Consider the following 57,460-nt stretch of genomic DNA (forward strand, 5'->3'; position numbering starts at 1 on the left):
GATCTACGGGCTGGCGCTGTCCTATCGCCATGATCCGAAGCCTGAATATCTGGAGATGTTCGGCAAGGCGCTCGCCTTCTTCATGACGCGTCTGCCGAAGGACATGGTGCCGTTCTGGGACCAGATCTTCACCGATGGCGATGACGAACCGCGCGATTCATCGTCGGCTGCGATTGTCGCCTGCGGGCTTTGCGAGATGGCCGATATCGTCGGCGGCGCGGCGGCGGAAGAATATCGCGATCTCGCCCGGCGCTTCATGAAGAGCCTCGTTGATATCTATGCCGTGAAGGATCCGAAGATCTCCAACGGCCTGGTGCTGCATGGCACCTATTCGAAGAAAACCCCCTTCAACAACTGCACACCGGAAGGCGTCGATGAATGCGTCTCCTGGGGCGATTACTACTATCTCGAAGCGCTGATGCGCCTTTCGCGCAACTGGTCATCCTACTGGTGAGGGGCGCCGCTATGAGATTTGGGAGGAATGGATAATGTCCGGTATCTCGCTTAAGAAAATCAACAAGACCTATGGCGCGCTCACGGTCGTCCATGACATCGATCTGGAGATCGCCGACAAGGAATTCATCATTCTGGTTGGCCCGTCGGGCTGCGGCAAGTCGACGACGCTCAGGATGATTGCCGGCCTGGAGGAAATCTCCGGCGGTGAGCTTTATATCGGTGAAGACCTCGTCAATGACGTGCCATCGAAAGAGCGCGACATCGCCATGGTGTTCCAGAACTATGCGCTCTATCCGCATATGACGGTCTACAAGAACATGGCCTTCGGCCTGCAGCTCAGAAAGGCGCCGGAAGCCGAGATCGACAAGAAGGTGCGCGAGACGGCCAAGACGCTCGATATCGAGCATCTTCTGAACCGCAAGCCGAAGGCGCTTTCCGGCGGTCAGCGCCAGCGCGTGGCGCTTGGCCGGGCCATGGTGCGCAATCCGGAGGTCTTCCTGCTCGACGAGCCGCTGTCCAACCTCGATGCGAAGCTGCGCGGCTCGATGCGTACGGCGATCACCAAGCTGCACCGCCAGCTCGATTCGACCTTCATCTATGTGACCCACGACCAGGTGGAAGCCATGACCATGGCCGACCGGATCGTGGTGATGAAGGATGGCTATATCCAGCAGGTCGATACGCCGCAGATGCTTTACGACCACCCGATCAACATGTTCGTTGCCGGCTTCATCGGCGCACCGCAGATGAACATGTTCACGATCACGGTCAAGAAAAAGGGCGATGACTGGGTCGGCATCTTCCACGATACCGAATTCCCGCTCGTTCTTGGCGACAAGCATGACCGGCTCGCCCCCTATGAGGGGCGCGAAGTGGTGCTCGGTATCCGCCCGGAAAACTTCCACGAGGCCCAGCCCTATGACATCGCTCCGGAACTGACGACGCCGTTTTCGGCGCTGATCGATCTGGCCGAGCCGATGGGATCGGAAATCCACCTCAACATGTCAGCTCATGGCGTCGATCTGATCGCCAAGGTCTCGCCGCGCTGCACCGCGACCGACGGCGAAAATGTCACCCTGATCGCCGATCTCGCCAATCCGCATCTCTTCGACAAGGAAACCGAGAAGTCGATCCTTTACTGATAAGGTCTGCGCAAGGGAGGCGCCGATCATGAACTGGATGACGAACTGGATGATGCGGGAGGGGCCGGGCATTCCCAAGAATGCGCCGAAGAAGACGGGGCTTGCGCTGTTCTTCTTTGTCCTCTTCCGTGAAGCATGGGACCTGTTCAAGCTCAATGTGATGCTGCTGGTCCTGTCGATCCCGCTCGTCACCATTCCGGCAGCTTTTGCGGCTGCCACCCGGATCACGGTGCTGATGGTTCAGGATGAGAATGTCTATCTCTGGCGTGATTTCTGGCGTGCCTTTCGCCAGTATTTCCGCGCCGCCACGGTTGCGGGTCTCGCCTTTGCTGCCGTGCTCGGCCTGTCCGGCTATGCCGTCTACATCTATGCGCAGATGGCCCGGCACAATCTTGCCTTTGCCATTCCCGTCGCCATCGGTGCCAGCGTCGTGATTGTCACGGCGATGACGGCATCGGTCTATTTCGTGCTGATGGTGCGCAGTGAGCTGCACGGGGCGCCGCTTCTGAAAGCCGCGCTGATGGCGGTTCTAGCGCGGCCGCTGCCGATTCTTGGCGGTCTGGCCGTCGTTGCGGCCCTCTGGGTTGCCCACATCATTTTCTATCCGGCCTCGGTCTTCATGCCGGTGGTCTTCAACTTTTCCCTGGGCTCGCTCGTGATGACATTCACAGCGTTCAGGGCGAGCGATTTCGCGCTTAGCCTCGCCGGAGTGACGGGGCCCGATCACGGCGCGAATGATCCAGCAACGGCGCAGATGCGCAACTGATCGGAGGAGATATTATGCGTAATATTGTGAAGGCAATGCTTCTGGCCACGGTTGGCCTGATGCCGATCGCCGCCCATGCGGACGATACGACGACCATCAACTGGGCGCTGTGGGACTGGGATGCCACGGCCTATTATCAGCCGCTGATTGATGCTTTTGAGGCCAAATATCCCGATATCAAGGTCGAGCATACCGATCTCGGTTCGACCGACTACACCACCATGCTGATGACCCAACTCTCCGGTGGCGGCTCCGATCTCGACGTGGTTCAGGTCAAGGATATTCCGAGCTATGCCAATATGGTGCGCACCAATTCGCTGCTGCCGCTCGGCGATGACATCAAGAGCGCCGGTATCGACACGGCGGCCTATGGCGGTCTGATCGAGGCCCTGACGGTGGACGGCAATATCTACGCCCTGCCATTCCGTTCCGATGTCTGGATCCTCTATTATAACAAGGATCTGTTCGACGCGGCCGGGGTCGAATACCCGACCAACGACATGACCTGGACGGAATTTGCCGACAAGGCCCGGGCACTTTCGTCCGGTTTCGGTGCCAACAAGACCTATGGCGCGCTGTTCCACACCTGGCGTTCGACGGTTGAACTGCCCTGCATCATGGATGGCCAGCACACGCTGGATGGCGGTTCTTACGACTTCCTGAAGCCCTGCTACGACATGGTTCTCGGCCTGCAGAACGATCAGGCGATCCCGTCTTACGCTTCGCTGAAGACCACGAATACCCATTATTCCGGTCCGTTCTACAACGGCACGGTCGCCATGCTGCCGATGGGCAGCTGGTTCATCGGCACGCAGATCGCCAAGGTCAAGTCGGGTGAATCGCTTGCCAAGAACTGGGGTATCGCCCGCTATCCGCATATGGATGGCGTCGAAGCCGGCACCACGGCAGCAACCATCACCTCCATCGCCGTTGCCGCCAATTCCAAGCATCAGGATGCGGCGCTGAAATTCGCCAATTTCGTTGCCGGTCCCGAAGGTGCCAAGGTGATGGCTGAAACCGGCACGCTGCCGGCGATCTCGAGCGATGAGGTTCTGGCTGCCATCGCTGCCAAGGACGGCTTCCCGCAGGACGATACGTCCAAGGGCGCGCTCAAGACCGTCAAGAGCTATCTGGAAATGCCGGTCAACCTCAAGGCCGCCGATATCGAGGTGGTGCTCAACCGTGCCCATGACTCGATCATGACCGACAATATTTCGGTCGAAGATGGCCTGAAGGAAATGAATGATGGCGTTCAGCAGGTGCTGAACAAAAACTGATCGATCTTTGTGATCCTTGGTAGCTCCGGCCTTTCGGCCGGGGCTTCTTCCTGCTACAAACCTAATCGTTTCGCATCGCATGTCGAAACGGGGAGGAAATACCGCAGGCACGCCGGCCGCCCGGTCCATGGCGTTGTTGCGTCGGTCATCCGTTACATGCATTCAGGGAGTTGAGCGATGTCCAGTCTTGGCGAAGAATTTGCCCGTCAATTTGGCGGCGTGCCGTCCTATTACCGCGCGCCGGGTCGGGTGAACCTGATCGGTGAGCATACCGATTACAATGACGGTTTCGTCATGCCGGCTGCGCTTGAATATGAGGCAGAGGCGGCCGCCGCGCTCAACGGCACGGACAAGATCCGCCTGTTCTCGCTGAACAATGGCGAAAGTGCCACTTTCGATCTTTCCGATCCCGCTCCCAAGCCGCTTGGCAACTGGACCGATTATGCCTTTGGTGTTGCCGTGAAGCTGAAAGAGGCTGGCAAACCGATCAGGGGCATCGATATTGCCGTTTCCTCATCCGTACCGGTCGGCTCTGGCCTGTCGTCATCGGCGGCCTTTGAGGTCGTGACCGGTTTTGCGCTGCTGTCGCTGATCGGCGAACAGGTCGACACGGTTGAACTCGCCAAGATCTGCCAGAAGGCGGAAAATGAATATGTCGGCATGCGCTGCGGCATCATGGACCAGTTCATCTCCTGCAATGGCGTCCATGATCACGCGCTGATGATCGATTGCCGCTCGCTTGCCACGCGCTCCGTGCCGCTTGATCCGAAGGCGCGTGTCGTTGTCGCCAATTCCATGGTGCACCACGCGCTTGCCGGTGGCGAATATAACAAGCGCCGCGAAAGCTGCGAGGAGGGGGTGCGGCTCTTGCGTCCCGCTCTTGGCGAAATCGCCGCGCTTCGCGACGTGACGATCGAGGATCTGGAAGAGAACCGCGACTTTCTGCCGGAGGTGACCTATCGCCGCTGCAGGCATATCATCACCGAGAACGAGCGCGTACTCGATGCCGCTGACGCGCTGGAGAACGGGGACCTGAAGACGTTCGGACGGCTGATGAATGCCTCCCACGCTTCCATGCGCGATGACTACGAAATCTCCTGCCCGGAGATCGATATTCTGGTCGAGATTGGCCAGCGGCAGACGGGCGTCTACGGCTCGCGCATGACCGGCGGCGGTTTCGGCGGCTGCACGGTCAGCCTTGTCGAGGCCGAACATGTCGATGCTTTCATCGAAAATGTTGCGGCTGAATATGAAAAGGCGACCGGGCTGAAGTCGCCGATCTTTGCCTGCGCACCGCAGGCCGGTGTCTCTGTGCTGCAACGCGCCTGAGACGACACCGGAAAGGAAGGAGCATCCCATGAATACCTTCGCCGATCATCCGCACCGTCGCTTCAATCCGCTCTCCGGGGAATGGATCCTGGTTTCGCCGCAGCGGGCCAAGCGCCCCTGGCAGGGGCAGGTGGAAGATCCCGTGCGCCCCTCGATGCTGGCGCATGATCCTGATTGTTATCTCTGCGCCCGCAATACCCGCATCAATGGTGAGGTCAATCCGGACTACCAGCACACCTATGTTTTCGACAATGACTTTCCCGCGCTCACCACCGATGCGCCGGACGAGCGTTTCGAGGACGGTCTGCTTCTGGCCGAGGGCGAAAGCGGAATTGGCCGGGTGCTCTGCTTCTCGCCGCGTCATGACCTGACGCTGGCACGCATGGCCGTTGATGATATCGTCCATGTCGTCAATGAATGGGTGGCGCAATATGAGGAGCTGGGGGCGATGGAAGACATCGCCCATGTGCAGATCTTCGAAAACCGCGGTGCCATGATGGGCTGCTCCAACCCGCATCCCCATGGTCAGATCTGGGCGAGCCGCCATGTCCCGAACGAGCCGGAAAAGGAAGGCCGCAACCAGCTGGCCTATTATGAGAAACACGGCCATCCGCTGCTGCTCGATTATCTCGAACAGGAGCTGAAGCTTGGTGAGCGCATCCTGTTCGAAAACGACACCTTTGTCGTGCTGGTGCCCTACTGGGCGATCTGGCCGTTCGAGACCATGGTGCTGCCAAAGCGGCATATCCGTTCGATGGACGAGATGGAGCCATCGGAACGCCGGGATCTCGCCGAGGCACTGTCGAGCGTGACGATCCGCTACGACAATCTGTTCAAGACCTCCTTTCCGTATTCGATGGGCTTTCATCAGCGGCCGACCGATGGCGAGGAACATGACGAATGGATCCTGCACGCCCATTTCTACCCGCCGCTCCTGAGATCGGCGACCGTGAAGAAATTCATGGTCGGTTTCGAGATGCTGGGCGGACCGCAGCGCGACATCACCGCCGAACAGGCGGCCGAGCGTCTGCGGGCGCTGCCAGAGATCCATTATCTCGCTGAGTAAGACATAACGGTGCCGGATGAACGGCGCCGATCCCTGATTATCCTTCATGCCGCCCGGCTCCGGGCAAAAGGTAACATGATGATTGCTGAACCCGATCTCGGCTGGCTCGCCGATCCGCGCGTCTTCGCCGTCAACCGTCTCGATGCTGTTTCCGATCATATCGCCTATCCTGATGCAAGGGCGGCTGAGAGCGGGCTTTCGCTTTTCCGCCAGAGCCTTAACGGCGAATGGGCTTTCCGTGCGGATGCGCGCATTGCCGAACGCCCCGCAGGCTTCCATGCGCGCGATTTTGATGCGAGCGGCTGGGGGCGGATCGAGGTTCCGGGCTATATCCAGCTGCAGGGCCACGGTCACAATCAGTATGTGAATACCCAATATCCATGGGACGGCGTTGCCGATATCCGGCCGCCGGCGATCCCGGAGGATAATCTAGTCGGTTCCTATATCCGTGATTTCACCTTTGCCGGCAGAGCCGATGACGGTCGTGTGGTGCTGACCTTTGATGGTGTCGAGACGGCCTTTTATGTCTGGCTCAATGGCGTCTTTGTCGGCTATGGCGAAGACAGTTTCACGCCGTCGCGGTTTGATATCACCGATCTCGTCGAAAAGGGTGAAAACCGGCTTGCCGTGCAGGTGTTCCAGCGCTCCTCCGCCAGCTGGATCGAGGATCAGGATTTCTGGCGTCTGACCGGTATTTTCCGCGAGGTCTGGATCGAAAATCAGCCCGCGCTGCATCTCGATGATCTTTTCGTCACCACCGATCTGGCGGATGATTTTTCTGCCGCAACGCTGAAGCTGCGGCTGAAGCTTGCCGGGACTTCGGGTGTCGTTGCGGTCTCGCTTGCCGATGCGACCGGCAAAGCGGTGGTTGCGCTTCAGGATTTTGAAGCTGCATCCGAAATGGATCTTGCCTTTGCCATCGACCAGCCGGCCCTTTGGAGCGCCGAAGTGCCGAACCTCTACCGGCTGGTGATCACGCTGAAGGACAAGGCGGGTCGTGTCAGCGAAGTCGTGCCGCAGGCCGTCGGCTTCCGCCGTTTCGAGATGATCGACAAGATCATGCATCTGAACGGCAAGCGCATCATCTTCAACGGCATCAACCGCCATGATTTTGACGCCTATCGCGGCCGTGCCGTGACCTATGAGCAGATGCTGTGGGACGTGAAGTTCTTCAAGGCGCACAACATCAATGCGGTGCGCACCTGCCACTATCCCAATCAGTCGGTCTTCTACCGGCTTTGCGATGAATATGGGCTCTATCTGATCGACGAGACCAATCTGGAAAGCCACGGCTCCTGGCAGAAGGATGGCAAGGTGCTGCCGGACTGGGTGGTGCCGGATGGGCTGCCGGAATGGCGCGACTGCGTGCTCGACCGGGCGAAATCCATGCTCGAGCGTGACAAGAACCACGCCTCGATCCTGATCTGGTCCTGCGGCAATGAAAGCTTCGGCGGCAAGACGCTCTACGAGATGTCGGAATTCTTCCGCTCGCGCGATCCTTCCCGCCTCGTTCATTACGAGGGCGTGTTCCAGGATCGTCGCTACAACGATACTTCTGACATGGAAAGCCGGATGTATGCCAAGCCCCAGGAGGTTGAGGCCTTTTTGCAGGATGATCCGCAAAAGCCCTATATCCTCTGCGAATATATGCATGCCATGGGCAATTCCTGCGGCGGGATGCATCTCTACACCGATCTCGTCGACAAGTATCCGATGTATCAGGGTGGCTTCATCTGGGATTATATCGACCAGGCGATCGCGGTTACCGGTGAGGATGGCAAGCCGCTGCTCGCCTATGGCGGCGATTTCGGCGACCGGCCGTCGGATTACGAATTCTGCGCTGACGGCATCGTCACCGCCTTCCGCGCGCTGACGCCGAAGGTTCAGGAGGTGAAATACCTCTACCAGAATGCCGATCTGACGCCGGAGGCCGGCGGCGTGACGATCCGCAACAAGAACCTGTTTGTCTCGACGGCAGATTTTGCGCTGTGCTACACCTTGATGCGCGATGGCGTGGTGGTCTTCACGGGGGCGACGGTTGTCGATATTGCGCCCGGTGAGACGGCTTTCGTGCCGCTGTCGCTTCCCGACAGGACGCAGCCCGGCGAATATGTGCTGCAGACCGCGCTCTGCCTGAAACAGGATACACTCTGGGCCGGTGCCGGCCATGAGGTTGCCTTTGGCGAAGCGGTTCTGTCCGGTGCGCTGGCGGTGAAGGCGGGCAGCAGGGCGGGTGCCAATCTGCGCGTCATTCGCGGCGATCTCAATCTCGGCGTTCAGGCGCCGGGCTTCACCGCGATGTTTGCCCAGGTCTATGGCGGGCTTTCCTCGCTGACGGTCGGAACGCTGGAATTCATCCGCCGGCCGCCGCGCCTGACCTTCTGGCGCGCCATGACGGATAATGACCGTGGCCGCAAACATGGTTTCGAGCTTGGTGCATGGCAGACGGCAACGCTGTATCAGAAGATTGCCGCTGTCGAGATCGATGCCGAGGCCAATGAGCCGACAGTGACCTACCGTTTCACACTGCCTGGCCTTCCTGTCGAACCGAGCGTGATATATCGTGTCGGCCGCGACGGGCTGGTCCATGTTGAGGCGCATTATCCGGGCGCTGAAGGTCTGCCGGAATTGCCGATCTTCGGCCTGCAGTTCACCATGGACAAAAGCTTCGACCGGTTCCGCTATTATGGTCTGGGACCGGAGGAAAATTATGCCGACCGGGCCAAGGGCGCACGACTCGGGATTTTCGAAAAGCGCGTTGCCGACAATCTTCCAGCCTATCTCGTGCCGCAGGAAGCGGGCAACCGCATGGGCGTTCGCTTTGCCGAAGTCACCGATGCAAAGGGCAGGGGGCTGCGATTTGCAACAGAGGCCGCGCCATTCGAGTTCAATGCCCTGCATTATGCGCCGATGGAGCTGGAAAATGCTTTGCGCGTCGAGGAACTTCCGCCAGTCTATCGCACGGTTGTGACGGTTGCGGCAAAACAGATGGGCGTCGGTGGCGATGACAGCTGGGGCGCGCCGGTGCATCCGCCCTATCGTCTGTCTTCGCAGGCGCCTCTGTCGATCGCTTTCGCGCTCTCGCCCATCGGGGTTTCGGCAGTTTGAGAATGCTGTAACGAGTTTTTATCATCGGCGCCCGGCGGAACGCAGGAGATGCCGGAAAGGAGAAAAGAAATGGCCATTCTGGTAACAGGCGGCGCCGGCTATGTCGGTTCGCACATGTCACATGCGCTGGTGGATCGCGGCGAAAAGGTTGTGGTGATCGACGATCTTTCGACTGGTCACAAGGAGCTTGTTCCCGAAGCAGCCAAGCTGGTTCAGGGTGATATCGCCGACAAAAAGCTGATTGCGAAGCTGATCGCCGATGAGGGCATTGTTGCAATCGCCCATTTTGCCGGATCCATCGTCGTGTCGGATTCCGTTTCCGATCCGCTGACCTATTACGAGAACAACACGGTCCGATCGCGGGCGCTGATCGAGGCGGCCGTCGAAGCCAAGATCCAGGCTTTCCTGTTTTCCTCCACGGCAGCTGTCTACGGCGAGCCGGGGGCGGATATCCTTGATGAGGGGCAGAACCTGCAGCCGGTCTCACCCTATGGCTGGTCGAAACTGATGACCGAAGTCATGCTGCGCGACAGTGCAACGGCCTATGGGCTGAAATATGCGGCACTCCGCTATTTCAACGTCGCTGGTGCAGACCCGAAAGGCCGCACCGGTGAAACCCGCGAACATGCAACCCATCTGATCGAGATCGCCGCGCAGGCGGCGACCGGTCGGCGCAACCGCATGCAGATCTTCGGAACCGACTATCCGACCCCGGACGGCACCTGCCTGCGTGACTATATCCACGTCACCGACCTGATTGATGCGCATGTGAAAGCGCTGATGCATCTGCTGAATGGTGGCGAGAACTTCGTGGCCAATTGCGGCTATGGTCACGGTTTCTCCGTGCTGGAAGTGGTCAATGCGATCAAGCGCGTTTCCGGCGTTGATTTCCGCGTCGATCTCGCCGAGCGCCGTCCCGGTGACCCGCCCTCACTGGTGGCTGACAGTTCGCGGGTGCGGGCTCTGCTTGGCTGGGAGCCGCAATATGACGATCTCGACACCATCGTCAAACATGCACTTGCCTGGGAGGACCAGCTGGTCAAGGGACGCGTCAAACTCTGAGCAGCATTATCTGATGACGGGCCCGGCAGATGTCGGGCCCATTCTGTTGGTGGGTGGAGGCTTGTAATGGACGATCAAACGACAATGGCAGACGGTCTTGCCGACGGCATGGTGATCAAGCTGTGGCCCGACGGGGCGCCGGGCACGCCGGCCGATTTTCCGCCGCAACGTATTGTTGATCTTTCGCCCATCCTGTTTCGGGCCGAGCGCGAGCTGAGCTCCATTTCCGCCCCTGCCATGACGGTTTTCCGGCCGGAGAATCCCAATGGCATGGCGGTGATCGTGGCGCCGGGCGGCGGCTATTCGCGCATTACGCTTGCGAAAGAGGGGCGAGAATGCGCCGAGTGGCTGGCCCGCTTCGGCATCACCACATTTGTGACGACCTATCGTCTTCCCGCAGAGGGACACGAAAACGGGGCCGATGCGCCACTTGCTGATGCAAAGCGCGCCATCCGTCTGGTGCGGCACAATGCGGCAGCCTTCGGGATTGATCCCGGCCGGATCGGCGTTCTCGGCGCTTCGGCGGGCGGCCATGTCATGGCATCGCTGCTGACCGGTTTTGGGCGCGACGTCTATCAGCCCGTCGATGCGGCCGATGCGGTTTCGGCACGGCCGGATTTCGGCATTCTGCTCTATCCGGTCATCACCATGGATGTTGCATTTGCCCATGCCGGCTCGCGGCTCAGGATGATTGGCGAGACGCCGGATGCTGCAGCGATTGCGCATTACTCACCCGACCGCAATGTGCCGGATGATTGCCCGGAAGTGTTCATGATGCTTGCCGATGACGACCGGGCGGTGCCCGCCGACAATGCGGTGCTGTTCTATGCCGGGCTTCGGCGGGCCGGTGTGAAAGCCGAGCTGCATGTCTTTCGCGATGGCGGGCACGGTTTCGGCGTTGAGCGCATCACCCATCTGCCCGGCGGCGTCTGGCCTGATCTTGCCGAGGCGTGGATGCGGCGTATTGGCATGTTGCCGCAAGAATGATGGCGGCGGAGCGATGAAGAATTGAACCCGGCGGGTGATGACCCTATCTGAAAAGCGGGCATGATGCGGCATTTACCGGTCCATGCCTGAAGGGGACAGATCAAGGAGTGGGCCATGCCGGAATTTCTCAAGAACACGATGAGACGGATCGGTGCTTTCTTCCGGCGGATCGGTGCGCTTCTTGTTGCAGCGGTGGTGTGGCCGTTCAGGGCGGCAGGTGGCGCTTCCGGGCGTCGCGGCCTGATCATCAAGTCCGGGCTCGGTGTTTTCGTTCTGGCGCTGGTGCTGTTTTACGCAACCTTCTTCTGGCGCACCGAAATCTGGCACGGTTTCAATCCTGATTATGTCGACAGCTATCAGCTCAGCGAGCGCTCGCTGCCGGCCGGTTCGAAGCTTCCTGCCGCGGGTGATGGCAGCAGTGCCGCCTGCCAGTCCTCCGCGCTCGTCACTGTGTTGGCCGATCTGGTGGACATGAATGTCAATCAGAATAGCTGGATTTCGTCGACGCTCGCCTATCGGCTGGGCTTTTTCGGACTGGATTGGGACAAGACGCCGTTTTTCGACAACAAGGCTGCCTTCCAGCGCGGTGTCAATCAGGCGGTCAGGCGCTCCACGGTGGAGCTGGTTGACACGCTCGGGCGCGTGCGCGGGACGTCCGGTGTTGACAACAATCTCCAGGATGCGCGCGGCAATCTGCAATATGACGAATATTCCTGGTATTTCGGGCTGCAGCCCTTCGGCTTCAAGACGCCGACACCGAGCTTCTATCGTTCTGCCGTGAAAAGCCTCAAGCGCTTCAATGCCGAACTTTCCGGCTGCAACACGGTGTTTGACGCCCGCGCTGACAATCTGAGCCAGTTTGTTGACCGCATTGCCAATGATCTCGGTGCCACGTCGGCAATCCTGCGGGAGCGCTCGGAAAATCACAATGGCGGCTGGTTCGATACCAGGGCCGATGACCGGTTCTGGTTCGCCTATGGCCAGCTCTACGGCTATTACGGCATTCTGGCGGCGACGGGCGCTGATTTCTCGCAGGTCATTGCGCAGCGCGATCTGACGGCGCTTTGGGATGAAACAGAGGATCAGTTCCGTGCGGCGCTTGCCATTCAGCCGGCGATCATATCCAACGGTCGCGAGGATGGCTGGATCATGCCAACGCATCTTGCGACCATGGGCTTTTATATTCTGAGAGTGCGCTCGAACCTCGTCGAGATCCGATCGGTACTGGATCGGTAAGAATGCCTTAGCGGATCAGTCCGCAGCGGATCGCTTTCGCCACCATCTGCGCGCGGTTGACGCAGTCCAGCTTGCGGATCGCATTGCCGAGATAGGCATTGACCGTATGCTCGGACAGACCGAGGATCTTCCCGATTTCGGCAGACGTCTTGCCCTCGGCCGTCCAGCTGGCAACCTCCGTCTCGCGGGCGGAGAGCGGCTGGGAGCAATCGAAGCTCTGCTGGCGCAGCCGCTCGAAGGAGGAGAAGATCTTCAGTGCGACCATGCCGAGCTCATTGAGCTCGGATTGAGCCAGCTCCATGCGGTCACCGATGAAATAGAGCCCCAGCCGCCAGTGATCGAGCGTGGTGAAGGTGAAGCCCATGCCCATGGAAATACCAAATGCCGCAAGCAGCCGCGCGTAATAGCCCGATGTCGGCTCGAGATGGTTGCTGCTGGACGACAGGCGCCACTGCACCGGCATGAATGAACGTGTTGAGGTCCGGGCAACAGCCGAATGGGCAAGCAGGTTGCGGCGGTCATAGGCAGCGAGAAAGCTATCCGGAATTGACGTAAGGTGGATAAAGGGTGCCAGCCTGTTCGCATTGGGTGTCGGCAGGTCGATCAGGCAGTACTGGCTGAAGCCGAAAGCCGTCTTGACCTCGGCGACGATATCGGCGAGTTCGTCCATATTCTGGCTTGCACGAAGCCTGGCCTGCAGCCGCGGCTGGCGCTCTGTCTCGGGGATGATCATGTCAGAACTGGGACGCTTTCCTGCCATCGGGCAGACTCAAGTGATAAGATAGTCATGCTATAAATTCCAAAAATATGAATCCGTCGTTTCCAATTCAGCATTCGTGAAAATATTTCATCAGTGTTTCGATCTGCGTACCGGCCTCTGCAGGAAGCGCTGATCTCTCCCCAGACAGGCAATGGCGCCGGTTCTTTTGTGGTTCAGCTACGCGTTCTGATTTCAAATCATCATGAATCATTCGAATTTGACGATTGACGAACGTGAAAATCAAGCGCGAACGTCCCGAATTCCGTGTTTTCGCGCAAAGCCCTTTCCACAGAGCGAAATCATGGGCCGACTGTTGCAGCCTTGCCAGAATCGCATTCTGACGAAAACTTGACAAAAAGATGGTAGAAATAATCCGGATATATATTGACAAAAATACTCATGTTTTTTAACGCCATCCTTACAGAGATTGTTCCGGCCGCCTGAGAGGCACCGGAGTTCAGCCAAGCCAGCCAGAAACGGATCATCCGCTCCAGCCAGCCAGGCGCTTTTCAAAGCGAAGGATTTGGTAATGCGAATGGGGACATTCCGTAAGGCCTTTTGGGGTGCTACGGCACTTGCAACACTGGCGATGCCGGCCTGGGCCGAAGATGGCGCGACCGCGGCAGCCGATAGCGACACGACCGTGCTGGCGCCCGTCACGGTGAAGACAGCAGCCAATGGTGATGCCAGCGGCGTTGCCGATACGCCCCTGGCCGTTGATGTCACGGCAGCAGAGCTTGACCGTTACGAGATCCAGTCGGTCGATGATCTCGGAAATATGCTGATTCCCGGTGTCGCCTTTGCCGGTGACGAGGGCGGCTCGATCAATATTCGCGGCCTTCAGGGACCGCGTGTGCTGACGACGATTGATGGTATTCCGATCCCCTATCTTGATCCGGGCGCGCGTTCCGGTTCCGGCGGCGGTGTCGACAGTTTCGATTTCAATGCGGTCGCCAATGTCGATATCGTGCGCGGCTCCGACTCCAGCCGCGCTGGCAGCGGCGCCATGGGCGGTGCCATGGTGCTCTCCACGCTGCAGCCGGAAGATCTGCTGGAACCCGGCGAGAGCTGGGGCGGACGGTTGAAGATGACCTATGACAGCGCCGATCGTTCGCTGAAGACCGACGCCGCCGTTGCCGCCCAGGGCAAGCAGGGCACTTCGATCCTGTTCCAGGGCATCTACACCACCGGTCATGAGACCGAAAATCAGGGCACCGTCGGCGGGACAGGCGCGACGCGCTCCGAGGCCAATCCGGCCAATTACGATGAGGACAACTTCCTCTTCAAGCTGAAGCAGCAGATTGACGACGCCACGACCATCGGTCTGACCTTTGAGCGTTATGACTACGACAATGACATCGATCTGATGACTGCGCAGGGTTCGACCTACAAGCCCGGCGACTGGAACGGATCGGAAGACAGCCATCGTGACCGCGTCTCGCTCGACTATTCCTATGATGCCTTCTCCACCGACGGCTGGATCGATGCGGCCTGGGCCACGCTTTACTGGCAGCGTAACCAGCGCATCAGTGGCACGGGCGGCACCCGTCTGACATCGCCGGCCGGTGCCTATGGCCGCCAGTCGAAGATCACGGAAAATGATTTCGGCTTCAATGGCTGGGCGGAAAACACCATTGATGCCGGCAATCTCCAGCATAACATCACGGTTGGCGGTTCCTTCAATTACGCCAACACCCAGCAATATTCATCCGGCTATGATAGCTGCGATGTCACCTTTGCCTATGCCTGCAACTACTACCACAACAATCAGGCGGATACGCCGGAGGTGGATTCCTACGACCTCGGCCTTTATGCGCAGGATGAGATCGTCTTCGGTGACAGCGGCTTCGCACTGACGCCTGGCGTCCGCTTCGATGCCTACTGGCGTGAACCGCAGGATACCGCAGCCTACGAAAACAACCCGATGTATGAGACCTATGGCATGCCCAGCGCCCAGAACGGCGTTCATGTCTCCCCGAAGCTTCTGGCCACCTATGATCTGACGCCGGACGTTCAGCTCTACGGCCAGTTCTCCACCGCCTTCCGCGCGCCGACCACGCCGGAACTCTATATGGCCTATGGTTCGCCGGGCAGCTATCTGTCGATCGGCAATCCGGACCTGAAACCGGAAACCAGCTGGGGCTTCGAACTGGGATCGAATTTCGGCGACGATATGTTCGGTGGCCGGGTCTCGGCCTTCTACAACCGCTACCACAATTTCATCGATACCGAGACGCTCTCTGACAGCGAGATCTCCGCGCTCGGCCTGGACCCCTCGGATTACATGTTCGTCTATCAGAATGTGAATATCGAGAACGTCCAGATTGCCGGTCTTGAGCTCTCGGCGCAGAAGCAGTTCGAAAATGATTTCAGTGTCCGCTCGTCGCTGGCCTTTGCGCGTGGCTGGAACATGGAAACCAATGAGTTCCTGGCTTCGGTCGCACCGCTGAAGGCCATTCTCGGTGGTGGCTACAACAACGAGACCTGGGGCGCCAATGCCAATTGGGTGCTGCAGGCTGCGGTTTCCGAGCATTCCGATGCCAGCTATGCCTGGCCGGGTTATGGCGTTGTTGATCTGACCGCCTGGTGGGCACCTGAACAGCTCAACGGCTTCAAGATCCAAGCCGGCGTCTTCAACGTCTTCGACCAGACCTATTACGACTCCCTCGACTGGCAGGAGACCACACTGACCCAACCCAAGACCTATTATTCGGAGACGGGCCGCTCCTTCCGGGTCACGCTGACGCAGACCTTCTGAGGACGCACGCAATGGGATTGAACGAAGGGCGGCTCCGGCCGCCCTTCAGATTGCTGGCAAAGTCGTTCAGATCGCCTGCTCGGGGTGGAATGGCCGCCCCCTCCGTCGTCATCCCCGTGCTCGTCACGGGGATCCATACTCTTAAGGATTTGAATAAGGAGAACCTTTCGCCGCGCGGACGCGCGTCGGCTGGATGCCTGTGACAAGCACAGGCATGACGTTAGAGAAGGGGCTAGGCTTTGCCAGCAGCCTGAGGGCGGCTCCGGCCGCCCTTTTTCATGCACCAAAGCCATTCTGTTTGGTCTTGCCACGCTTTGCGGGCTGAGGTACAAAACGCCCATGATGACAAACGCGAACATTGCAAATTGGTGGTGGGCACGCTAAAGCGGCCACGATCACGCATGTCGATTTGATCAGGATAAGCCGCCCAAGAACTGAGGCGGCTTTTTTGTATTTCGGGCTGTCTCATTGCGGGGCAGGGAGCAATCGGCGGGAACCGGCACAGGGCTGGCCCGAAAGACGAGGTGGAACACATGAGCCTTCACGAGTCCGAGACCGGGGAAAGCTATCTGACCAGGGGTGGCGTGAACATCACCCGTACACGGCGTTACGTGCCCTATGGCAGCGCGGTTTCCAACTATATCGAGCGGCTGGATGAGCGGCGCGGCGTGGTTCTGTCATCCAATTATGAATATCCCGGTCGCTATACCCGCTGGGACACGGCGGTGATTGATCCGCCGGTCGCCATCTCCTGTCTTGGCCGCACCATGTGGCTCGAGGCCTTCAATGGCCGCGGCGAAGCCTTGCTTGGCATGATTGCTCCGGTCGTGGAGGCGCTGGATGCGGTGACGATCACCGGCACGAGCGCGCGCCGCATTGATCTCAAGGTTGCTGATCCTGACCGTCAGTTCACCGAGGAGGAACGCTCCAAGGCGCCCACCGTCTTCACCGTCCTGCGGGCGATCGTCGATCTTTTCTATTCGGAAGAGGATGCAAGCCTCGGACTTTATGGGGCGTTCGGCTATGATCTGGCCTTCCAGTTCGATGCGATCACGCTCAAGCTCGAACGCCCGTCGGATCAGCGCGATATGGTGCTCTATCTGCCCGATGAGGTGATGATGGTTGATAACCACGCGGCCAAGGCGTGGATCGACCGCTATGAATTCAAGAAGGACGGGCTGGCAACGGCCGGCAGGGATGGCGAGATCGCCGCCGATCCGTTCCGCTCTTCGGACAGCGTTCCGCCGCGCGGCGATCACCGCCCCGGCGAATATGCCGAGCTGGTGGTCAAGGCCAAGGAGAGTTTCGTGCGCGGCGATCTCTTCGAGGTCGTGCCCGGCCAGCAGTTCATGGAGCGCTGCACCTCCAGGCCGTCGGCGATTTCCAAGCGGCTGAAGTCCACCAATCCCTCGCCCTATTCCTTCTTCATCAATCTGGGCAATCAGGAATATCTGATCGGCGCGTCGCCGGAGATGTTTGTCCGCGTCACCGGGCGGCGGGTCGAGACCTGCCCGATCTCCGGCACCATCAAGCGCGGCGAAGACCCGATTGCCGATAGCCAGCAGATCCTGAAGCTTCTGAACTCGGTCAAGGACGAGTCCGAGCTGACCATGTGTTCGGATGTGGATCGCAACGACAAGAGCCGCGTCTGCGAGCCAGGATCGGTCAAGGTTATCGGCCGCCGGCAGATCGAGATGTATTCACGGCTGATCCACACCGTCGATCATATCGAAGGGCGCCTGCGGCCCGACATGGACGCGTTTGACGCCTTTTTGAGCCATGCCTGGGCGGTGACTGTCACGGGGGCGCCGAAACTCTGGGCGATGCGCTTCATCGAGAACCATGAGAAGAGCCCGCGCGCCTGGTATGGCGGGGCGATCGGCATGGTCGGCTTCAATGGCGACATGAACACCGGGCTGACGCTCAGAACCATTCGGGTGAAGGATGGCATTGCCTCTGTCCGTGCCGGTGCGACGCTGCTTTACGATTCAAATCCGAAGGAAGAAGAAGCGGAAACGGAGCTGAAAGCCTCAGCGATGCTCGCTGCCATCCGCGAGGCGGAAACGGTGAGCGAGGCGCCGGCCGTGCGCAGCGTTGCGCGCGTTGGCGAGGGTGTGAAGATCCTGCTGGTCGATCACGAGGACTCCTTCGTTCATACCCTGGCCAACTATCTGCGCCAGACAGGCGCCACGGTTTCCACCGTGCGCTCTCCCGTGGCTGAAGAAACGCTCGACCGGATCAATCCGGATCTCGTTGTGCTTTCGCCCGGACCGGGTTCGCCGAAGGATTTCGACTGCGCTGCCACGATCAGAAAGGCGCGCGCACGCGGCCTTCCGCTCTTTGGTGTCTGCCTTGGTCTGCAGGCGCTGGCCGAGGCCTATGGCGGCTCGCTGCGCCAGCTCGCCGTTCCCATGCATGGCAAGCCGTCCCGCATCCGGGTGCTGGAGCAGGGACGGCTGTTTGCCGGCCTGCCAAAGGAAATCACGGTCGGCCGTTATCACTCGATCTTTGCCGATGCCGTGGCTCTGCCGAAGGCCTTCATGATTTCGGCGGAAACCGATGACGGCATTGTCATGGGTATCGAGCATGAAAGCGAACCGGTGGCCGCCGTTCAGTTCCACCCGGAATCGATCATGACCCTTGGCGGTGATGCCGGCATGCGCATTATCGAAAACGCGGTGATGCGGCTAGCGCGGCCTGCGGACGAAACGGCAAATGCCGGTCGCAAGGCCGTCGGCCTCTAGTCCCGGTTAGTGGTATAACTTGTGATATCAGGGGCGGCGGAAATTGCATCTTCGCCGCCTTTATGTCTATAAGCGGGCGCGCCGGGCAGGGACCGGCAAGACGATCGAAACCATTCAGGCAGACAGAGATGACAGAGACTGGCAGGAGCACAATCAGCCGGCTGGCGCTGGCCAGTATTCCGATTTCCGTGGCCGTCTTTGCGATCAAGTTCCTGGCCTACTGGCTCACCGGTTCGGTCGCACTTCTGTCAGATGCGCTGGAATCGATCGTCAATGTCGTCGCTTCGATTGCCGCCTATATCGCCATCGTCTACGCCGCCAAGCCCGCCGACCACGATCATCAGTTCGGCCATTACAAGGCTGAATATGTCTCGGCGGTTCTTGAAGGCGTCTTCATTATCGTTGCGGCGCTGCTGATCGTGCGTGAAGCGGTCGGAGAGCTGGCCAACCCGACCATGCCGACATCAGTCACGCTCGGTCTTGGCGTCAATGTCATCGCCAGTGTCATCAATGGTGTCTGGGCCTATCTTCTGATCACCGAGGGGCGCAAGCGTCGCTCTCCGGCGCTGGTGGCAGACGGGCAGCATATCCGCACCGATGTGGTCACCTCTGTCGGTGTGGTCATCGGCCTCGCTCTGGCACTGGCGACCGGCTATCCGATCTTCGATCCGCTGCTGGCGCTTCTGGTTGCTGCCAACATCCTGTTCGAAGGCTGGAGGGTGATCTCCTCGTCAATGAGCGGGTTGATGGATTCCGCGCTGACGGGGGACGAGGAAGACGGCATCCGCGCCGCCATTGCCGCCAATGCGGAGGGGTCGATCGGGGTTCATGATCTGAGGACCCGGCGTGCCGGTCCGGCTGCCTTTATTGATTTCCACCTCGTCGTGCCGGTTGATATGAGTGTTGGCAAGGCACATGAAATCTGCGACCGGCTTGAGGCAGCCATCAAGACGGCCATTCCCGGCGCCAGTCTGGCCATTCATGTGGAGCCGGAAGGGGTGAAACCCCATGGCGTGCGGGTGCGGATTTAGCCCGGGTCGTTCCAGAATAAACGGCCGCTGCTGCTACAATTGAAACTTGAGAGGATAGGCTCATGGTCAAGACAGATGTTTCCGGGCTTTCCCAGCTCGGCCATGCCGTAGAGGCACCTTCAAATCCCGAAGATGCGGTGATGGAAAAGGTGCCGTTCAGCCAGGCTGGTACGGATTTCGTTGTCCGTTTCACCGCACCGGAATTCACCTCGCTCTGCCCGATGACGGGGCAGCCGGATTTCGCCCATATCGTTATTGATTACATTCCCGGCGAATGGCTGGTGGAATCGAAGTCGCTGAAGCTGTTTCTCGCCTCGTTCCGCAATCACGGTGCCTTCCACGAGGATTGCTCGATCTATATCGCCAAGCGGATCGTTGAACTGCTCGATCCGAAATGGCTGAGAATTGGCGCCTACTGGTATCCGCGAGGTGGCATACCGATCGATGTCTTCTGGCAGACGGGGACACCGCCGGACGGTGTGTGGCTTCCGGATCAGGGCGTCAAGCCCTATCGCGGGCGCGGCTGAGACGAGAGCACTGGTGGCGAAACAGAAACGCCGCGCGGTTTTGCCGCGCGGCGTTTCTCGTTGGCTTGGCCGTAGGGCTCAGGCGGCCATCATGGCGATGCCGGCAAGCGCCGTTGCACCGCCGAGAATGCGCGAAAGCGTGGTGCCGCCAAAACGGTTGAGGCCCATGCCGATGCCAAGACCGGCAGCGTGCAGCAGGGCTGTGCCGACCATGAAGCCAAGGCCGAAGCGGATGGCGCCGGCGCCACCAAGCTCGGTGCCATGGGCATAGCCGTGGAACAGCGCAAAGACGGCGACCACGGCTGCTGAAACCGGCGTTGGCAGCTTGACAGCGAGGGCAACCAGCAGGCCAAGGCCGACGACGGAAGCGAGGATTGCCGGTTCGACAAAGGGCAGGTAGACGCCTGAAAGTGCCAGCGCAAAGCCGAACCCCATGGTGGCGACGAATGCTGCCGGAACCGCCAGCATGGCCCGTCCGCCGATCATCGAGGCCCAGATGCCGACAGCGACCATGGCCAGGATATGGTCGGCGCCGAACAGCGGATGCGAAACGCCGGCCATGAACGAGCCGTGTTCTGCGGGGTTGAGATGGGCAAAGGCCGGTGCGGTTGCGGCGGCAAGGATCAGTGCGGACAAGGCGATGCGCTTGAACATGGTTCCCTCATTTTGTTGTCAGGGCAGATCTGGCCCGTAGGGGCAGGCTGAAGTTGAGTGCGTCAAGATTAGCGATCCGGCGGCAACCATGTCCATACGTAAATTGGCGCAGGTGTCATTTTGCCCCCCCTCAGGCACTTCGGTGTGAATTTCCTTTGTCATCGGCAATTGTTTTGTCGCGCCGGAGGCATTAAGTCGGGAGGTGCAACATTCAGTTTCGGAGATGCGCATGAACGACGAAGACGAAGACGACAAGAAGACTGAACTGCCCCTGGGCAAGGAAGCGGAAGCCAACCTGTTCAAGTCGCGGTCCATCTTCATCTATGGGCCGATCACGCAGGAGCTGGCGCAGCGGGTCTGCTCGCAGCTCGTTGCCATGGCAGCCGTCAGCGACGACGATATTCGCGTTTTCGTCAATTCGCCGGGCGGTCATGTGGAATCGGGTGACTCGATCCATGACATGATCAAGTTCATCAAGCCGAAGGTCACCATCATCGGTTCGGGCTGGGTCGCTTCGGCCGGCGCGCTGATCTATGTCAGCGTTCCGAAGGAGCGCCGCATCTGCCTGCCGAACACGCGGTTTCTGCTGCATCAACCCTCCGGCGGCACACGCGGCATGGCTTCCGATATCGAGATCCAGGCCCGCGAGATCATTCGCATGAATGAGCGGCTGAACAAGATTTTCGCCGAGGCAACCGGTCAGTCGGTCGAAAAGATCGCCCATGATACGGATCGCGATTACTGGCTCTCCGCCGATGAAGCCATCGGTTACGGTCTGGTGTCGCGAATCGTTTCCAGCCAGGCCGACCTCTGAGGCAAAGGCCATAGACGTCAGTGATTTCAATCCCCCGTCCTGTCAGGGACGGGGGATTTTTTTAAGGCGTTGGGTGACGCCCGGCCTGGTCCTTGGGCCTAAAACTGCGCCCGGCCGCTCGCTTCTGCCCTGTCCGGCCTTGCAATGCCTGCGCGCATTTGATCTTTGTTGAACCTTCCTGTCGCTCGCTGCCCGGTACGCCTATGCTGAAAGACTTCTCCCTTCAGGGCCTGTTCATGGGCCTGCTGGTCGCCTTTGTCGGTTTTGCCAGCTCCTTTTCCGTTGTTCTGCAGGGGCTCGCCGGTGTCGGTGCATCGCCGGCGGAAGCCGCATCGGGCCTGATGGCGCTGTCGATCGCCATGGGGCTGAGCGGCATTCTGATTTCCGCCGTCACACGCATGCCGGTCAGCATCGCCTGGTCGACGCCGGGAGCGGCATTGCTGGCAACGGCGGGCATGCAGCAGGGAGGCTTTGCCGATGCGGTTGGTGCCTTCATCATTGCCAATGTGCTGATCATCATTGCCGGGCTGGTGCGCCCCGTTGGCCGCGCCATTTCCGCCATTCCCGCCCCGATTGCCAATGCCATGCTGGCCGGCGTTCTGTTAAGCCTCTGCCTGGCGCCGGTTCAGGCTGTGTCCTTCAGTCCGATCCTCGGTCTGCCGATCATCCTTGCCTGGGCCGTGGCCGGCGCCTTCAATCGGCTGCTGGCGGTTCCGGCAGCACTTCTGGCCTTTGCGCTGGTGGTTGTTTTCGGGGTCGACATTCCCGACGGCGCCTGGGCTGGCGTTGCCGAACAGATGCTGCCGCGCTTTGTCTGGGTGACGCCGCATTTCTCGCTGCAGGCGACGATCGCCGTGGCGCTGCCGCTCTTCATCGTCACCATGGCGTCGCAGAATATTCCCGGTATCGCGATCCTGAACATCAATGGCTACCGGCCGGAAGCGGGCCGGCTGTTCTCGCTGACAGGCCTGTTCTCCGTCATCGCGGCGCCCTTTGGCGGCCATGGCATCAATCTTGCGGCCATCACCGCTGCCATGTGTGCGGGGCCGGATGCCAATGCCGATCCGGCCAAACGCTACTGGTCCGCCATCATCGGCGGGGTCGGCTATGTCCTGCTGGGGCTGTTGAGCGGGCTGGTCGTCGCCCTTGTCAGTCTTGCGCCGACGATCCTGATCGAAGCCGTGGCAGGCCTTGCCCTGATCGGCGCATTGGGGGCATCGGCCATGGGGGCCTTCAAGGAGCCCGATGCGCGAGAGGCCGCTGCCGCGACCTTTCTGGCCGCTGCTTCTGGCGCCAGCTTCTTTGGCATTTCCGGTGCCTTCTGGGGGCTGGTTGCCGGACTTGCCGTGATGGGAATGAAACGTGGCGTTGAAAAGATGAGGGGCGGCAACAAATAGGGATTGCGAACTGCCGCCGTTCATGGCCAATTCATAGTAAACAAACTATGACTGTCAGATATCTTCAGGATTAAACGGTTCCAAACGGTCACATGGGGGTGAAGATTGGTTTCGAAACTGCTGAAAATTCTCGGTGGTTGCGCTGTCACGGCAATGCTGTCGGGTTGTGTCGTCGAATCGGGTGTCGGCGTGGGCTATGGCTGGGGCTATACGCCCTATGATGACTATCCGCCCTTCGTCGCCGGTAACCCCTATCCCTGGCTGGTGCCACCGGGCCAGCCCTGGCAGGGGCCTGGACCGGATCCGAGGCCTGGCCATCATCCGCCGGGGCCAAATGGCGGACGGCCGCCTGGTGGCGGACCGAGGCCGCCTGGTGGCGGTCCGCGGCCGCATGTGCCGATGGGGCCGGGACCGGAAATACCGCATGGCGCGGGCGGTTTTCACGGCGGCAATTTCGGTGGCGGGAACTTTGGTGGCGGCCACTTTGGCGGCGGCGGTTTCCGCCGGTAATCGGGCAGGCGCGCGGGGCGATGCTCGCATCGCTCCGCCTATGCCCGTGGGCTTCTGCCTGTTTTCTGGCGCTGATGCCGCATGGTTGTGCAGTCAGGTCCAAAATTCGGATTGCAATGCAGGCCGCTTGCCGCTATGAAGCCTGTCATGAACACGATGACGAACCAGTCCCCGGCCTTTATGCCGTCTGCGGTCCAGACCGCCGGCGCCGGTTCTGCCGTTCCTCAGACGCTCCTTCTTCTCGGCCTTACGCGCGGTTGCCGGGTCCGTTGAGGAGCGCCCGGCGGCCGAAACCGCCTGGGTCTAAAAGCGCTCCTCGCTGAAATCTCCTGAAACTGAATTTTACGAGACTGATCCGGTCCGGCACGACGATGTGCATGAGACACCGGGCGCATCGAAGGACGAGACAATGAACGAGAGCGTCAATATCATTCGCAAGGGCATGCCGTCGGCATCCAGCAAGTACCAGCCTTACGGCCAGATCAACCTCACGGACCGAAGCTGGCCGTCGAAACGCATCGACAAGGCGCCGATCTGGTGTTCGGTCGATCTGCGCGACGGCAATCAGGCGCTGGTTGATCCCATGGGCCATGATCGCAAGGCCCGCATGTTCCAGATGCTGCTGGATATGGGCTTCAAGGAAATCGAGATCGGCTTTCCCTCTGCCTCGCAGACGGATTTCGATTTTGCCCGCTGGTGCGTGGAGGACAGCGGTGTTGGCGAGGATGTGTCGCTGCAGGTTCTGGTGCAGTGCCGGCCGGAGCTGATCACCCGCACCTTCGAAGCGCTGGAAGGCGCCAACCGGCCGATCGTGCATTTCTACAATTCCACCAGTGAGTTGCAGCGCCGCGTGGTGTTTGGCAAGGATGTTGCCGGCATTCGTCAGATTGCCGTCGATGCCGCCAAGATGATCACCGATATGGCGGAAAAGGCCGGCGGTGGCTATCGCTTTGAATATTCGCCGGAAAGCTTTACCGGCACGGAGCTCGATGTGGCGCTGGAGGTCTGCAATGCGGTGATCGCCGAGGTGAAGCCGACACCCGACAACAAGCTGATCATCAATCTGCCCTCGACGGTCGAAATGTCGACGCCGAACATCTATGCCGATCAGATCGAATGGATGTGCCGCAACCTGGACAATCGCGAAAACCTGATCATCTCCGTTCATCCGCATAATGACCGTGGAACGGGCATTGCTGCGGCGGAGCTGGGGCTGATGGCAGGCGCCGACCGTGTCGAAGGCACGCTGTTCGGCAATGGCGAGCGCACCGGCAATGTCGATATCGTTACCCTGGCGCTGAACATGTTCACGCAAGGGGTCGATCCGGAACTGGATTGCTCCGATATCGAGCGGATGAAGGCCGTCTACGAATATTCCAACCAGATGGTGATTCCCGAGCGCCATCCCTATGTCGGCGAGCTGGTCTACACCGCCTTTTCCGGATCGCATCAGGATGCCATCAACAAGGGCATGAAGGCGATCCGCGTCGCCAACAAGCCGCAATGGGAAGTTCCCTATCTGCCGATCGATCCGCAGGATGTCGGGCGCACCTATGAGGCGATCATCCGCATCAACTCCCAGTCCGGCAAGGGGGGGATCGCCTATATCCTGCAGCAGGACTACGGCATTCACATGCCGCGCGGCCTGCAGGTGGAGTTCCGCGAGCATATTCAGAAGATCACGGATGAAGAGGGGCGGGAGCTGCCCTCGAAGCGGATCTATGAGGAGTTTGTCAAATATTACGTCGACCAGCCGGAGGCCCGGATCAAATTTGTCGATCATCACACCTATCCGCAGGGCGATGCCAAGGGGGTGCGCATGGTGACGGCAGAAATTACCGATGGCGGAGTGACAAAGCGCATTGATGCGCAGGGCAATGGTCCGGTCGACGGCTTTATCAATGCGCTCTCGGCCTATCTCGGCGTGAAGCTGACCGTTGCCGATTATTCGGAGCACTCCATGCATGAAGGTTCGGATGCCCGGGCGATATCCTATGTCGATGTCGCCTATCCGGGCGGCCATCTCTATGGCGTCGGCGTCAACACCAATATCGTTGCCGCTTCGCTGGAGGCGATCGTTTCTGCGGCCAATCATATTCTGGCGACACGCGCCGAAGGCTGAGATCGCGAAAGCGGCAGATATCCAGAAAACCCCGGCTGAAAAGTCGGGGTTTTTTATGTCGGCGGTGACAGAAAGAGAGCCAGACGGCTCAGAAGGACAGATAGGCCGATTTGGCGATGTCGGAAATTTCGGCGTCCGAAGACGGGGCGACCACTGCGTAAAGCGCGGCATTGCCCTGCCACCAGGCAATGCCGATATCGTCGCGAATCGTCTCGTTGACCTCGGTGATCTGGTTATCCTTGGAGGCAGACTGGGCAATGGCGAATACCGAGAAGGGTTCGCCGGTTGGCTTGCGGTAGAAGAGCTCGGCACCGGGCAACCGGTTGATCGAGACGATCCGCACGCCTTCGAAGATCATGTTCTTGTCGGCAAAAGCGGGTATCCGGATATCCAGTCCGGTGGCGCGGCTCATGAGGTCGCGAACTGCAGCCGGGTCATCCGGTCCGACATCCAGCATCGGCTTGTAGCCGCGGCCAAACAGGCGGAAGGAGACGCAGATCTCGTCAAGCCAGTCGATGCCAGCGTCAACCGGCAGACTGAGATTGGGAGTGGATGGCACGGCTTCACGTGATACGCCAAGGCCAATAGCGGCCCCCATGCCAAGACACATGAAGCCAACCAGCCCGGTGGCCAAGAGGCCACGGCCAGAACGACGTTTCTTATTCTTGATCTTGCGCTCAGATAGGGCGACGTCCATAACTCAAAGCTCTATGTCCGGAAGCGGTTCTTGTTGATTGGCTTCCAGGTTATTTTGTTCACGTGTCACACGTTGCGCTGATATTGGCCTCGCTCTTGGATTTGGGCAAGACCATTTCCATATCATTTTTTATGATATCTTTCAGCACATGGAAACATGGCAAATTCCGGTCGGGTCGTTAAAAAAACTTGCATCGATACCGGAATTTTCCCCATATTTCTTGCTGCCTAGGCTGTCACACGGAACAGAACACTACATGATATCCAACGATGGGAATCGGAGCGCCCGTTGTTTTTCGTATCCCGCTCCGCGGAGGCCGCCACCTGGTGGCCTAAACGATTTGGTTGGTTATGACTGAAGTTTTGCAGGGAGCTGCTGCCACTCGCCAGGCACTGATCTCCACAGCGCTCAAATTATTTGGCGAGTTCGGCTATAATGCGGTATCCACGCGGCAGATCGCGGACATGGCCAATGCCAATATCGGCAGCATTGCCTATCACTTCGGTGGTAAGCCGGGCCTGATGCGGGCATGCGCCAAGTATGTCATTGCGGCAATGGAACAGCAGTTCGGTCACTCCGCTCTCGATCCGATCCCTGAAGACATAACGCGGGCGGAAGCGCGCAAGGAACTGCTCGACAGTCTGCCGATCCTGATCACCAAGATCTCCGATCGTCAGGATGCCGAGCAGATTTCATCCTTCATGATGCGGCATATCTCGCAGCCAGGCGAGGCCTATGACATCCTTTATGAGGAGTTCCTGCAGCCGCTGCAGACGCGGCTTTCGACGCTGATTGGCCGGGCGACGGGTCGCGATCCGGCCAGTGAGGAAGTGCGGGTTCTCACCTTCACGATGATGGGACAATCGACCTATCTGCGTCAGTGCAAGCACACGGTCAAGCGAAGCCTCGGCTGGGAAAAGCTCGGTCCCGATGAAGGCAAGCTGCTGCTCAAGGTGCTGGAGACGAATTTCAATGCGCTGATCGACGCCTATAGCGTCGAGTGAGCCGTGCCCCAGTTCAGCGCGTCTGCCAGGAATAGCTGAATTCATTTTCCGCTTCGAAGACGCCGTTTTGACCTGATAGCCCGTGGCGGGTGCAGGTGAAACTGTAGTCACCGTCGGTTCCTGCAATCCTGATCAGATTGAAGGCGGCGGGCGGCTTCCTGCCCAAGGGGCCCTGACCTGCAGCGGCGATTCCGATCACAGGCACCCGGCCTCTGGCCGTCGCGATGAAGTTGATCGTGTTCAGATGCGTATGGCCATGCAGCACGAGCTCGCAGCCGCCCGTGGAGACGGCAGCGGCAAAGCGCCTGATGCCGATGAGGCGCTTGTGGCGGCTGGCTGCCCCGGTGATTGGCGGATGATGGATCATCACCACTCTGAACAGTCCTTCTTCGCCGGCTCTCTGCAGAAGCTCTGCCGTGGCGCGCGCCTGTTTCTTGCCGAAGCTGCCGATGGCGAGGAAGGGCGGTGAGGCGATGGCGCTGGAACAGCCGATCAGCGCCACGGGGCCGCGCCGTCTGATATAGGGGAAAAACTGCTGCTCGTCACGCAGGCTGAGCGGCTGGGCGGCGTCACCCGCCATGAACGGACGCCAGGCCTCGTTCACGCGTGCATAGGCGCCCGCGACATAGGCGTCGTGATTGCCGGGGATGAGTGAGACATTGTGCGGCTCGCCGACGCTTTCCAGCCAGCGGGCGGCATTGTCGATTTCCGTACGGGTCGCAAGGTTAACCAGATCACCGGTGATGGCGAGGTGGTCCGGATGCTGATCGGCAATGGCCAGCAGCAATTGCTCCACCGTATCACCCTTGTGATGGCGGGCCCGGTTCCGGTGCCAGTTGATATAGCCCGTGATTCGCTTGGAGAAGAGCTCGCGCGGCGACACCCGCGGCAGCGGGCCAAGATGGACATCGGAAATATGGGCGAGGGTGTACATGGTCTCTGTCATAGCGATGCGATTGCGCCGCCGCAAGATTGCTTTGCCATGTCGCAGGCGTCATGCCGGACTTGACGGATCTTGAAATAAGGATATTAAATGTCCTTAAGGATGTTCTATATCCTTAAATAATTTCAGGAGATGACGATGACACGCCCGGATTATCAGAAACTCGCGCCGGATCTGGTCAAAGCCTATTACGGCTTCAGCGCCAGACTGACGGGTACGTCCGTTGAAGCCACGATCAGGCATCTGATCGATCTCAGGATTTCGCAGATGAACGGCTGCGCCTTCTGTGTCGATATGCACAGCAAGGAGGCGAAGATTGACGGGGAGGGGGAGCTGCGGCTCTATCACCTGCCTGTCTGGCGGGAGTCTCCGCTGTTTTCAGCGCGTGAGCGGGCCGCCCTGGCCTTTGCCGAGGTGCTGACTGAGATTACTGACCATGATGAGATCAATGCAGCCTATCAGGCGCTGCGGGCGGAATTCTGCGATGCAGAGATCGCCGAATTGACCTTCATGGTGGTATCGATTAACGGGTGGAACCGTATTGGAATCGCCTATCAGAGTGTTCCGGGATCGCTTGACGCACTTTACGGTCTCGACAAGGCCGGACTGGAGTTGGATGCAGCTTAGAAATCAGGTCGAATGGGTCTTGCATTGTGCGGCGGTTCTGGCCGGCGCACCGCCGCATGTCTATCTGCCGACCAAAACCCTTGCCGCGTTTCACGGCATTCCAAAGGAATATCTGTCCAAGGCCTTGCAGGCCCTGTCGCAGGCGGGACTGGTGGAAAGCACGTTGGGCCCGTCCGGTGGCTATCGCCTGGCAAAGCCGGCGGACGATATCTCATTTCTGGATGTTGTCGAAGCCGTCGAAGGCAAGGCGCCGCTGTTTGCCTGTCGCAATATTCGCGACAATAATCCCTGCCTGCCCGAGGGCCATTGTTCGACCGGGATCTGTCCGGTTGCCCGTGTGATGCTTGCCGCCGACCGCGCCTGGCGCGACAGCCTGGCCGCCGTCAGCCTGGCGACACTGAGACGCGACGTCGAGGCCGACGTCGCGCCCGATATTTTGAAGTGCAGCGCCGATTGGCTGGAGCAAAACCGCTAGAGCACCATGCGCCATTTTGGACGCATGGTGCTCTAGCTTATTGAATCTACAAATCGTTCTTTTCGAAAATCGATTCCGATTTTCGAGCCGATTTGCTAGAGCGCATCACGCCCGTGCGGCGCATCCAGATTCTGCAACGGCCCCATCGGCACGACGCCGGTCGGGTTGATGGTTTTGTGGGAGCCGTAATAGTGGCGCTTGATGTGGTCGAAATTCACCGTCTCGGCAACGCCTGGCACCTGATAGAGCTCACGCAGATAACCGTAAAGCGCGGGATAGTCGGCAATCCGCCTCAGATTGCACTTGAAATGACCGACATAGACCGGATCGAAGCGCACCAGCGTCGTGAACAGGCGCCAGTCGGCTTCGGTGATCTGGTCGCCGACGAGATAACGCTGTTTCGACAGGCGGTCTTCCAGTGCGTCAAGCGCCGCAAACAGCCTGGTCACATGCTCCTCATAGGCGGCCTGGGTGGTGGCGAAGCCTGACTTGTAAACACCGTTATTGACCGTGTCATAGACCTGCGCATTGATCGCATCGATCTCGCTGCTGAGCGCTTCCGGGTAGAAGTCCAGCGTGTTGCCGGTGATGCCGTTGAAGGCGGAATTGAACATGCGGATGATTTCCGCCGACTCGTTGGAGACGATGGTTCTGGTCTTCTTGTCCCACAATACCGGCACTGTGACGCGGCCGGTATAGTCATCTGCCGCTGCCTTGTAGACCTGCCAGAGGAAATCGGCGCCATTGACCGGATCGTCGGTGCCGCCGTCGCGGTTCTTGAATTCCCAGCCGTTCTCGAGCATCAGCGGGTCGACGATCGACAGGCTGATCAGGTTTTCGAGGCCTTTCAGCTTGCGGAAAATCAGCGTGCGATGCGCCCAGGGGCAGGCCAGGGACACATAGAGGTGATAGCGTCCGGCCTCTGCGGCAAAGCCCGGTTTTCCGGTCGCTCCGGGGGCGCCATCGGCCGTCAGCCAGTTACGGAACTGGGCGTTCTCACGCTTGAAATGTCCGTTCGTCTTCTTCGTTTCGTACCAGACATCTTTCCAGACGCCGTCAACCAGCATGCCCATGGCGCTCTCCTTTCTTTTCGTTTCTGAGGGAGAGATACGGTCTTTGCGCCAAATTGCCAGTCCTCAATCTCTTGACAGTGTGTTGCGCCCTGTCCCGGACGGTTGCGATTTGCTGCGAAAAAGTCTGGACCCTTGGCTGCATTCCTGCTAGAGGCAACAGACTTTATGACAAAGGCCAATTGATGCTGCTGAACCTGCGACGACGCTGAACCGGATGAGACGGGGCTTTCCAGACCCCGAATGAGTTTTTGCGCGCCGAGAACAGGTTTTTTCCGACATGACAGCCGATTTGCATTATTGCGCCGAACTGGTTTCCCACGACATCGAAATCGAAGAGATCAACGACGAGGCCTTTGGCCCCGGGCGGTTTACCCGTACAGCTAGCCGGATTCGCGAGCAGGGTCCCCATGACATGGAGCTTTCCTTTGTCTGCCTCTGTCAGGACAAGGTGATTGCGTCGGTGCGCATGACGCCGGTCTGGGCTGGCAAGGTTGCCGGACATATGCTCGGGCCACTCGCGGTCCGGCCGTCTTTCAAGAATCAGGGCATTGGCCGGCGTCTGGTGGCGATTGCCACCGAAGCGGCAGCCAAGGCTGGTTCCGAAGCCGTGATCCTGATCGGTGATGCGCCCTATTATGGACCGCTTGGCTTCAAGCCGATCATCCCGCCGACATTGCTTCTGCCCGGTCCTGTCGATCCGCGCCGGATTCTGGCTTACCCGATTGCCGCCGATGTCGGCAGCCGGATGGTCGGAATGATGCGCTGGCGCGGCTGAGCCGCTCCAGCGTCAGGAAACGCCGCAGGCTCAGGAGCGTCCTTCGCGCCACCATGTCGCCGAAAGCGCCAGCAGCAGAAGCGCAATGCCAAGGAACCCGGCAAACAGCGGCAGGGTGCGGATGCTTTTAAGCACGGTATCGCTGGTCATGTGGATCGGGATGGCGTTGCCATCAGCGGCACGCATCGCGCCTGATACCAGCCGCAGCGGCGGCACGGAGGTTGCAGCGCCATTGCTGGCGACAAGCCGCCTGGTGAGGCCATTGCTTGCTGCACTTAACGGTTCAAGCGTCTCCGTGGTCGAAATCATCGCCCTGAATTCCGGTGCATTCGGATCACCGATATTGATCAGGCGTTCCAGATCGCCGTTATCAATGGTGAACAGGCCGGTTTCATCCAGATCCGTTTCACCGCGATAAAGCCCGGGCTCGGTTTCATCGAGCGGCAGCTGGATCGTCTCGCCGGACGGTGTGTGGATCGTGGCCGGGCCGGGGGCGTCGCCCATGGTCTGACGGGTGACCGTCAAATGCCGGCCATCGGCCTTTGCCGTCAGCGCCTCGTCTTCGAGCGCCGGTTCCTTCATCAGCCAGTGGGCGATGCGACGATAGAGCTGCGCATAAGGACCGCCGCCTTCGAAGCCGCGTGCCCAGAGCCAGCCCTGATCGGACAAGAGCTCCGCCACGCGTCCGTCGCCCACCTTGTCGAGCACCAGAAGCGGCTTGCCGTCGGCCGTCATCACGGTCTCGCCTTCCGCCCCGCTGACATCGATGGCGCGGAACCAGCGGCCCCAGTCCGGCGGCTCCGATGCGGAGCCCGGCAGGTCGCGGGTTACGGGATGTTTGCGTCCGAGATCGGAAAGCTCAGGATAGTAGCCGCCCGTGGTAACATTTCCGCTCGGGATTGCCGGCAGGACGCTTGAAAGCGGTGTTGCGGCAATCGATTCCGGCCCGGCGATTTCCGGTCCCGCGGCAACCAGAAGTGCGCCGCCCTTACGCACATATTGGGCGATATTATCGTAATAGAGCAGCGGCAGCACACCGCGGTTCTGGTAGCGGTCAAGAATGATCAGATCGAAATCGTCGATCTTGTCGTTGAACAGTTCGCGGGTCGGAAAGGCGATCAGCGACAATTCGTTGATCGGCGTTCCATCCTGCTTTTCCGGCGGGCGCAAAATCGTGAAGTGGACGAGATCGACCGAGCCATCGGACTTCAGAAGGTTGCGCCAGGTTCGCTCGCCGGCATGGGGAGAACCAGACACCAGCAGCACGCGCAGGTTCTCACGGATCCCCTCAACCTCCTTGACGGCACGATTGTTGACGTCGCTGAGCTCCCCGGCAATCTTGTCCACGGAGAGTTCGACAATATTGCTGCCGCCATTTGGCACGTTGAAGCGCAGCGTGGTCGGCTCGCCCGGCTGAACCCTCATCGTTGCGATGATGTCGCCATTGACCCGTGCTGTCACCGTTGCCGCTGACGCATCTGCCGGCGGAATCGCACCATCATCGATCACCCGGAAGGTGACGGACTGATCCTCGCCGACAAGACCGAAACGCGGTGCTTCATCAATGGCGATCCGCCGGTCAAACTCTTCAGGCCTGCCGGTAATCAGGGCGCTGAGCGGCGCCTGACCGCCGAGAAGGGCGGTATTGTCCGGGATGTCGTGGATCTCGCCGTCAGTAATGAAAATGGCGCCGCCAAGCCGGCTTTGCGGAACATCGCGAATGGCATCGGCAAGGGCGCCGAAGGCGCGCGTCGAGGCGGAACCATTTTCCTCGGAGGTCGCAACATCGATGATGCGCGGTTCAATCAGCGGCTTTGCCTCAAGCTCCTTTTGCAGGGCAGCAAGGGCATCGTCGCTCTGCTCTTGCCGTTCTCCGAGCTTCTGGCTCTGGCTGCGGTCAACAACGATCGGAACAATGGTCGGCAGCGGCGAACGTTCCTCACGCGACAATGTCGGGTTGGCAAGTGCGGCTATGATCAGCAATCCGGAAAGCGCGCGCAGCGTCGTGCCCTTGAGGCGGGCAAAATAGCCGATGCCTGCGAGAAGCGCGACCATCACGACAGCGGCGAGCAGGACCGGCAGCGGCAGGAAGGGTGAAAAGGCAAGCTGCATTACTGGCCGAGCCTTTCAAGAAGAGCCGGGACATGAACCTGGTCGGCCTTGTAGTTTCCGGTCAGCATATACATGACGATATTGACACCGGCACGATAGGCGAGAACACGCTGGCGCGGATCGGGTGGAATGGTTGGCAGCATCGGCGTGCTGTCATCATTGATGGCCCAGGCGCCGGCGAAATCATTGCCGGTGATAATGATCGGGGACACGCCGTCACCGCCCATGGAACCGGAACCCGGTTCGGCAAGGGCCGGATTGCTGCCGCCTTCCGCCTCCACCCAGAGCGGCGAGCCGTCATAGCGTCCGGGAAAATCATCCAGAAGATAGAAGGCGCGCGTCAGCACATGGCCATCCGGCACCGGCTCCAGCGGCGGCACATCGATGGAGCTGAGGATCTGGCGCAGTCGCTGGGTATTGGCGCTGGCGACATTGCTGCCGAGCGGCGAATACTGGTCGCGCGTGTCAAACAGGACCGTGCCGCCATTGCGCATATAGGCGTCAATCCGGGCAATGGCTTCAGGGCTCGGCATGGGGGCGGTGGCAGAGATCGGCCAGTAGATCAGCGGATAGAAGGCCAGTTCGTCCTTCGCCGGGTCCACACCAACGGGATCGCCCGGCTCGAGCGCGGTGCGGTAGGAGATAAACTCCGACAGACCTTCCAGCCCGCGTTTGGCGATATTGTCGACATCGTCTTCGCCGGTGATCACATAGGCGAGGTGAGTCTCGTCAAGCTGAGCCATGATGACGGCATCATCCTCGCTGGACTTTTCATTCGCATGGGCGGTCTGTGGCTGGATGAGACCGGCAAGCGGCACCAGAGCGATCACCAGTGCCATGGCCGCCGTCTTGCCGTTGCGGCGCGAAAAGGCACCATTCATGAGCAGCATGATCACTCCGTCAGCCAGAAGCAGGAGAAAGGCGATCCCCAGCAGCCATGGCCTCAGCGACACGGTCTGCGGACCGTCGATGAAGCCGGTGCTGGCGCTGGGCGACAGGGCGCCCGCTTCAAAGGGAGAAAGCGCGTCGCCGGCATTGAAGAGATTGAGCGCGACAAAACCGTCGGCACTGCCATAAAGGCCGGGCGGATTGTCCTGGCTGGCAACAGGGCTGGTATCAGCCCGGATGGCGAGCGGCTTGGCATTGGCCGTGTCGGTTGACAGCGCGCCATCGGCTGAGAGCAGACGGTAGGGCGGCAATGTTCCGGCGTCACCGGCTGCAACGGCGCTTCCCTGCGACAGGCGGATCACCCGGCGCAGCATTTCAACGAAAAAGCCCGAGATCGGCAGGTCGGACCAGGTCGCATCGGCAGCGGTGTGAAACAGCACCAGCCGGCCGGCACCGTCATCGGCGGCTGTTACCAGAGGCGTGCCGTCGGTCAGGCTCGCCCATGTATGTTCCGGCAGTGTGGCGGTGGGTTCGGCCAGAACCTGCCGCTTGACCGTGATATCGGCAGGGACCGGCAGCCCGGCAAAGGGGCTGTCCGGAGAAAACGGCGCCAGATGCTGCGGCTCGCTCCATGACATGGCGCCTCCGAAAGCGCGGGCGCCTTGGCGCAGCTGCACCGGCAGCAGCGAATCGTCGCCATCGCTGGCTGCAAGGCGCGGTCCGGCGAAGCGGATCAGCGTGCCGCCAGCCTTGGTCCAGTCCTCGAGCTTCGCATGGACATCGTCAGGCATGGTGCCGATATCGGCCAGTATGATCACCGATGGCTTGTCGGCCAGCAATTCATCAACCTGTTCGCCCAGTGTCTGCTTGTGGCTCTGCACGAGGTCCGCATAGGGCTGCAGCGCCTGACGTATATAGTATACCGGTGTCAGAAGCGGCTGGAAATCATTGGCTTCATCGCCGGTAATCAGGGCAACGCGGCGGCGCCTGAAACCGTCATCGACCAGATGAACGCCACCGGCATCGGCTGAACCATCGAGCCTGAGTGCCGCGAAATCATTGCGCAGCTCAAAAGGCGCCGACAGCGTTGCGACAGCGCTGGTGGCATCAGCATCGAAACCGGCATCGGCGCTGGCAATCAGCCGGCCCTCCTTGTCATAGGCGTTGACCGTCCGGGTCTCGGTCGTTCCGGCATCGGCGCGGATCACGCTCACGCGGGTCGCATCGGCATCATTATGCGCCAGACTGATTGCATCAGGGGCGGGGCCGCGCCGTCCAAGCACCAGCATGGCCGCAGGCTTCAGCGCGTTGAGTGTGGCAATGGCCGCAGCATCACCGCTTGCCGAGAGATCGTCCGAGATCAGCGCCAGCGTGCCCGGCCTGGTTCCGTTCAGTCCGCTTGTGAGGTTTTCCGCAGCCTTTTCGCGATCGGGACGAAGCGGGGCCGGGCGGGCGGCGGCCAGCCTTTCGCGCGCGGCCGTGGCCGAAACCGGGCTGGCGTCGCCGGCCGGACCGGCGGTAAAGGCCAGCGCAACGGCCAGATCCTGTTTTTCCGCCTCGTCGATCAGGCGCGAGGCGGCGTCAACGCGGTCCTGCCAGTCTTCGGCGGTTGCCCAGTCATTATCGACGACGAGTGCCAGCGGCCCGCCCGGGGCAAGCTCGGTGTTCTGCGGGTTCAGCAGCGGATCCGCCAGCGCCAGAATCACCAGCGTCACAAGCAGCATGCGCAACAGCGTCAGCCACCACGGACTTCTGGCCGGCGTTTCCTCCCGTCTGGCCAGCCGGGCGAGGATGGCAAAGGGTGGAAAACTTTCCTGTGTCGGGCGCGGCGGCGTCAGCTTGAGAAGCCACCAGATCGCCGGCAGCAGCACCAGCGACAACAGCACGAAAGGGCTGGCAAAGGCGAGAAGGCCCATCAGTTGCGCCCTCCAGCCATGGTTTCCCCGGAAAGGCGCACATGAAGCGTGCTGAGCGCTTCGGAAGCAGGGTGGTCGGTATGGTGGGTGGCAAAGCTCCAGCCCAGACGGCGGGCCTCGGCGGCAAGGAACTGGCGCCGTTGCTGATAGAACTGCAGATACTCATCGCGCAGGCTTTCCGCGCGCCCAAGTGTCAGCCGCCTGCCGGTCTCGGGATCGCGGAATTCCGTGCGGCCACGATAGGGAAAGCTTTCTTCTGCCGGATCGGCAATTTCCATCAGATGACCGCGGATGCCGCGTTCGGCCAGCGGTGCGATCCGGGCGATCAGCGCGTCCGGCTGATCGAGAAAATCGCCGAAAATCACCATGTCGGCATGATCGCGGATCAGGGTGGTGTCGGGCAGGCTTGGCGGCCGGTCGGGCTGAAGCGAAAGCGCATGGGCCAGCCGTTCGGCACCATTGCGATGTGCAACTGGTGCCATGATTCCGGGCACGCCGATCCGTTCGCCGGAGCGCAGCAGAAGCTCTGCCAGTGCCAGCATCAGCACAAGCGCACGTTTTTCCTTGGAGACCGGGGCGAGCGTCGAGCGGAACAGCATGGACGGCGACAGATCGACATGAAGCCAGATCGTGTGGGCAGCCTCCCACTCCATGTCGCGGACATAGGCATGGTCGTCGCGGGCGGAGCGGCGCCAGTCAATCCGGGTATAGCTCTCGCCCGGCGCATAGGGGCGGAACTGCCAGAACTGTTCGCCGGTGCCGCGGCGTTTGCGGCCATGCCATCCGGCGATCACCGTATTGGCGATCCGCCGCGCTTCGGTCAGGCAGTCGGGCATCAGAGCCGCACGCCGGGCGGCCTCGCTCAGGGCGCTGCCGGCGGCGCTTGGCGTGACGCTGTGTCCAATGGGTGCCACGTGATGACCTGCTTTCAGTCGCGTGCCGCGATCTTGGCGATGATATCGGAAAGCTTGACGCCCTCGGCGCGCGCAGCGAAGGACAGCGCCATGCGATGTTTCAGCACCGGTTCGGCGAGCGCCCGCACATCGTCAATCGAAGGGGCCAGCCGGCCCTGATAGAGCGCGCGGGCGCGCACCGTGAGCATCAGTGCCTGGCCGGCACGTGGCCCGGGACCCCAGGCAATATGGCGGTCGGTGTCGGCCTCGCCATTGCCCGGACGGGCGGAGCGCACCAGCTTCAGGATCGCCTCGACCACGCTTTCGCCGACCGGCATCTGCCGGATCAGCGCCTGAATTTCCATCAGCCGCTCGGCGGTCAGAACCGGGCTTGCGGTCTTTTCCGCAAGACCGGTCGTTTCCAGGAGGATGCGGCGTTCGGCTTCCAGTTCGGGATAGGCAACATCGACCTGCAGCAGGAAGCGGTCCAGCTGCGCTTCGGGCAGCGGATAGGTGCCCTCCTGCTCCAGCGGGTTCTGCGTCGCCAGGACGTGGAACGGGCGCGGCAGCGCATAATGCTGGCCGGCAATCGTCACGTGATATTCCTGCATGGCCTGCAGAAGCGCTGATTGCGTGCGCGGTGAGGCGCGGTTGATTTCATCGGCCATCAGCAGCTGGGCAAACACCGGCCCTTTGATGAAACGGAAGGAGCGCTTGCCACTTTCATCCTGTTCCAGCACTTCCGCGCCGAGAATATCTGACGGCATCAGATCGGGGGTGAACTGGATGCGGCTGGCGCCAAGGCCGAGCACGGTGCCAAGCGTGGTGACCAGCTTGGTCTTGGCCAGACCCGGCACGCCGACAAGCAGCGCATGGCCGCCGGACAGAAGCGAGAGCATGGCGTTTTCAACCACGGCCTCCTGGCCGTAAATCACCTTCGCCGTCTCTTCGCGCACGCTTTTCAGGTCATCGAGAGCCTGCTCCGCCTGCTTGACGATTTCGGCCTCATCAATGTCGTGACCGGTCGGTCGTGTCAGACCCATGCTGTTTTCTCCGCGATAGTGATACGCCAGGGCGGGCGAACCCGAAAATCGAAATAATACCGCCACATGATCGCAATCAGGATAAACACCTCTTGGCGGCTGACAAGACGGATCGAAATGACTATTCCGAGAGCGAGCTCTTTCGAGACCGTAGGTTTAAACCGGGACCGAAACATGACAATACGAAAAAGCAGCGATGTAAGTGGCCTTGCCGGCGAAATAGCACGGCTGTTTACCGAAGAAGACATGAAGGCGGCCGGTGCTTTGCCTGTCGAACGCTGGAATCCGCCCGATTGTGGCGCCATCGATATGGAGATTCGGCGCGACGGCAGCTGGCACTACATGAAGACGCCGATCGCCCGGGAAGCGCTCTTGCGGCTGTTTGCCTCGGTGCTTCGCAAGGACGAGGATGGCGAAACCTATCTCGTCACGCCTGTGGAAAAGGTGAGGATCCGCGTCGAGGACGCCGCTTTCCTGGCTGTCGAACTGAAGATTGCCGAGCAGGGCGGAGAGCCGCTTCTGGCGATTCGCACGAATACCGGCAATATCATCGCGATTGATGCCGACCATCCGCTGCGATTTGTGCATGAGGGTGAAGATGGCGCCCTCAAACCCTATGTAAGGGTGCGCGGAAGGCTGGAAGCACTGTTTTCGCGCGCATTGGTGCATGATCTCGTGGCGCTGGGCGAAGAGGCCGAGATCGACGGAGAGGCAATGTTCGTCATCCGCTCGGCTGGTGCCGTTTTCCCGGTGATGCGGATGAAGGATATCGGAGATGAAGCATATGAGTGAGGCCGGGGCTTTCAGCGCTTCCGAATTTCGCCGGCGGGCGCTTGACCAGAGCGGGCGGCCGCTTGCGGAGGCCTGGCGCGACCATGGTGACCATCGGCTGAACCCGGATCTTCTGGACGGACTTGAGAGCATCGCGCTGCGTGATGCCGCGGTTCTGGTGCCGGTGATCGATGACGGCGCGGAAGCGCGGGTGATCTTCACCCGACGCACGACCAAGCTGCGCAAGCATTCCGGCCAGATCTCCTTTCCCGGCGGTTCCATCGATCCGGAGGATGCAAGTCCTGAAGCCGCTGCGCTTCGCGAAAGCGAGGAGGAGATCGGCCTGTTGCGAAATTTCGTCGAGCCGCTGGCGCGCATGCCCAATTACTTCGCCGGGACAGGGTTCAAGATCACACCGGTGCTGTCGCTGGTGCGTCCCGGCTTTTCACTGACGCCCAATCCCGATGAGGTGGCCGAGGTTTTCGAGGTGCCGCTCTCCTTCATCATGAACCCGGCCAACCATCAGATGGGCCACGCCGTGCTTGCCGGTCATGACCGGCAATTCTACGAGATGACCTTTGGTGAATATCGGATCTGGGGCATCACTGCCGGTATCATCCGGACAATCTATGAAAGGCTTTATGCGTGACAAGCGTCAAGGATCAGCCCTGGTTTATGGCTGAAAATGTTCAGCGCGTTCTCGACGTCATGAATGGCGACGGCGCGGAGACGCGTGTTGTCGGCGGCGCGGTGCGCAATGCGCTGATGGGGCTTTCCGTCAACGATATCGACATGGCAACCACGCTGGAACCTGACGCCGTCATCGCCCGGGCGAAGGCCCATGGCATGAAGCCGGTGCCGACGGGTATCGACCATGGCACGGTGACGGTGATCTGCAATCACCAGCCCTTCGAGCTGACGACATTGCGCACCGATGTCGAAACCTTTGGCCGCCACGCTCAGGTCCGTTTCGGAACGGACTGGGCCGAGGATGCGGCCCGGCGCGACCTGACCATCAATGCGCTTTATGCCGGGATGGATGGCGAGGTTATCGACCTTGTCGATGGTCTGGCCGATATCGAGACGAAAACGGTGCGCTTTATCGGAGATGCCGAGCTCAGGATCCGTGAGGACTATCTGCGGATCCTGCGTTTCTTTCGCTTCTTCGCCTGGTACGGTGCCGGCCGGCCTGATGCTAAGGGTCTCAAGGCTGCCGCCAAGGCACGCGACGGGATCGCCACGCTGTCGGCCGAGCGGATCTGGAGCGAGCTGAAAAAGCTTCTTTCGGCTGAAGATCCGTCGCGGGCGCTGCTGTGGATGCGACAGACCGGGGTTTTGACGCTTGTTCTGCCGGAAAGTGAGAAATGGGGGATCGACGCCATCGGACCGCTGATCGCGACGGAAGCGCAGCTTGGCTGGACACCGGACCCTTATCTCCGTCTCGCCGCGATCATTCCGCCGGACGAGGGGCGCGTCAGCGCCATGGCGCGCCGTCTGCGCCTGTCCAATGCCGAGGGGGCGCGGCTGAAGGCCTTCGCCCGGGCGCCGCAGATGGGTGACGGCATGAGCCAGGCCGCGCTGAAGCGTCTGCTTTATCGCCATGGCAGGGATGGGATCGAAATCCGTCTGCGGCATCTGCTCGCATCGGCCAGGGGAAAAGCGGCCGCTGGCGATCTGGAGCAGGCGGCGGCATCGGCGCGGCTCCTGGTACTCCTCGAAATGGTCACCTCGTGGGAGAAGCCGCTCATGCCGATCACGGGCGCGGATGTGATCGCGGCCGGAGCCAAACCTGGACCACAGGTCGGCGAAATTCTCAAGCTGCTGGAGAATGAATGGGTCGAGGGGGGATTTGCATATGACCGGGCGACACTCGCCGCCCGGATGGAAGCGCTGGTTGCGACGTTGAAGCCCTAACCGGCTTCCGTCGTGTCGCGGATCCGTTCCTTGATGTTTTCGACCATGTTTTCACGGATGATCGTTTCACCGTGAGCGGATCTGAGATGCTCGACTGCACGAAGCACCACTTCCGCCTCATCATTCGAGGCCGTGTGCCACTTGCAGCCGGGTACGAGTGTTCCGCAAGAAAATTCCTTCATGTTCATCTCCCTTTCGCTGTTATGGCTGGTTTTGAGGCGCCGGAATGTCATCATGACATTCAAAAAGCCGCATGCCAGCTTCTCGCTTCGCGGAGACGCATTCGCCGGAGGAATTATAGACCCGGCCAATGCGCCGGCGATCCAGAGCTCCATCGGATCGAGCCGAACGCTGAAATCAACGTCCGGCAAGCCGATGCCTAGAGTCAGTACGTCCTGATGAACGCACTAATCTCTAATGGTGCTGAGCCCAAGTTTCAAAAACCGCCGAACTTTCGCATGGTCTTCCATGTCTGGCGGCCATTTCGTCAGCGTGCTGCTTGCTCTTATGGTCCTCGGGCTGGAACACAACCGGAGGACGGTCCTTTGCAGGAGCCTGCTGCTTTTCGTGGGCATGGGTGTGATCTGTCATCATACTGCTCCTCCCAAAGCAAGTTTGCAGCTTCAGTCTATCAAAAAGGTGGGCATAGGAAAGGCCGATTGCAACGCCTTGTAAGGAAATATTAGTAAAATGCTAAAATGTCGCAGGTCAATTATGGCCATCTGACGACAGGCGGCATGGACGAGAGAATTGTATCTACATTTCCGCCCGTTTTTAGCCCGAAAATCGTGCCCCGATCGTAAAGCAGATTGAACTCGACATAACGGCCGCGCCGGATCAACTGCTCGTCGCGATCCTCAGATGACCAGTCGTGGTTGAAATTGCTGCGCACGATCCGCGGATAGACGAGATTGAAAGCCCGTCCGACATCCTGGACAAAGGTGAAATCGGCATCCATGCCACCTTTTTCCGGGGCGGAATGCTGCCAGTCGAAGAAGATGCCGCCAATGCCGCGCGGTTCCTTCCGATGCGGCAGGTAGAAATAGTCATCGCACCAGTTTTTCAGCCGGGCGTAATCGACAATGGACGAATGCCGGTTGCAGGCCACTTCCATGGCGCGATGGAACAGCATGGTGTCCGGGTCGGTCTGGGTCCGCCGCCTTCCCAGTACCGGGGTGAGATCGGCGCCGCCGCCATACCACCAGCTCGAGGTGACGATCATGCGCGTGTTCATGTGCACGGCGGGAACATTGGGGTTCACCGGGTGAGCGATCAGCGAAATGCCGGAGGCCCAGAAACTGCGGTCCTCACCCGTGCCGGGGATCTGGCTGCCGAAATCCTCGGAGAATTCACCAGAGACCGTCGAGGTGTGGACGCCGACCTTCTCGAAAACGCGCCCCTGCATCACCGATTTGCGGCCACCGCCTTTGCCGCCTTCACGGGTCCAGTCCTCGGCCGCAAAGCGGCCCGGTTCCATATCGGACAGCGGCCCGGTCAACTCGTTTTCAAGCTGTTCGAAGCTCAAGCAAATCGTGTCGCGCAGGCTTTCGAACCAGCGACGGGCTGCTTCCTTCCGGTCCTCGATATCATCAGGCAATCCAGAGGGAAGTTGCGGTCTTTCCATGTAAAGAGGCTCCAGAGCTCGTTCGTCTGACATGTGTTGCCGGGGCATTTCCCCGGCGGCTATGCGTGAAATGACTCGCAAAGCAGTTCGCCGAATCCTATCTTGTTTGTCACCAGAGGGATAGCGTCATGGCAAAACTTCCAAAGTCGCCATCCATGGATGGCCTGAAGAAACGGATCAGAGATCACCGGCAGGCAGAGAGCGACGGTTTCGTGCGCTCGCGCTATGTTTTGAGCCGCGAAGAGGCCCGGGCCAAGGCGCGTGAATGGTTCGATGCCTGGCCAAAAGCGGCCTACTGGACCGAAGTGGAAAGCTGGCGCCTTGACGAGGATGGCCGGATCGAATTCACCATGCGGCGGCTGTCATCAGCCGACTGACGCGAAACCATCCGTCTGTCGCAGTGCCTCGCCGGCAATCATGGCGACGGACATTGCGAGGTTGATTGAGCGCTGGCCCTCGGTCATGGGAATGGTGATGCGATGGTCTGCGATCGCGTGGACATGCTCTGGCACACCGGCACTTTCTCGCCCGAACAGCAGGATGTCGCCATCGCTGAAGGCAAAATCCGGATAAGGCCGGCTTGCCTTGGTCGAGGCGAGCACCAGCCGGCGACCCTCCTCACCGCGCCAGGTTTCAAAGGCCTCCCAGTCGACATGACGGGTGAGGGTGACACTGGCGATATAGTCAAGACCCGCGCGCTTCAGATTGCGGTCGGAAAGGGCAAAGCCTGCCGGCTCGATGATATCGACGGCAAGGCCGAGACAGGCCGCGAGCCTGAGAATAGTGCCGGTGTTGCCGGCAATATCGGGCTGGTAAAGGGCGATACGCAGATTTGTTGTCATGGCGCTTTCCTAGCGGCCCGCTTGTTCTGCCGCAAGTGCAGTCATTGCCGCCCTTCAGATCAGACCGATCAGCTTCCACCACAGGAAATCCAGCGGCAGCAGCACGGCGATGGTGATGAGGGACAGTGGCAGGGTGATCCTGATCATCCGTGAGACCGGCTGGCCGGTCACCTGCAACCCGACCATCAGCGGGGCTGCCTGATAGGGCAGCATGACGGTGGAAAAGCCAACGACCTGGGTCATCAGCACGGCCGTGACGCTGAAGCCCGTCAGGTGGGACAGTTCCGCAGCCAGCGGCGCCAGCACGGCGGGGACGCCCGGAAGCGTGGTGACCATGCCGGTGAGAAAAGCCATCAGCGCCAGCGACATGAAGTTGAGGAAATCGCGGCCCGGTGTCAGCGGCAGCGCATTTTCGAGCCCGTGAGCGATGGCCGTGCCGAGCCCGGTGGCGTTGATGACGGCGCCGAGCGAGAGAATGCCGGCGGTGAAGATCAGCACGCTGAGACTGACGGTCTTGTCGAAATTCTCCGGCCTGATTGCGCCAATTCCCGGCACCATCAGAAGCAGCGAGGCGGAAAGGCCGACCCAGGCAGCATTGATCCCATGCATGCTGTCGGTCATCCACAGCAGCAGCGTCGCGAGCAGGATGGCGATCGCATACCACTGCCGGGCGGAAAGCGGCCCGGATGCCGGCACATCCTGATTTTCTTCCGGCAAGGGCGCGCCGACGCGATCGGGGAAGAAATGCAGCACCAGAAACACGGTGATCACCCCCTTCAGCAGTCCCAGCACGGGGAAATGTAGCGCCAGATAGCTGGCATAGGTCAGTGTGATGCCGTGGATCGTTTCACTGGCGCCGGCCAGCACCAGATTGGGCACATTCGAGGGCAGGATGGTGAAGCCTGTCATATTGGCCGAAAGGATGAGTGTGAGGGCAATCGCCGTGTGGCCATTCGATCCCTTGGCAAAGCCGGCGCGGCTGGCGAGCGCCATGGCAATCGGCAGCATGACGAAGAAGCGCCCGAGCGAGGAGGGAATGATGAAGGAAAGCGCTGCCGTTGCGATGAACAGGCCGCTGACCAATACCGCATAATGACCGGTCAGATGGCGCCCGAGGATGGCGCCAAGCCGCTCACCAAGGCCGGAGCCGCGCACGGTGGCGGCAATGATGGAGCCGGAGAAAACCAGCCAGATCGCCGTTGATGTGAAACCGGACAACACCACGTTCGGCGGCGAAAGTTTCAGGATCAGGGTCACGGCAAAGAAAAGCAGGCTGGCCATGAAGCCGGGCACGATGCCTGTCGCCCAAAGGCTGAGCGTCACCAGCACAATGCCGAGCGTCAGCGTCTGGTCTTTCGTCAGCATATCCGGCGGACTGACGACCAGATAAAGCGCGATCAGAAAGAGCGCGAGGACAACAAGATGTTTGATCGTGAGATATTTGCGCAGCATTTGACTTCGTCTGTTTGAAACCTGATGACGGCAATCCTATTTCATGCGCAGGCATTGCGGAATAGAGACATCATGACAACTGATATCGCCAATCCGTCAGATTTAAGCCCGGAGGCGCCGGGCTGGCTTGTCGATCCTGCCCGGCCGCTGCTGTTTCGCGCGGGGCGGTGGAATGCGGGCGATATCGGACGCGCACCGCATTCGCATCCGCGCGGACAATTGCTGTGGGCGCAGGAGGGCGTGCTGACCGTGCGTTCCTGCGGAGCGCAATGGCTGGTGCCGCCAAGCCATGCAGTGTGGATTGATGGCGATGTCCGCCACTCCGTGGCGATGCAGACCAGCGCGACGACCTGTTTCATCTATGTCGATCCATCGGTTGAAATTTCCGGGCGCGGCCGTTGTGAGGTGCTGCATATGAGTGCGCTGATGAAAGCGCTGATCCTGAGATTTCGTGCATTGAGCGATGCGTCCGGTGAGGCTGCAAGGCTTACGCATCTTTCCGCCGTTATCCTTGATGAACTGGCGGCACTGGAGGCAGCACCGCTCAGCCTGCCTGCCGGCAGTGATCCGCGGCTCAGGCGGGTAACGGCGCGCCTGCTGGAAAATCCCGAGGACAATACGCCGCTTGCCGCGCTTGCGCCTTTTGCCGGCGCTTCCACCCGCACGCTGGAGCGGCTCTTCGTGGCCGAGACGGGCTTACGCTTTTGCGAATGGCGAACGCGGCTGAAGCTGATGGAGGCCGTCAACGATCTCGGTCAGGGCAAGAGCAGCGCCGCGATTGCCGCGCGGCTCGGCTATCGGAGCGCCAGTGCCTTCTCGGCCGCCTTCAGGCGTCAGTTCGGTCGGCCACCGCAGTCTTTTCTGGAACGCGTTGACGATAACCGAACCACCGGCGCCCTGCGCGCTGAGGCCTGATTGGCCGGTCCTTGCGCGCGGCGCGATTGGCTTCTGCCAGTTCGCAGAGCCGGGCGATTTCCGATTCCACCTCGGCGAAGCTGTCCTGACGGCGATTGGCCCGTGTTGCCGTGACCAGCGCGCGCGGATGGCCTTCGGGATCGGCAAGCGCCAGAAGTGCGGCCCGCGCATCCTCAAGGCGGACCTCTTCGGGGGGCGGATCGTCAAGCGTGCGGTCTTCGGCATAGGCGGTGATCCGGTCACACAGGCGCTCGGCGCCGGCAACGGCGGGAAACCACGCCGCCGCCTCGCGGCCTGCGGGAGGCGGTTCGGCAATGAAGCGCTGCAACTGGGTGCGAAGGTCGGAGAGCCTGCGCAGCGCCAGCCATTCGGCATCGGAAAGGGCCCGGTGAAATGCCGGCAGCCCGTCTCGGCTCGGCACGGGAGCGGTTGCTGCATCCAGATAGGCGCCGACGCTGGTCAGGGCGGTGGCAAAGATTTCATTGAGCTTTCGTCCCTGCGAGCGCGGCCAGATCATGTAGCCGAAGATCAGTGCGATGGCCGAGCCGAGCACGGTGTCGACGAGGCGCTGCAATCCGTAACTGGCCGAATGGCCTGGCACGACCACATCAATCATCAAGAGAATGATCGGGGTGATGAAGGTGACCATGAGCGCATAGGATCTGAGACCTGCAAAAGGCAGGATGGCGCAGAGCGCGGCAATGCAGATGATCTGCGGATAGCCTGCTGGCACGAAGAAGGCGATCGTCGTTCCGAGCAGGACGCCGAGCACGGTGCCGATCGAGCGATGGATGGCGCGAACGAAGACCGAGCCGAAGTCCGGTTTCAGCACGATGGCGACCGTCATCGGCAGCCAGTAGGAATGATCGCCGCTTTTGAAATGACCGGCGATCACGGCAATGCCGATGCAAAGGGCCAGCTTGGCGGCGGAGATGACGACTTCGCGGCCAAGGATGAGCCGGCGGGCAAATCTTGCGGCAATGCGGGTGGAAATCAGTGGTGTGCGGATTTCTTGCCGTGGCTCTGCGGCGACCGGCTCCGCGCGGGAAGACCAGATGGCCTCGACAAGCCGCTCCGTCGCGCGCATCAGCTCTCCGATTTCGCGTGGCGCTGGACCGGGATGGCGCACCGGCGTCACCGGCGGTGGTGGCGGTTCGCGCTGATCTTTCTCGACCGCATCGGCGATCAGCTGCAGCCAGCTGGCAACCCGGCGAAGTTCGGGAACTGTCGCCCGTCCTGCAATGATGACCATGTTCAGATGGTTGGCAAGGCTGACCATTTCGGCGGCATGCAGCACATAACGGGTGCGCGCGCGGCTGTGGCTGCGCTTCTCGATCAGCGAGGAATAGGCAGTCTTGGTGATGTCGGTCACACCGCGGCGCGCCGCCACCAGTTCCCGCCTTGCGCGGTAGGAGGACTGTGTCTCCATCACCCGCGCAACCGCGAGCGCATGCTCTGCAATATGGTCGAAGATGCGGGCAAGCGTCCTGCGCTCGGGCCGGTCGCGGTCCATCAGCGCACCGATCCCCAAAAGCAGGCAGACAAAGCCGGCCCCGCTCAGAAATTCCAGGAAGGTCCGGTAAATCGAACCCTCTGCCGGCACGGCCGTGACGACGACCGCCAGCACCAGCATGTTCATGGCGCCGGTTGAAAAGGCGGCTCCGTAGCCGCTGATCAGGCCGGAAAGGAAAGCGATCAGAACCAGAAGGGCGAGGGTGAGATAGCCGTGACCGGCAATCTGCGGTCCGATCAGGCAGCCGGAAAGGCCGACAAGTGTTGAGATTGCGATCTGGCGGAAGCGTTCTCGATACGGATCGAGCCGGACGGCAACCGCGGTCAGAAAGCCGCCAAGCGCGACATAAAGGGCGCCTTCTGTCTGCCCGGCCATCAGACCGAGGAAAAGCGGCATGCTTGTCGCGATGGCAAGGCGGAGTGCATGGCGCCAGGGCCGGTAAGCGGCGGGCGCGACCAGTGCCAGACTGCGAACCCAGGCAGCGGGGCGGAGCGTGAGATTGCGAAGCGGCATCAAGGTCTCGTTACGGTTTTTGAGCGCAGGGCTCACGCATGGTTCCCGACATATTCTAGCGGCGATTGGATCGATGCGACAGGGTGCATTTCATCAGCATTCATCGCTTTCACAGTTTAAATACCTGAAAATGAAGCATTTTTATGCCATTAGTTGCGAAATTGGCACAGCGGTTGTAAATGACGGCTTTGCTTTGCCCCGTTGCTATGCAAATCGATCTGAATCGGTTATGAACACAATCGTCTTTTCTCTAACGAACGCAGGAGGCATCGGAATGAGTAATATCTACCCAGCTGTGATGCTCGGCGTTCTGCCCGTACGGGCCGCCTGATCTACCGGGCTTTTTTCATTTCACTTCCCGAAATTTTTCTTTTGTCCTGACGCGGGATCGACATGCCCGTGTCTCTGCTTTCCGGGTCGGCTGGCGCCTTTCTGTGCCTTTTGCGTCCGCGATTTTTGCCGAAAGCAGGTCGAACGGAGTTTTGTCATGTTTGGCTGGTTTGAACAGCGCTTGAATGCTTATCCTCAAGAGGAGCCGGACACGCCGCCCAACGGCCTGTTCAAGTTCCTGTGGCATTATTCGAAGCCGGCAATGCCGTGGCTGATTGCCATGTCGATCAGTTCGGCGATCATTGCCGTCGGCGAAGTTATCCTGTTCCAGTTTCTGGGCGATATCGTCAACTGGCTGTCGACGGCAGACCGGGCAACCTTCCTGCAATCGGAGTGGCCGCGTCTTGCCGGCATGGCGGCGCTGGTGCTGTTGATCCTGCCGGCGGTCGTCATCTTCGATTCGCTGGTCATGCATCAGACCCTGCTCGGAAACTTTCCGATGATCGCACGCTGGCAGATGCACCGCTATCTGCTGCGGCACGGCATGAACTTCTTCGCCAACGAGTTTGCTGGCCGGGTTTCGACCAAGGTCATGCAAACCTCGCTGGCGGTGCGCGAAACGGTGATGAAGGCGCTGGACGTGTTCGTCTATGTCTTCACCTTCTTCGTCACCATGCTGGTGGTCGTCGGATCTGCGGACTGGCGCATGCTGCTGCCGCTGATGCTGTGGATTTCGGTCTATATCGGGCTGATTGCCTTCTTCGTGCCGCGTCTGAAAAAGATCTCGGCCGATCAGGCGGATGCGCGCTCGATGATGACGGGCCGGATCGTCGACAGCTACACCAATATCGCCACGGTGAAGCTGTTCTCGCATGCCGGCCGCGAGGCGGTCTATGCCAAGGAAAGCATGGATGGCTTTCTCGATACGGTCTATCGGCAGATGCGGCGGATCACCCAGTTCCAGGCGCTGGTTTATATGAACAACGCCATGGCCCTGTTTCTGATTGCCGGGCTTGGCATAGGCCTGTGGATCGGCGGTCATATCGCGGTCGGCGCGATCGCGGTAGCCATCGGCCTTGCCATGCGCATCAACGGCATGTCGCAGTGGATCATGTGGGAAGTCTCGGCCCTGTTCGAGAATATCGGCACGGTCTATGACGGCATGGGGATGATGACCAAGACGCACGAAGTCGTCGACGCTGACGATGCAAAGGCGCTGACGGTCGAAAAGGGCGGGATCGTCTATGACGATGTCACCTTCAACTACGGGCGGAAGAAGGGCGTGGTCGAAAACCTCACCCTGCAAATCCGTTCCGGCGAGAAGGTTGGTCTGGTCGGCCGTTCCGGTGCGGGCAAGACCACGTTGATGAACATGCTACTGCGCTTTTATGATCTGGAGGGCGGCCGCATTCTCATCGATGGTCAGAATGTCGCGACGGTAACGCAGGAAAGCCTCAGGGCCAATATCGGTGTGGTGACGCAGGATACCTCGCTGCTGCATCGCTCGATCCGTGACAACATCGCCTATTCGCATCCCGAAGCCAGCGATGAGGCGGTGATTGCGGCAGCCAAGCGCGCCAATGCATGGGACTTCATTCAGGGGCTCTCCGACATGAGAGGGCGCACCGGTCTTGATGCCCATGTCGGTGAGCGTGGCGTGAAACTGTCGGGCGGCCAGCGCCAGCGCATTGCGATTGCAAGGGTGTTCCTCAAGGATGCGCCGATCCTGATCCTGGACGAGGCGACTTCGGCGCTTGATTCCGAGGTCGAGGCCGCAATTCAGGAAAGCCTGTTCGGGCTGATGGAGGGAAAGACGGTGATTGCGATTGCGCATCGGCTTTCGACCCTGACCGAGATGGACCGGCTGATCGTGCTCGACAAGGGAAAGATCGTCGAGACCGGCACGCATCAGGTCCTGTCGCATGGCAGCGGCATCTATGCCGATCTGTGGCGGCGCCAGTCGGGCGGGTTCCTGGCCGATGAGCCTGCAGCAGCAGAGACTGCCGCCGAATAAAAACGTGAAAGCCGGGTTCCCGAGGGGGCCCGGCTTTCATTCTTTTCATTTTACCTCATTTGCATTTTGATATATGCGGTTGTCATGTTTTTTCGCGCCATTTCACGTATTTTCGAAAACTGGATCGATCCCTTTGCGGAGCGGCCCGCTGCCATGCCGCCAATGGGGCTGAGGGCCTTCATTCTTTATCACGTGCGTCAGGGCAAATGGCCCTTTATCGCCATGCTGGTCATCGGTGGCGGTGTTGCGCTGATGGAGACGGCATCCTTCTGGTTCATGGGCGTGCTGATCGATTTCCTCGGCGATACGCCGCGTGAATCTGGCTGGAGCGGGCTGATTGCCGATCATGGCTGGGCGCTCTTCGGCATGGCCTTTGCCATGGTGGTGCTGCGCTTCCTCTTCACATCGCTGCAGACGCTTCTGGAAGAGCAGACACTGGTCTGTGGCTTCGTCAATCTGGTGCGCTGGCAGAATTATCGCTATGTGGCGCGCCAGTCGCTGGATTTCTTCCAGAATGATTTTGCCGGACGCATCGTCACCAAGGTGACGCAGGCTGGCCAGGCGATCGGCGACCTGATGTCGGCGCTGCTGCAGGTCGTGTGGTTCATGGTCATCTACACGGTTTCGACCCTCATTCTGATGGCCGGGCTGAACTGGCGCTTTGCCGCGCTGATTGTCGTGTGGATCGGGGTCTTTGCGCTGCTGGCCTGGTATTTCATTCCGAAGATCCGCGAGAATGCCAAAGAGCTGGCCGAGGCCAATTCGGTGATGACGGGGCGGATGGTCGATTCCTATTCGAACATTCTGACGCTGAAGCTGTTCGGTCGCGACAGCATGAATGATGATTACATGCGCGGCGGTTTCGAGCGGCTCCTGGATCGCGCCCGCCGCTTCACCCGGCTGATCACGGGCGTTCGCTCATCGCTCTCGCTGCTTTCCGGTATCATGATCACCCTGATTGCAGGGCTCTCCGTTCAATACTGGTTCGCCGGCACGCTGACGTCCGGCGAGGTCGCCTTCACCATCGGTCTGGCATTGCGTCTCAGCATGCTGCTCGGGCGGATGATGATGCAGATGAACGGCATCATGCGCTCGCTCGGCACCGTGCAGAATTCCGCCGAGCTGATTGCCCAGCCGATCCGCCTGGTCGATCAGCCTGCTGCGGCAACGCTTGAGGTGAAAAGCCCGGCTGTCTCCTTCGAAAATGTCAGCTTTTCCTATGGCGCCGCCAAAGGCCGGCCTGTCATCCGCAATCTCTCGCTTGATATCGCGCCGGGGGAAAAGGTGGGCATTGTCGGGCGTTCGGGGGCCGGAAAGTCGACGCTCGTCAATCTGCTTCTGCGTTTCTACGACCTTGAGTCCGGCCGGATCCTGATCGACGGTCAGGACATTGCCGCCGTGACGCAGGAAAGCCTGCGCGCGCGGATCGGCATGGTGACACAGGATACCGCCCTTCTGCACCGGGCGATCCGCGACAATATCAGCTTTGGCCAGGGCGATGCCGAAGAGGATGATCTCTGGCAGGCCGCAGCGCGTGCGGAGGCCGACGACTTCATCGCCACGCTGGAGGATCAGCGCGGCCGCAAGGGCTTTGATGCCTTTGTCGGCGAGCGCGGTGTCAAGCTTTCCGGCGGCCAGCGCCAGCGCATCGCCATTGCCCGTGTGATGCTGAAGGATGCGCCGATCCTGGTGCTGGATGAGGCGACATCGGCGCTCGATTCCGAGGTCGAGGCTGCGATTCAGTCCAATCTTCTGCGCCTGATGGAAGGCAAGACCGTGCTCGCCATCGCTCACCGGCTATCGACCATTGCCGCCCTCGACCGTCTTGTGGTCATGGACAGGGGCGAGATCGTCGAAATGGGAAGCCACGAGGAACTGCTGCGGGCTGGCGGCATTTATGCCGGGCTCTGGGCGCGTCAGTCCGGCGGCTTCCTGCCGGAAGCCGCTGAATAGAGACGTCAGTTCCCGCCGGGCTTTTGGCTCTCAACGGAGATGTCGGCCATCAGGCCGTAATGATTTGATCCGAAATTGTCTTCGATCCGGTGAATGCTGTCGATATGGGCAGGCGGGCGCACCAGAATATGATCGATGGCGAGGCCAAGGGACGGCGCCGAGATGGGCCATGTCCGGGGTTCATGCGCTGCTGTATGCAGGCCCAGTTGCTTGAGGAATGTCTGGACATCGCCTGCGAGGATGGACGAGTTGAAATCGCCGGCAAGAATGAGCGGGCCTTCAATCGTGCTGACGAGCTGTGCGGCGTCACGCAGTTCCTCCGCGTGGGCGTCGTCATAATAGGGCTTCGTCAGATGCAGGGCGACCACGCTCACCGAGCTGCCACCACCAAGGTCGATTTTTGCCTGCATATAGCGATGGTCCCTGATGCCGCCAACCGACCTTACCTTGCCCTCCAGTAACGGGTGACGGGAGAGGATCATCAGATCGCAGGTCTTCGTTTTTTCGCCGCAGCCGAGCCTGTAGGGATAGGTCTCGGCAAGCTCCGGTATGCGCGCGGCAACGGCATCCGATTCCAGAATGAAGGCGACATCGGCCTGCGCTGAGCGCAGAAAGGCGGAGATTTCTGCGCCATTGGTGTTCGCATTGAAAATGTTGAACTCGATGACCTTGAGCTTGTGTGGCGCGGCGGCAATGGTTGCCGGCTGTTCGACGCGTGCGCTGATGAGGTTCAGATAGATCAGCATCGCAAGCGAAGCGACGAGCGGCAGCAGCGAATAGGGCCACTGGCCGGTGAGCACAAGCAAAAGCGACACGAGGATGGCGAAGACCGCCAGATGAAGCCGCATGCCGCCAATGAAGGAAAAGAACCAGGAACTCGAAAAAATCGGGATGATGCAAAGAACGATGGCAGACAGCGCCGCGGCGCTGAGAAGTGTCGAGATTGCTTTCAAATCAATGTTCCGCAGAAGGTGAACGGGGAAGCTTTATCAAAAAAGAGGCAAAGTCAGCCGGGCAAAATGAACGGCCTGCAATTTGGTGACAATAACTGCTTCTTCCTGGAGGCGCAAATACGACCAAGGCTGGACATCAAACAGTATCGCGCTTAAAACTTTAGGATCATAACAGAAGCCGGTCGCGCTTCCGTCGGGGGACCGACCTGGGAGAGGGGGCGCCAAACGGTGTCAGGCACTGGCGGATGGAGGGTTTGCTGTGCAGGAAGAACAAGTGCCGTCGGATGCCTCCGGCGAGCCTACCCGGCGTGATTTCCTTTTTTTGACGACAGGCGTTGCTGCCGCCGTTGGCGGCGTTGCTGCGGCCTGGCCTTTCATTGACCAGATGCGTCCGGATGCCTCGACACTGGCGCTCTCTGTGGTCGAGGTCGATGTGTCCAGCCTCGAGCCCGGCATGTCGCTAACCGTGAAGTGGCGCGGCAAACCCGTCTTTGTCCGCAACCGCACGGAAAAGGAGATTGACGAGGCCAAGGCCGTGTCGCTTGCCGATCTCAAGGACCCGGTGGCGCGCAATGCCAATCTGGCCGCTGACGCCACGGCCACCGATATTGATCGCTCGGCGGGCGACGGCAAGGAAAACTGGATCGTCATGATCGGCTCCTGCACCCATCTTGGCTGTATCCCGATCGGCCAGTCCGGTGATTTCGGCGGCTGGTTCTGTCCCTGCCATGGTTCGCATTACGATACGGCCGGGCGAATCCGCAAGGGACCCGCACCGCAGAACCTGGCGGTGCCGGTCTTCACGTTTTCATCCGACACAGTGATCCGGATTGGCTGAGGGGACAACCGATGAGTGATCATTCGACCTATGTGCCGAAAAGCGGTATCTCCCGATGGATTGACAGCCGCCTGCCGCTGCCACGCCTCGTGCATGACAGTTTCGTTTCCTATCCGGTGCCGCGCAATCTCAACTATGCCTACACCTTCGGCGCCATGCTATCGGTCATGCTGGTGGTGCAGATCGCCACGGGCGTGGTGCTGGCAATGCATTACACCGCCTCGACCGACGGCGCTTTTCTCTCGGTCGAGAAGATGATGCGCGATGTGAATTATGGTTGGCTGCTGCGCTATATGCATTCCAACGGCGCCTCCTTCTTCTTCGTCGCCGTCTACCTGCATATTGCGCGCGGGCTCTATTACGGTTCCTACAAGGCCCCGCGTGAGATCCTGTGGATCCTTGGCGTGGTCATCTACCTGCTGATGATGGCCACCGGTTTCATGGGCTATGTGCTGCCCTGGGGGCAGATGTCGTTCTGGGGCGCAACCGTGATCACCGGCTTTTTCACCGCCTTTCCGCTGGTTGGCGACTGGATCCAGCAATTGTTGCTCGGCGGTTTCGCCGTCGGCCAGCCGACGCTGTCGCGCTTCTTCGCGCTTCACTATCTGCTGCCCTTCATGATTGCCGGCGTGGTGATCCTGCATATCTGGGCGCTGCATGTGACCGGGCAGACCAATCCGACCGGTGTCGAGGTCAAGTCGAAGAGCGATACGGTGCCCTTCACCCCTTATGCCACGCTGAAGGATGCGCTTGGCGTGACGGTTTTCCTGATCGTCTATGCCTGGTTCGTCTTCTACCTGCCGAATTTCCTTGGCCATCCCGACAACTATATCCCCGCCGATGCGATGAAGACGCCGTCGCATATCGTTCCGGAATGGTACTATCTGCCCTTCTACGCGATGCTGCGGGCCATCACCTTCAATATCGGGCCGATCGATTCCAAGCTTGGCGGCGTGCTGGTGATGTTCGGGTCGATCCTGATCCTGTTCTTCCTGCCCTGGCTGGATACGTCAAAGGTGCGCTCGGCCGCCTACCGGCCGTGGTTCAAGCTGTTTTTCTGGCTGTTCGTTGCCAATGCGCTGATGCTTGGCTGGCTTGGCTCACAGACCGCTGAAGGCATTTATGTGACCATGTCGCAGTTCGGAACGCTCTATTATTTCGGCTTTTTCCTGGTGATCATGCCGGTTCTGGGGATCGTGGAAAAGCCGACGCGCATACCCAATTCGATCACCGAATCGGTGCTGGAAGACGCTGAACGGCGCGCAGCCCGAACCAAGACAACTGGGGCCTGAAGGGAGCGGATGATGAAAAAGCTTGTCGCACGTCTGCTTCTTGCCGGTCTTCTGGTTCCCGTCTGTCTCGGCACCGCCTTTGGCGCCGAAGAGGGGGAGGGCGGTACGCCGCATTTCCCGCTCAAGCATCCGCCGTCGCAGAACTGGAGTTTTTCCGGTCCTCTCGGTACCTATGATCGCGGACAGCTGCAACGCGGCCTGAAGGTCTACAAGGATGTCTGCTCTGCCTGCCATTCGCTCAATCTGGTTGCCTTCCGCAATCTGACCGATCTCGGCTATTCCGAAGAGCAGGTGAAGGCGCTTGCTGCCGAATACGAAGTGCAGGATGGGCCGGACAATGACGGCAACATGTATATGCGCCCGGCCGTGCCATCCGATTATTTTCCCGCACCCTTTGCCAATACCGAGCAGGCGGCCGCCTCCAACGGTGGTGCGGCCCCGCCGGATCTTTCGCTGATGGCGAAGGCGCGCGGGATCAATCGTGGTTTTCCGACCTTCATCTTCGACATGTTCACCCAATATCAGGAAGGCGGGCCGGATTATATTCATGCGCTGCTGACCGGCTTCCAGGATCCTCCGGCAGGGGTGGAGGTGCCGTCCGGTTCCTATTACAACCCCTATTTCGCCAATGCCGCCACCCTTGCCATGGCGCCGCCGCTTTCCGACGGGATCGTTACCTATGATGACGGAACGCCGGAAACAGTGGATCAATATGCCAAGGACGTATCGGCCTTTCTGATGTGGACGGCGGAGCCCAAGCTGGAGGCCCGCAAGCAGACGGGGCTTGTGGTGATGGTGTTCCTGGTCATCCTCACGCTACTGGTCTACCTCACCAAAAAAGCGGTCTATGCCGGCAAGGATCATTGATTTTTACGTCGCAAACGTGAACAAAAGAAGCGTTTGCCGCCGTCGTCGTCGCGGCATGCGACCTGCCGCGACACCGGTGCTGCCGGTTGCCCCGCGAACGGGTCGGCAGAATAGTGGATACTGAAAGGAATTCTGGCATATGAGCGCCAAATATGAGCTGGCTGATTCAATTCGGTCGATCCCCGACTACCCCAAGCCCGGCATTATCTTCCGTGACATAACCACGCTTCTGGGTGATGCCCGCGCGTTCCGCCGGGCGGTCGACGAACTTGTTCAGCCCTATGTCGGCATGAAGATCGACAAGGTCGCCGGTATTGAGGCCCGCGGTTTCATTCTCGGTGGCGCACTGGCCCATCAGCTCTCAGCTGGCTTCATTCCGATCCGCAAGAAGGGCAAGCTTCCCGACAAGACGGTGAGCATGACCTACAGCCTGGAATATGGCGAAGACGAAATGGAAATGCATGTCGACGCGATCAAGCCGGGCGAGAAGGTCATTCTCGTCGACGATCTGATCGCCACCGGCGGCACTGCCGAGGGTGCGGTGAAGCTGTTGCGCCAGATCGGCGCCGAGATCGTCTCGGCCTGCTTCATCATCGATCTCGTCGATCTTCCCGGCCGCAAGAAGCTTGAAGCCATGGATGTCGAAGTGCGTTCGCTGGTGCAGTTCGAAGGCCACTGAATGAAACGGGCGGCGCCAGGCCGCCCGGATATTGTCTGGCGGTTCAGGCGGCAAGAGCCGCCTTTATATCGTCTTCAATCTCTTCCGGCTTGACGGTCGGGGCGTAACGTTTCACCGGTTCGCCATCCCTGCCCACCAGGAACTTGGTAAAGTTCCACTTGATCATACCCGATCCCAGAAAGCCGGGCTTGTCCTTCTTCAGATAGGCGTAGAGCGGGTGGGCTTTGTCGCCATTGACATCGATCTTGGAAAACATCGGGAAATCGACGTCGAAGCTGGTCTTGCAGAAGTCAGCGATCTCTTTGTCGCTGCCCGGCTCCTGGCCGCCAAACTGGTTGCAGGGAAATCCGAGAACGACAAGACCCTGATCGTTATATTGGCGATAGAGTGCTTCCAGACCCTCATATTGCGGGGTGAAGCCGCAGCCGCTGGCCGTGTTGACGATCAGGAGGACCTTGCCCTCATAGGCGCTGAGGCTGATCGTCTCGCCGGTGATGCCCACTGCCTCGAAATCATAGACGCTCATATCTGCCTCGCATGTGTTATTGCTGTGAGGCTCAATGTGCGTCGGATGCCGCCCCCGTTCAAGGGGCGGCAGGCCTCGTTCACGTGTTGAAGCGGAAATGGATCACGTCGCCGTCATGGACGACATATTCCTTGCCTTCGTCGCGTGCCTTGCCCGCTTCCTTGGCGCCGGTTTCGCCCTTGCAGGCGACATAGTCGTCATAGGCGATGGTGAAGGCGCGGATGAAGCCGCGTTCAAAATCGGTGTGGATGACGCCTGCGGCCTGCGGAGCC

The 57,460-nt window shown here is 60.1% G+C and carries 50 protein-coding genes (2 of these 50 only partly in view); 33 read left to right on the plus strand and 17 right to left on the minus strand.

The window, feature by feature from the left end; genetic code table 11:
• The 10 genes from HCK86_RS15665 to HCK86_RS15710 all read left to right on the plus strand — a co-directional run.
• A protein-coding gene (locus HCK86_RS15665) for a glycoside hydrolase family 88 protein (RefSeq protein WP_176085563.1) crosses the window boundary here: on the plus strand, window positions 1-454 show its 3' end. It extends 722 nt beyond the left edge of the window; only the last 454 of its 1,176 coding nucleotides appear in the window; its start codon lies beyond the left edge, outside the window; its stop codon occupies window positions 452-454.
• Window positions 455-488: 34 nt separating this feature from the next.
• Window positions 489-1,598, plus strand: a complete 1,110-nt coding sequence (locus tag HCK86_RS15670; protein WP_176085423.1) for an ABC transporter ATP-binding protein — start codon at window positions 489-491, stop codon at window positions 1,596-1,598.
• 28 nt (window positions 1,599-1,626) lie between these two features.
• Complete coding sequence (locus HCK86_RS15675; protein WP_176085424.1) at window positions 1,627-2,364, plus strand: DUF624 domain-containing protein; 738 nt, start codon at window positions 1,627-1,629, stop codon at window positions 2,362-2,364.
• 35 nt (window positions 2,365-2,399) lie between these two features.
• Window positions 2,400-3,641: a sugar ABC transporter substrate-binding protein gene (locus tag HCK86_RS15680; protein ID WP_246739637.1), complete on the plus strand. Its 1,242-nt coding sequence runs from the start codon at window positions 2,400-2,402 to the stop codon at window positions 3,639-3,641.
• 177 nt (window positions 3,642-3,818) lie between these two features.
• Window positions 3,819-4,970 carry a galactokinase gene (gene galK / locus HCK86_RS15685; protein ID WP_176085426.1) on the plus strand — a complete coding sequence of 384 codons (1,152 nt, stop codon included), beginning with the start codon at window positions 3,819-3,821 and terminating at the stop codon, window positions 4,968-4,970.
• A 28-nt stretch (window positions 4,971-4,998) separates the two neighbouring features.
• A complete protein-coding gene (locus tag HCK86_RS15690) occupies window positions 4,999-6,036 on the plus strand; it encodes a UDP-glucose--hexose-1-phosphate uridylyltransferase (protein WP_176085427.1) in 1,038 nt (345 codons plus the stop codon).
• Between the two features lie 75 nt (window positions 6,037-6,111).
• A complete protein-coding gene (locus HCK86_RS15695; RefSeq protein ID WP_176085428.1) occupies window positions 6,112-9,144 on the plus strand; it encodes a glycoside hydrolase family 2 TIM barrel-domain containing protein in 3,033 nt (1,010 codons plus the stop codon).
• A 69-nt stretch (window positions 9,145-9,213) separates the two neighbouring features.
• A complete protein-coding gene (gene galE, locus HCK86_RS15700; protein WP_176085429.1) occupies window positions 9,214-10,206 on the plus strand; it encodes a UDP-glucose 4-epimerase GalE in 993 nt (330 codons plus the stop codon).
• A gap of 66 nt (window positions 10,207-10,272) precedes the next feature.
• Complete coding sequence (locus HCK86_RS15705) at window positions 10,273-11,193, plus strand: alpha/beta hydrolase (RefSeq protein WP_210259929.1); 921 nt, start codon at window positions 10,273-10,275, stop codon at window positions 11,191-11,193.
• Between the two features lie 138 nt (window positions 11,194-11,331).
• Window positions 11,332-12,429, plus strand: coding sequence for a DUF2333 family protein (locus tag HCK86_RS15710; RefSeq protein ID WP_246739638.1), 1,098 nt, complete (start codon window positions 11,332-11,334; stop codon window positions 12,427-12,429).
• 7 nt (window positions 12,430-12,436) lie between these two features.
• On the opposite strand, the gene HCK86_RS15715 is transcribed toward HCK86_RS15710, so the two are convergent.
• Window positions 12,437-13,189, minus strand: coding sequence for a LuxR family transcriptional regulator (locus tag HCK86_RS15715; protein ID WP_176085431.1), 753 nt, complete (start codon window positions 13,187-13,189; stop codon window positions 12,437-12,439).
• Between the two features lie 535 nt (window positions 13,190-13,724).
• Here HCK86_RS15715 and HCK86_RS15720 point away from each other — a divergent pair.
• From HCK86_RS15720 to queF, 4 genes are all read left to right on the plus strand, one after another.
• Window positions 13,725-15,947, plus strand: a complete 2,223-nt coding sequence (locus tag HCK86_RS15720) for a TonB-dependent hemoglobin/transferrin/lactoferrin family receptor (RefSeq protein WP_176085432.1) — start codon at window positions 13,725-13,727, stop codon at window positions 15,945-15,947.
• Between the two features lie 533 nt (window positions 15,948-16,480).
• Complete coding sequence (locus tag HCK86_RS15725) at window positions 16,481-18,691, plus strand: anthranilate synthase (RefSeq protein ID WP_176085433.1); 2,211 nt, start codon at window positions 16,481-16,483, stop codon at window positions 18,689-18,691.
• A 128-nt stretch (window positions 18,692-18,819) separates the two neighbouring features.
• Entirely contained in the window at window positions 18,820-19,722 is a 903-nt protein-coding gene (locus tag HCK86_RS15730; RefSeq protein ID WP_176085434.1) for a cation diffusion facilitator family transporter, read from the plus strand.
• A gap of 62 nt (window positions 19,723-19,784) precedes the next feature.
• A complete protein-coding gene (gene queF, locus HCK86_RS15735; RefSeq protein ID WP_176085435.1) occupies window positions 19,785-20,249 on the plus strand; it encodes a preQ(1) synthase in 465 nt (154 codons plus the stop codon).
• 78 nt (window positions 20,250-20,327) lie between these two features.
• On the opposite strand, the gene HCK86_RS15740 is transcribed toward queF, so the two are convergent.
• Window positions 20,328-20,903, minus strand: a complete 576-nt coding sequence (locus tag HCK86_RS15740) for a HupE/UreJ family protein (protein WP_176085436.1) — start codon at window positions 20,901-20,903, stop codon at window positions 20,328-20,330.
• Window positions 20,904-21,132: 229 nt separating this feature from the next.
• Between HCK86_RS15740 and HCK86_RS15745 the strand changes: the two genes are divergently transcribed.
• The 4 genes from HCK86_RS15745 (at window position 21,133) to leuA (ending at window position 25,746) form a co-directional block, all read left to right on the plus strand.
• A complete protein-coding gene (locus HCK86_RS15745) occupies window positions 21,133-21,717 on the plus strand; it encodes an ATP-dependent Clp protease proteolytic subunit (protein ID WP_176085437.1) in 585 nt (194 codons plus the stop codon).
• Between the two features lie 203 nt (window positions 21,718-21,920).
• A complete protein-coding gene (locus tag HCK86_RS15750) occupies window positions 21,921-23,114 on the plus strand; it encodes a benzoate/H(+) symporter BenE family transporter (RefSeq protein WP_176085438.1) in 1,194 nt (397 codons plus the stop codon).
• 105 nt (window positions 23,115-23,219) lie between these two features.
• A complete protein-coding gene (locus HCK86_RS15755) occupies window positions 23,220-23,624 on the plus strand; it encodes a hypothetical protein (protein ID WP_210259930.1) in 405 nt (134 codons plus the stop codon).
• Window positions 23,625-24,033: 409 nt separating this feature from the next.
• Window positions 24,034-25,746 carry a 2-isopropylmalate synthase gene (gene leuA, locus HCK86_RS15760; RefSeq protein ID WP_176085439.1) on the plus strand — a complete coding sequence of 571 codons (1,713 nt, stop codon included), beginning with the start codon at window positions 24,034-24,036 and terminating at the stop codon, window positions 25,744-25,746.
• A gap of 88 nt (window positions 25,747-25,834) precedes the next feature.
• On the opposite strand, the gene HCK86_RS15765 is transcribed toward leuA, so the two are convergent.
• Complete coding sequence (locus tag HCK86_RS15765; RefSeq protein ID WP_176085440.1) at window positions 25,835-26,443, minus strand: hypothetical protein; 609 nt, start codon at window positions 26,441-26,443, stop codon at window positions 25,835-25,837.
• A 350-nt stretch (window positions 26,444-26,793) separates the two neighbouring features.
• On the opposite strand from HCK86_RS15765, the gene HCK86_RS15770 reads away from it, so the two are divergent.
• Window positions 26,794-27,447 carry a CerR family C-terminal domain-containing protein gene (locus HCK86_RS15770; protein ID WP_176085441.1) on the plus strand — a complete coding sequence of 218 codons (654 nt, stop codon included), beginning with the start codon at window positions 26,794-26,796 and terminating at the stop codon, window positions 27,445-27,447.
• 13 nt (window positions 27,448-27,460) lie between these two features.
• On the opposite strand, the gene HCK86_RS15775 is transcribed toward HCK86_RS15770, so the two are convergent.
• The gene (locus tag HCK86_RS15775; RefSeq protein ID WP_176085566.1) at window positions 27,461-28,381 is read right to left on the minus strand and encodes a metallophosphoesterase; all 921 of its coding nucleotides are present in this window, start codon (window positions 28,379-28,381) and stop codon (window positions 27,461-27,463) included.
• A gap of 147 nt (window positions 28,382-28,528) precedes the next feature.
• On the opposite strand from HCK86_RS15775, the gene HCK86_RS15780 reads away from it, so the two are divergent.
• Window positions 28,529-29,017 (plus strand): carboxymuconolactone decarboxylase family protein, encoded by a 489-nt coding sequence (locus HCK86_RS15780; RefSeq protein ID WP_176085442.1) that lies wholly within the window; start codon window positions 28,529-28,531, stop codon window positions 29,015-29,017.
• Entirely contained in the window at window positions 29,007-29,492 is a 486-nt protein-coding gene (locus tag HCK86_RS15785) for an Rrf2 family transcriptional regulator (RefSeq protein ID WP_176085443.1), read from the plus strand. Before HCK86_RS15780 ends, HCK86_RS15785 begins: the two co-directional genes overlap by 11 nt.
• 95 nt (window positions 29,493-29,587) lie before the next feature.
• On the opposite strand, the gene HCK86_RS15790 is transcribed toward HCK86_RS15785, so the two are convergent.
• Window positions 29,588-30,565 carry a glutathione S-transferase family protein gene (locus tag HCK86_RS15790; protein WP_176085444.1) on the minus strand — a complete coding sequence of 326 codons (978 nt, stop codon included), beginning with the start codon at window positions 30,563-30,565 and terminating at the stop codon, window positions 29,588-29,590.
• Between the two features lie 277 nt (window positions 30,566-30,842).
• On the opposite strand from HCK86_RS15790, the gene HCK86_RS15795 reads away from it, so the two are divergent.
• Window positions 30,843-31,340: an N-acetyltransferase gene (locus HCK86_RS15795; protein ID WP_176085445.1), complete on the plus strand. Its 498-nt coding sequence runs from the start codon at window positions 30,843-30,845 to the stop codon at window positions 31,338-31,340.
• Window positions 31,341-31,370: 30 nt separating this feature from the next.
• On the opposite strand, the gene HCK86_RS15800 is transcribed toward HCK86_RS15795, so the two are convergent.
• From HCK86_RS15800 to HCK86_RS15815, 4 genes are read right to left on the minus strand one after another with little or no spacing between them, the layout of a single operon-like run.
• Complete coding sequence (locus tag HCK86_RS15800; protein ID WP_176085446.1) at window positions 31,371-33,452, minus strand: hypothetical protein; 2,082 nt, start codon at window positions 33,450-33,452, stop codon at window positions 31,371-31,373.
• Window positions 33,452-36,256, minus strand: coding sequence for a DUF4159 domain-containing protein (locus HCK86_RS15805; protein ID WP_176085447.1), 2,805 nt, complete (start codon window positions 36,254-36,256; stop codon window positions 33,452-33,454). Before HCK86_RS15805 ends, HCK86_RS15800 begins: the two co-directional genes overlap by 1 nt.
• A complete protein-coding gene (locus tag HCK86_RS15810) occupies window positions 36,256-37,170 on the minus strand; it encodes a DUF58 domain-containing protein (protein ID WP_176085448.1) in 915 nt (304 codons plus the stop codon). Before HCK86_RS15810 ends, HCK86_RS15805 begins: the two co-directional genes overlap by 1 nt.
• Window positions 37,171-37,184: 14 nt before the next feature.
• The gene (locus HCK86_RS15815) at window positions 37,185-38,192 is read right to left on the minus strand and encodes a MoxR family ATPase (protein ID WP_176085449.1); all 1,008 of its coding nucleotides are present in this window, start codon (window positions 38,190-38,192) and stop codon (window positions 37,185-37,187) included.
• Between the two features lie 174 nt (window positions 38,193-38,366).
• Between HCK86_RS15815 and HCK86_RS15820 the strand changes: the two genes are divergently transcribed.
• Genes HCK86_RS15820 through HCK86_RS15830 form a run of 3 tightly spaced genes read left to right on the plus strand, consistent with a single transcriptional unit; the run spans window position 38,367 to window position 40,877 of the window.
• Window positions 38,367-38,984: a DUF1285 domain-containing protein gene (locus HCK86_RS15820; protein WP_176085450.1), complete on the plus strand. Its 618-nt coding sequence runs from the start codon at window positions 38,367-38,369 to the stop codon at window positions 38,982-38,984.
• Window positions 38,977-39,612, plus strand: coding sequence for a CoA pyrophosphatase (locus tag HCK86_RS15825; RefSeq protein ID WP_176085567.1), 636 nt, complete (start codon window positions 38,977-38,979; stop codon window positions 39,610-39,612). Before HCK86_RS15820 ends, HCK86_RS15825 begins: the two co-directional genes overlap by 8 nt.
• Window positions 39,609-40,877, plus strand: coding sequence for a CCA tRNA nucleotidyltransferase (locus HCK86_RS15830; protein ID WP_176085451.1), 1,269 nt, complete (start codon window positions 39,609-39,611; stop codon window positions 40,875-40,877). The genes HCK86_RS15825 and HCK86_RS15830 overlap by 4 nt, the downstream gene beginning before the upstream one ends.
• Here the strand turns inward: HCK86_RS15830 and HCK86_RS15835 are convergent.
• On the minus strand, window positions 40,874-41,059 hold the full coding sequence (locus tag HCK86_RS15835; protein ID WP_176085452.1) for a DUF1059 domain-containing protein: 186 nt from the start codon (window positions 41,057-41,059) through the stop codon (window positions 40,874-40,876). The two genes, HCK86_RS15830 and HCK86_RS15835, sit on opposite strands and share 4 nt — an antisense overlap.
• A gap of 530 nt (window positions 41,060-41,589) precedes the next feature.
• Entirely contained in the window at window positions 41,590-42,501 is a 912-nt protein-coding gene (gene hemF / locus HCK86_RS15840; RefSeq protein ID WP_176085453.1) for an oxygen-dependent coproporphyrinogen oxidase, read from the minus strand.
• Between the two features lie 128 nt (window positions 42,502-42,629).
• Between hemF and HCK86_RS15845 the strand changes: the two genes are divergently transcribed.
• A complete protein-coding gene (locus HCK86_RS15845; protein ID WP_176085454.1) occupies window positions 42,630-42,878 on the plus strand; it encodes a hypothetical protein in 249 nt (82 codons plus the stop codon).
• On the opposite strand, the gene HCK86_RS15850 is transcribed toward HCK86_RS15845, so the two are convergent.
• On the minus strand, window positions 42,867-43,343 hold the full coding sequence (locus HCK86_RS15850) for a tRNA (cytidine(34)-2'-O)-methyltransferase (protein WP_176085455.1): 477 nt from the start codon (window positions 43,341-43,343) through the stop codon (window positions 42,867-42,869). The genes HCK86_RS15845 and HCK86_RS15850 overlap by 12 nt on opposite strands.
• A gap of 54 nt (window positions 43,344-43,397) precedes the next feature.
• Window positions 43,398-44,795, minus strand: coding sequence for an SLC13 family permease (locus HCK86_RS15855; protein WP_176085456.1), 1,398 nt, complete (start codon window positions 44,793-44,795; stop codon window positions 43,398-43,400).
• A gap of 72 nt (window positions 44,796-44,867) precedes the next feature.
• Between HCK86_RS15855 and HCK86_RS15860 the strand changes: the two genes are divergently transcribed.
• Window positions 44,868-45,710 carry a helix-turn-helix transcriptional regulator gene (locus HCK86_RS15860; protein ID WP_176085457.1) on the plus strand — a complete coding sequence of 281 codons (843 nt, stop codon included), beginning with the start codon at window positions 44,868-44,870 and terminating at the stop codon, window positions 45,708-45,710.
• Here the strand turns inward: HCK86_RS15860 and HCK86_RS15865 are convergent.
• A complete protein-coding gene (locus HCK86_RS15865; RefSeq protein WP_176085458.1) occupies window positions 45,622-47,736 on the minus strand; it encodes an FUSC family protein in 2,115 nt (704 codons plus the stop codon). The genes HCK86_RS15860 and HCK86_RS15865 overlap by 89 nt on opposite strands.
• A 487-nt stretch (window positions 47,737-48,223) precedes the next feature.
• Between HCK86_RS15865 and HCK86_RS15870 the strand changes: the two genes are divergently transcribed.
• Together HCK86_RS15870 and HCK86_RS15875 are read left to right on the plus strand one after the other, a co-directional pair.
• Complete coding sequence (locus HCK86_RS15870) at window positions 48,224-50,080, plus strand: ABC transporter ATP-binding protein (protein ID WP_176085459.1); 1,857 nt, start codon at window positions 48,224-48,226, stop codon at window positions 50,078-50,080.
• 84 nt (window positions 50,081-50,164) lie between these two features.
• On the plus strand, window positions 50,165-52,033 hold the full coding sequence (locus tag HCK86_RS15875) for an ABC transporter ATP-binding protein (protein WP_176085460.1): 1,869 nt from the start codon (window positions 50,165-50,167) through the stop codon (window positions 52,031-52,033).
• 5 nt (window positions 52,034-52,038) lie between these two features.
• Here HCK86_RS15875 and HCK86_RS15880 read toward each other — a convergent pair whose 3' ends face one another.
• Window positions 52,039-52,986, minus strand: coding sequence for an endonuclease/exonuclease/phosphatase family protein (locus HCK86_RS15880; RefSeq protein ID WP_176085461.1), 948 nt, complete (start codon window positions 52,984-52,986; stop codon window positions 52,039-52,041).
• Window positions 52,987-53,260: 274 nt separating this feature from the next.
• Between HCK86_RS15880 and petA the strand changes: the two genes are divergently transcribed.
• The 4 genes from petA (at window position 53,261) to HCK86_RS15900 (ending at window position 56,662) form a co-directional block, all read left to right on the plus strand.
• Window positions 53,261-53,824 carry a ubiquinol-cytochrome c reductase iron-sulfur subunit gene (petA, locus tag HCK86_RS15885; protein ID WP_176085568.1) on the plus strand — a complete coding sequence of 188 codons (564 nt, stop codon included), beginning with the start codon at window positions 53,261-53,263 and terminating at the stop codon, window positions 53,822-53,824.
• An 11-nt stretch (window positions 53,825-53,835) separates the two neighbouring features.
• On the plus strand, window positions 53,836-55,116 hold the full coding sequence (locus HCK86_RS15890) for a cytochrome b N-terminal domain-containing protein (RefSeq protein ID WP_176085462.1): 1,281 nt from the start codon (window positions 53,836-53,838) through the stop codon (window positions 55,114-55,116).
• 12 nt (window positions 55,117-55,128) lie between these two features.
• Window positions 55,129-55,983, plus strand: coding sequence for a cytochrome c1 (locus HCK86_RS15895; protein ID WP_176085463.1), 855 nt, complete (start codon window positions 55,129-55,131; stop codon window positions 55,981-55,983).
• Window positions 55,984-56,122: 139 nt separating this feature from the next.
• On the plus strand, window positions 56,123-56,662 hold the full coding sequence (locus tag HCK86_RS15900; RefSeq protein WP_141148500.1) for an adenine phosphoribosyltransferase: 540 nt from the start codon (window positions 56,123-56,125) through the stop codon (window positions 56,660-56,662).
• 43 nt (window positions 56,663-56,705) lie between these two features.
• Here HCK86_RS15900 and HCK86_RS15905 read toward each other — a convergent pair whose 3' ends face one another.
• Complete coding sequence (locus HCK86_RS15905; protein WP_176085464.1) at window positions 56,706-57,188, minus strand: glutathione peroxidase; 483 nt, start codon at window positions 57,186-57,188, stop codon at window positions 56,706-56,708.
• Between the two features lie 79 nt (window positions 57,189-57,267).
• Window positions 57,268-57,460, minus strand: partial view of a redox-regulated ATPase YchF gene (ychF, locus tag HCK86_RS15910; RefSeq protein ID WP_176085465.1) — the 3' end only. The gene runs 911 nt beyond the window's last position; only the last 193 of its 1,104 coding nucleotides appear in the window; its start codon lies off the right edge, out of view; its stop codon occupies window positions 57,268-57,270.

The sequence above is a fragment of the Martelella sp. HB161492 genome (genome assembly GCF_013184775.1).
GTDB lineage: Bacteria > Pseudomonadota > Alphaproteobacteria > Rhizobiales > Rhizobiaceae > Martelella.

What these genes read in the sequence shown, in the direction of transcription:
- HCK86_RS15870 (WP_176085459.1), top strand. Translation starts at nt 48,224, where the DNA reads ATGTTTGGCTGGTTTGAACAGCGCTTGAATGCTTATCCTCAAGAGGAG.
- HCK86_RS15815 (WP_176085449.1), bottom strand. Translation starts at nt 38,192, where the DNA reads ATGGGTCTGACACGACCGACCGGTCACGACATTGATGAGGCCGAAATC.
- galK (WP_176085426.1), top strand. Translation starts at nt 3,819, where the DNA reads ATGTCCAGTCTTGGCGAAGAATTTGCCCGTCAATTTGGCGGCGTGCCG.
- HCK86_RS15795 (WP_176085445.1), top strand. Translation starts at nt 30,843, where the DNA reads ATGACAGCCGATTTGCATTATTGCGCCGAACTGGTTTCCCACGACATC.
- galE (WP_176085429.1), top strand. Translation starts at nt 9,214, where the DNA reads ATGGCCATTCTGGTAACAGGCGGCGCCGGCTATGTCGGTTCGCACATG.
- HCK86_RS15905 (WP_176085464.1), bottom strand. Translation starts at nt 57,188, where the DNA reads ATGAGCGTCTATGATTTCGAGGCAGTGGGCATCACCGGCGAGACGATC.
- HCK86_RS15750 (WP_176085438.1), top strand. Translation starts at nt 21,921, where the DNA reads ATGCTGAAAGACTTCTCCCTTCAGGGCCTGTTCATGGGCCTGCTGGTC.
- HCK86_RS15855 (WP_176085456.1), bottom strand. Translation starts at nt 44,795, where the DNA reads ATGCTGCGCAAATATCTCACGATCAAACATCTTGTTGTCCTCGCGCTC.
- HCK86_RS15705 (WP_210259929.1), top strand. Translation starts at nt 10,273, where the DNA reads ATGGACGATCAAACGACAATGGCAGACGGTCTTGCCGACGGCATGGTG.
- HCK86_RS15780 (WP_176085442.1), top strand. Translation starts at nt 28,529, where the DNA reads ATGACACGCCCGGATTATCAGAAACTCGCGCCGGATCTGGTCAAAGCC.
- HCK86_RS15820 (WP_176085450.1), top strand. Translation starts at nt 38,367, where the DNA reads ATGACAATACGAAAAAGCAGCGATGTAAGTGGCCTTGCCGGCGAAATA.
- HCK86_RS15845 (WP_176085454.1), top strand. Translation starts at nt 42,630, where the DNA reads ATGGCAAAACTTCCAAAGTCGCCATCCATGGATGGCCTGAAGAAACGG.
- hemF (WP_176085453.1), bottom strand. Translation starts at nt 42,501, where the DNA reads ATGGAAAGACCGCAACTTCCCTCTGGATTGCCTGATGATATCGAGGAC.
- HCK86_RS15775 (WP_176085566.1), bottom strand. Translation starts at nt 28,381, where the DNA reads ATGTACACCCTCGCCCATATTTCCGATGTCCATCTTGGCCCGCTGCCG.
- HCK86_RS15730 (WP_176085434.1), top strand. Translation starts at nt 18,820, where the DNA reads ATGACAGAGACTGGCAGGAGCACAATCAGCCGGCTGGCGCTGGCCAGT.
- HCK86_RS15720 (WP_176085432.1), top strand. Translation starts at nt 13,725, where the DNA reads ATGGGGACATTCCGTAAGGCCTTTTGGGGTGCTACGGCACTTGCAACA.
- HCK86_RS15890 (WP_176085462.1), top strand. Translation starts at nt 53,836, where the DNA reads ATGAGTGATCATTCGACCTATGTGCCGAAAAGCGGTATCTCCCGATGG.
- HCK86_RS15710 (WP_246739638.1), top strand. Translation starts at nt 11,332, where the DNA reads ATGAGACGGATCGGTGCTTTCTTCCGGCGGATCGGTGCGCTTCTTGTT.
- HCK86_RS15675 (WP_176085424.1), top strand. Translation starts at nt 1,627, where the DNA reads ATGAACTGGATGACGAACTGGATGATGCGGGAGGGGCCGGGCATTCCC.
- HCK86_RS15725 (WP_176085433.1), top strand. Translation starts at nt 16,481, where the DNA reads ATGAGCCTTCACGAGTCCGAGACCGGGGAAAGCTATCTGACCAGGGGT.
- HCK86_RS15740 (WP_176085436.1), bottom strand. Translation starts at nt 20,903, where the DNA reads ATGTTCAAGCGCATCGCCTTGTCCGCACTGATCCTTGCCGCCGCAACC.
- HCK86_RS15800 (WP_176085446.1), bottom strand. Translation starts at nt 33,452, where the DNA reads ATGCAGCTTGCCTTTTCACCCTTCCTGCCGCTGCCGGTCCTGCTCGCC.
- HCK86_RS15900 (WP_141148500.1), top strand. Translation starts at nt 56,123, where the DNA reads ATGAGCGCCAAATATGAGCTGGCTGATTCAATTCGGTCGATCCCCGAC.
- HCK86_RS15680 (WP_246739637.1), top strand. Translation starts at nt 2,400, where the DNA reads ATGCTTCTGGCCACGGTTGGCCTGATGCCGATCGCCGCCCATGCGGAC.
- queF (WP_176085435.1), top strand. Translation starts at nt 19,785, where the DNA reads ATGGTCAAGACAGATGTTTCCGGGCTTTCCCAGCTCGGCCATGCCGTA.
- HCK86_RS15770 (WP_176085441.1), top strand. Translation starts at nt 26,794, where the DNA reads ATGACTGAAGTTTTGCAGGGAGCTGCTGCCACTCGCCAGGCACTGATC.
- HCK86_RS15835 (WP_176085452.1), bottom strand. Translation starts at nt 41,059, where the DNA reads ATGAAGGAATTTTCTTGCGGAACACTCGTACCCGGCTGCAAGTGGCAC.
- HCK86_RS15745 (WP_176085437.1), top strand. Translation starts at nt 21,133, where the DNA reads ATGAACGACGAAGACGAAGACGACAAGAAGACTGAACTGCCCCTGGGC.
- HCK86_RS15865 (WP_176085458.1), bottom strand. Translation starts at nt 47,736, where the DNA reads ATGCCGCTTCGCAATCTCACGCTCCGCCCCGCTGCCTGGGTTCGCAGT.
- HCK86_RS15695 (WP_176085428.1), top strand. Translation starts at nt 6,112, where the DNA reads ATGATGATTGCTGAACCCGATCTCGGCTGGCTCGCCGATCCGCGCGTC.
- HCK86_RS15765 (WP_176085440.1), bottom strand. Translation starts at nt 26,443, where the DNA reads ATGGACGTCGCCCTATCTGAGCGCAAGATCAAGAATAAGAAACGTCGT.
- HCK86_RS15670 (WP_176085423.1), top strand. Translation starts at nt 489, where the DNA reads ATGTCCGGTATCTCGCTTAAGAAAATCAACAAGACCTATGGCGCGCTC.
- HCK86_RS15850 (WP_176085455.1), bottom strand. Translation starts at nt 43,343, where the DNA reads ATGACAACAAATCTGCGTATCGCCCTTTACCAGCCCGATATTGCCGGC.
- HCK86_RS15875 (WP_176085460.1), top strand. Translation starts at nt 50,165, where the DNA reads ATGTTTTTTCGCGCCATTTCACGTATTTTCGAAAACTGGATCGATCCC.
- leuA (WP_176085439.1), top strand. Translation starts at nt 24,034, where the DNA reads ATGAACGAGAGCGTCAATATCATTCGCAAGGGCATGCCGTCGGCATCC.
- HCK86_RS15790 (WP_176085444.1), bottom strand. Translation starts at nt 30,565, where the DNA reads ATGGGCATGCTGGTTGACGGCGTCTGGAAAGATGTCTGGTACGAAACG.
- HCK86_RS15825 (WP_176085567.1), top strand. Translation starts at nt 38,977, where the DNA reads ATGAGTGAGGCCGGGGCTTTCAGCGCTTCCGAATTTCGCCGGCGGGCG.
- HCK86_RS15785 (WP_176085443.1), top strand. Translation starts at nt 29,007, where the DNA reads ATGCAGCTTAGAAATCAGGTCGAATGGGTCTTGCATTGTGCGGCGGTT.
- HCK86_RS15805 (WP_176085447.1), bottom strand. Translation starts at nt 36,256, where the DNA reads ATGGGCCTTCTCGCCTTTGCCAGCCCTTTCGTGCTGTTGTCGCTGGTG.
- HCK86_RS15715 (WP_176085431.1), bottom strand. Translation starts at nt 13,189, where the DNA reads ATGGCAGGAAAGCGTCCCAGTTCTGACATGATCATCCCCGAGACAGAG.
- HCK86_RS15895 (WP_176085463.1), top strand. Translation starts at nt 55,129, where the DNA reads ATGAAAAAGCTTGTCGCACGTCTGCTTCTTGCCGGTCTTCTGGTTCCC.
- HCK86_RS15860 (WP_176085457.1), top strand. Translation starts at nt 44,868, where the DNA reads ATGACAACTGATATCGCCAATCCGTCAGATTTAAGCCCGGAGGCGCCG.
- HCK86_RS15690 (WP_176085427.1), top strand. Translation starts at nt 4,999, where the DNA reads ATGAATACCTTCGCCGATCATCCGCACCGTCGCTTCAATCCGCTCTCC.